Here is a 44,736-nt window from a genome sequence, read left to right as displayed (position 1 = left end):
CTGCCCGGGTCGATCTTCTTCGGACGGATCACAGACGGCGCATCACCCCAGGACGGCGTCATCACCGCACTGCTCGTCACCGTCACCACCTACCTGCTGGCGGCAGTTGCGGGTTTCGCGCTGCCAAAACCACGGCCCTCTGAGACCGCGGTAACTGTCGAAGAGAAGGTTCCGGCAACCGTCTAGCGGCCGACGAAGGCCGGGTCGCACAGCTGGCCCGGCCTTCGCAATTGCGTGAACCCTGGCGATCAGGCCGAGTGCCAAATGAAGGCACTGCAGGCCCTCGACAGGTTGCGGCTCCCGGAAAACCGGGACCAACAGCGCACGAGTGCCTTCATTTGGCACCCTGGCTCTGGGAGTGCAGAGACGGGCGAACGGCGAGCTCGATGACTTCCGGTTCCCTGCTGACCGGTGCTACCCGGTGCTCTCCCGCACGACGAGCTCCGGCTGGAAGACCACCTGCCGCGGCGCCAAGGATGGATTGGCCGCCTCCTCGAGGAGGATTTCGACGGCCGTCTGCCCGATGAGCGCGCTCGGCTGGCGGATCGACGAGAGCGGAACGACGGCCGCGCTGGCGAAGTCGATGTCGTCGTAACCGATGAGGGCGATGTCGCGGGGTACGTGTAGCGCGCCCTGCATGTTGAGTGCCTGGAGCACGCCCATCGCGATGAGATCGTTGGCGGCGAAGACGGCATCCGGACGATCGGCGGGGTCCCTGGCGAGAATCGCGTTGCCGGCTGTGCGGCCCTCGATCACGCTCAGGGCATCGATCGCGATGACCTCGAGTGTGACATCCGCATGCTCGGCGACCTCTCGTCTGGCGCCCTCGTAGCGATCTGCAACCTGCCGGATTTCGAACGGACCACCGACGAAGGCGATGGATCGCCTCCCGCTCTCGATGAGGTGGGATACTGCGAGCGCACCCCCGGCGATGTCGTCGACCGATACCGAGCTGAAGGTGCTGCCGTCGCCGCTGCGGTCGACGAGCACGGCGGGAATGCCGCGCGCCCGCAGCTTGCGCAGGCGCTCCGATACGTCTCCGAACGGCGAAATGAGCACCCCGTGAACCCGCTGTTCCTCGAACAGGTCGAGATAGCCGGATTCCCGCTCATCGTTCTCGTCGCTGTTGCCGAGAATCACCGAGAGGCCGTCTAAGGCGGCCTGATCTTCCGCGCCTCTCGCGACGTCGGTGAAGAACGGGTTGCGCACGTCGAGCACGATGAGTCCGACGGTGTTACTTCTGCCGACCCTCAACTGCCTGGCCGCGTCATTGCGCACGAAACCGAGGGTCTCGATGGCGCTGAGCACGCGTTCCGCCGCCGCGGGCGAGACCTTCTCCGGACGATTGAGCACGTTCGAGACGGTGCCGACCGAGACCTCGGCGAGCACGGCGACATCCCGGATGCTGGAGGCACGACGGACCCCAGCCGACTGTGGAGTCTCCGCCTCGGAAATGCCGACTTTCGCCACGCGCTGCCTCTCTCGATCGTTCACTTGCAGTGTGCCCACGGTACAACCGGGCGGCCAAAGTCCCTATTCACTCCCCCACCGAGTGGTCGCGTCATCCACCGCCCGGTCTGCGATGCTGGAAACATGACGACCCTCCTCGAACCGGGCTCAGAACTGCGCCGCCTCTTCACCGGAACCGAGTGGGGTGAGGGTCCTGTGTGGCTGCCGGAATCGGCGAGCGTGCGCTGGAGCGACATCCCGAACAACCGCATCATGCAGTGGGAGAGTCGCACGAGTCAGACCCGGGTGTATCGAGAGGATGTCGAATACACCAACGGCCGCACCCTCGACCTCGAGGGACGCGTTCTGCAGTGCTCGCACGGCCGCCGGTCCGTCGAACGCGAGGTCGACGGCCAACCGCAGACCATCGTTGACAGCTGGAATGGCCACCCCCTGAACTCGCCCAACGACATCGTGGTCGCATCCGACGGCACCATCTGGTTCACCGATCCGCCCTACGGCATTCAGGAGAGTGGCAGAGAGGGTCACCCGGGCGAGCAGGAGTACGACGGATGCTTCGTCTTCCGTCTCGACGAAACCTCCGGTGAACTCCGCCCTGTCATCACCGACATGGTGCATCCCAACGGGCTCGCCTTTTCTCCTGATGAGTCGGTGCTCTACGTCTCTGACACCTCCGACCTGCGGCTCGCCGGCGGTTTCCCGCACATTCGCGCCTACGACATCGTCGACGGCGCCTGTGTCAACGGGAGCAGTTTCGCCCGAATGGCATCCGGAGTGGCGGACGGATTCCGCGTCGACGTCGACGGCCGGGTGTGGACTTCGGCTGGCGAAGCCGTCGAGGTGTACTCGCCCGCCGGCGAGCGACTGCTCACGATCGCCGTGCCGGAGAGGGTTGCCAACGTGTGTTTCGGCGGCAAGGGCGGCCGCGACCTGTACGTGACGGCCTCGAGCAGCCTGTACGTCATCCGCACCACCACTACGCAGGCAGCGCGGCCCGCGCGCTGATCCTGCTGATGATCGCCGGTCCAGCCGGTTGCGGCCCCTGCTGCCATCGACGGCCGGCCTTCACTTGGCGCAAACCGTGGTCTGGCGGCATCCAGGCCACGGTTTGCGCCAAGCGACAGTCGGCAGACGGCGGTCAGCAGACGGCGGACGGATGCCGGCAGTCAGCAGACGGATGCCGGCAGACGGATGCCGTCTCCGACTGGTTGCACCGAGTGGTGGCCGGCATCTCGCCGAACGGCACCCTTTCTGTGCCAAATGAAGGGGATGCCGCCCTCCACCGCGACCCGTGCCCCGGAAATTCGGGAGGACTCGACGAGAGTGCCTTCATTTGGCACGAAAGCAGCTCGGCCGGGGTGCCTGCGGAAACTTGACGCGGCCGATGACCCTAATCTAAAGTGAGGCTGCCAATTAAAACGATTCAATCACGATGATTCGGATTCGATCAACACAGTTCGAATCAGCAGGATTCAGATTCAATCAGCAGGATTCAATGGAGAAAAGCGATGCAGCGCGTCTGTTTCCAATTGCATGTCAGGCCCGACCGGCTCGCGGAGTACCGCGAACGTCACGCAGATGTCTGGCCAGAGATGCTCGATGCCATCGCCGACTCAGGGCGTCACAACTATTCGCTTTTCCTCCGCGACGACGGGCTTCTGATCGGTTACTACGAGACGGAATCGGTCGAAGCATCGCAGGCGGCCCTCGCCGCCGATCCCAGAACCAACCGCTGGGAGGCCGAGATGACAGAGTTCTTCATCGCCCTCGAAGCCCGGCCTGATCAGAACGCTACCCAGCTCGACGAAATCTTCAATCTCGAAGAACAGCTCATCCGCACCACGAAGGAGATCTAAGTGACCACGTTCGAACAGATCACGCCGCTGCTCGCGCAGCAGGCCATCGAACTGCCCTCTTGGGCCTTCGGCAACTCCGGCACCCGCTTCAAGGTGTTCGGCACGCCCGGCACCCCGCGCACTCCGCAGGAGAAGATCGCCGATGCAGCCCAGGTCAACAAGTTCACCGGGCTCTCCCCCACTGTCGCGCTGCACATTCCGTGGGACAGGGTCGACGACTACGCGGCGCTCGGTGCCTTCGCCGAAGACCACGACGTGAAACTCGGCACAGTCAACAGCAACACCTTCCAGGACGACGACTACAAGTTCGGCTCGCTCACCCACACCGACCCGAAGATCCGTCAGAAGGCGATCGACCACCACCTCGAATGCATCGACATCATGGATGCGACAGGCTCGCGCGACCTGAAAATCTGGCTCGCCGACGGCACCAACTATCCAGGCCAGCAGGACATCCGAGGCCGCCAGGATCGCCTCGCCGACTCGCTCGCCTCGATCTACGCGCGCATCGGCGAGAACCAGCGCCTGGTGCTCGAGTACAAGTTCTTCGAGCCCGCTTTTTATCACACGGATGTGCCGGACTGGGGCACCTCCTACGCCCAGGTCTCGGCCCTCGGTGACCGCGCCCTGGTCTGCCTCGACACCGGACACCACGCGCCCGGCACCAACATCGAGTTCATCGTGGCCCAGCTGCTGCGCCTTGGAAAGCTCGGTTCCTTCGACTTCAACTCACGCTTTTACGCCGATGACGACCTCATCGTGGGCGCAGCCGACCCTTTCCAACTGTTCCGCATTCTCTACGAGGTGATCCGCGGCGGCGGCTACGGACCGGACAGCGGTGTGGCATTCATGCTCGACCAGTGCCACAACGTCGAAGACAAGATCCCCGGCCAGATTCGCTCCGTACTCAATGTGCAGGAGATGACGGCCCGCGCCCTGCTCGTTGACACCGACGCACTGACCGCCGCACAGAACGCCGGCGACGTGCTCGGCGCCAATGGCATCCTGATGGATGCCTTCTACACCGACGTGCGCGGAGACCTCGTCGCGTGGCGCGAGTCGCGCGGCCTCGGCGGCGACCCGATGGCTGCGTACGCGGCATCCGGCTACCAGGCGGCCATCGCGGCCGAGCGCGTCGGTGGCCAGCAGGCGAACTGGGGAGCCTAGGGCCTTCGCCCTTCACACCCTCCCTTATCAGCACACTGAAGGACACCATGACCAACAGCACAGCATCAGAACTCATCGCCCGCAGCAACCGTCTCGGCTCCGACCCCCGCGTCACCAACTACGCCGGCGGCAACACGTCCGCCAAGGGCACCGAGACCGACCCGGTCACCGGCGAGCCTGTCGAGCTGCTCTGGGTGAAGGGCTCGGGTGGCGACCTCGGCACGCTGAAGGAGTCGGGCCTGGCGGTCCTGCGCCTCGACCGGCTGCGGGCGCTCTCGGGCGTCTATCCCGGTGTCGATCGCGAAGACGAGATGGTGGCTGCCTTCGACTACACGCTGCACGGCAAGGGTGGCGCTGCCCCGTCGATTGACACGGCAATGCACGGACTGGTGGATGCCGCCCACGTCGACCACCTGCATCCGGACTCCGGCATCGCATTCGCCACCTCCGCCGATGGCGAAGCCCTCACCGAAAAGGCCTTCGGTGAGAAGGTCGTCTGGGTGCCGTGGCGTCGTCCAGGGTGGCAGCTCGGCGAGGACATCGCGGGCGTCAAGCGTGACAATCCGGCGGCGATCGGCTGCATCCTTGGCGGTCATGGCATCACCGCCTGGGGCGCCAGCTCAGACGAGGCAGAGGCGAACTCGCTGTGGATCATTGAGACCGCCGAGAAGTTCATCGAGGCCGAGGGCAGGGCAGATCCGTTCGGAACCATCTTGGATGGTTACAGTCCACTTCCCCGCGAAGACAGGCTTGCGCGGGCCGCAGCGCTCGCCCCAACCCTGCGCGGACTCGCGTCGACCGACCGCGCCCAGGTCGGACACTTCACGGATGCCGAGGTCGTTCTCGACTTTCTGAGCAGCTCAGAACACCCCCGCCTCGCCGCGCTCGGCACCAGCTGCCCTGACCATTTCCTGCGCACCAAAGTGAAGCCGCTGCTGCTCGACCTACCGCCCACGGCGTCCCTCGACGACCAGCTCGCTCGCCTGCACGAACTGCACGAGCAGTACCGGGTCGACTACCTGGCGTACTACGACCGTCACGCGACTGCGGACTCAACTCCTATCCGCGGGGCCGACCCGCTCATCGTGCTGATCCCCGGCATCGGCATGTTCAGCTACGGCGCCAACAAGCAGACCGCGCGGGTCGCCAGCGAGTTCTACATCAACGCGATCAACGTGATGCGCGGCGCCGAAGCCATCTCCAGCTACGCACCCATCGACGAGTCGGAGAAGTTCCGCATCGAATACTGGGCGCTCGAAGAGGCCAAGCTGCAGCGGATGCCGAAACCCAAGCCGCTCGCCACGCGCGTTGCGCTGGTGACCGGCGCCGCATCCGGTATCGGCAAGGCCATCGCCACCAGGCTGGCCGCGGAAGGCGCCTGCGTGGTGATCGCCGACCTCGACCTCGAGAAGGCGCAGGCGGCCGCAGCCGAGATCGGCAGCACAGATGTCGCGATTGGCGTGCAGGCGGATGTCACCGACGAAGACCAGGTGCAGGCCGCCGTCGACGCCTCAGTGCTCGCCTTCGGTGGGCTCGACCTCGTGGTCAACAACGCCGGACTCTCGCTATCGAAATCACTACTCGAAACCACCGTCGCCGACTGGGACGTTCAGCACAACGTGATGGCGAAGGGCTCCTTCCTCGTCTCGCGAGCGGCCGCGAAGGTGCTCATCGACCAGAAACTGGGCGGCGATGTGATCTACATCTCCTCCAAGAATTCGGTCTTCGCCGGCCCCAACAACATCGCCTATTCCGCGACGAAGGCCGACCAGGCCCACCAGGTGCGACTGCTCGCGGCCGAGCTCGGCGAATACGGCGTGAAGGTCAACGGCATCAACCCCGACGGGGTGGTGCGCGGGTCCGGCATCTTCGCCGGCGGCTGGGGCGCCAAGCGCGCCGCCGTCTATGGCGTGCCGGAAGAGGAGCTCGGCAAGTACTACGCCCAGCGCACACTGCTCAAGCGCGAGGTGCTGCCGGAGAACGTGGCGAACGCCGTGTTCGTGCTCTGCACCAGCGACCTCAGCCACACCACCGGACTGCACATCCCCGTCGATGCCGGGGTCGCAGCCGCCTTCCTCCGATGACACTCCTGTGCACTCCGCGCCCGCGAGTGACACTCGCGCCCGAATTTTCGCCCGCGAGTGTCACTCGCGGGCGCGGAGGTGTGTTCTCGTGACCGAGGCCGTCGCCGCAGTGGACCTCGGCGCGACCAGTGGTCGGGTGATGCTCGGGTACGTCGGTCGAGGCGAACTGAGGCTAGTGCCGGTCGCCCGCTTCTCCAATGGACCGGTCACTAGGTCGGATGGCCTGCACTGGGACATCGACGCGCTCTGGCGGGATGTGCGCGCTGGACTCCGCGCCGCGGCGCGACTGGAGCCGGGGTTGCGCAGCATCGGGGTCGACACGTGGGCTGTCGACTACGGCCTTATTGCAAGCTCCGGGCTGCTTGCCGCGCCGTTCCATTATCGTGACGATCGCAGCCTTGCCGGCGTTGAATCCGTGCACGCGATCGTCTCACCGACCGATCTCTATGCGCTTAACGGCCTTCAAGAGCTTCATTTCAACACGCTGTTCCAGCTCGCCGTCGACGCCGGAGTTCCGGAAGCAGAGACCATGCTGCTCGTGCCAGACCTCATCGACTTCTGGCTCACCGGCCGTCGAGTGGCGGAGCGAACCAACGCCTCGACAACCGGACTGCTTGACGTGCGCAACGGGGAATGGAACACGGTGCTCATCGAGCGGCTCGGTCTGCCACTCCGGCTCTTTCCCAAGTTGGTGAATGCAGGCTCGTCGCTCGGCACGCTGCTGCCCGCCATCGCCGACGAGGTGGGGCTCGGGCCGTCGACCGTCGTTACGGCCGTCGGCTCGCACGACACCGCATCCGCGGTACTGGCCGTGCCCGCCACCGGCGACGACTTCGCCTACATCAGTTGCGGCACCTGGGGACTCGTCGGCGTGGAGCTCGAACAACCGGTTCTCACGGAGCAGGCACGAGCGGCGAACTTCACCAACGAGGGCGGAGTCGACGGACGGGTCAGGTTTCTCCACAACGTGATGGGGCTGTGGTTGATCAGTGAGTCTCTGCGCGATTGGGGAACGGATGACCTGGCCGAACTCCTTAAGCAGGCGGCTGCGGTGGTCCGTGAGGTCGCCGTTTTTGATGCCGACGACCCCTCCTTCCTCGCACCGGGCGATATGCCAGCCCGCATCGCGGCTCACTGCGCGGCTCACGATCTACCGGTGCCCCACAGCCGTGCGGAGTTCGTTCGCAGCATCCTCGAGAGTCTCGCCGCAACCTTTGCCCGTACTGTGCGAGTTGCGAGCGAGCTGTCCGGTAAGGCGGTCGATGCGATCCACATTGTCGGAGGCGGATCCCAGAACGTGCTGCTCTGCCAGCTCACGGCGGATGCCTCCGGCCTTCCGGTCTTCGCCGGGCCGACCGAGGCGACTGCCATCGGCAATGTGCTCGTTCAGGCGCGCGCAGTCGGAATTCTCAACGGCAATATCGAGTCGATGCGGTCACTTGTGGCCCTCACCTTCCCGCCGGTGAGGTATCTACCGCGGCACTGACCCGGCCGACAACGCCAAAAAGGATCGTTTGTCAACCGCTCAGCTTTTCGAGCCGTCCGGCGGGGGATTCTCTACAGTGGGGGTATGACGTCCACCGAATTGCCCGTCTCGCGACTCACCATCGAACGCAGCTGGATCGTCGGGGTCGCCGTGACGGCAATCTTGCTCGGCCTGATCGCGACGGTGTTTCCGGGAGCGGTTCTCCTCACCGTCGCAATCGTGTTCGGGATCAGCCTCATCGTCAGTGGTTTCTTCCAGCTCATCGTCGCCTTCACCGCCGAACGGTTCCCTGGGCGGGTGCGCTGGCTTTATGGCGTGCTCGGCGGCCTCGTGGTCATCGCGGGAATCCTGTGCCTCAGCAATCCGTTCCGTTCCCTGTCGGTGCTCGGAGTCGTGATCGGCCTCGGTTGGATGCTGAACGGCGTCGCCTCGATCGTGGGCGGAACCATTGGTGAGAAGGGTGGTCCGCGCTGGCTATCGATCGCGTCGGGAATCGTCTGGATCGTCGGCGGACTGCTCGTGGTCATCATCCCGGTCGCCGGTCTCGCATCCTTCGTGCTCGTTTCGGGCATCCTGCTTGTGATCATCGGAGCCGCGACGCTGCTGCTGCTTACCCGCTCGCGCCGCGCATCGACGGCGGAAGCAGCGCCGGTCCGCACTCCCTGAGCTGCGGCCCCGACCTCACAGGACCGCTGCAACGAGAGGATTCCCGAGTGGCCGTTACGGACGAAGCAATCCTGCGGATCAAGGACATGATCCTGAGTGGCGAACTCGCACCCGGAGATCGCCTCCCTCCGGAAAAAGAACTGAGCGAGCGCCTCGGGCTCTCGCGCAGTTCGCTTCGTGAGGCGGTGAAGGCGCTTGAGGTGCTACGAGTGCTGAGCGTCAAACGCGGCGACGGCACCTTCGTGACGAGCCTCGAGCCGCGGCTGCTGCTCGAGGCGATGACTTTCGTAGTAGACCTGCACGACAACGACTCCATCCTCGAGATGTTCGCGGTGCGCCGAATCCTCGAGCCGGCTGCGGCAGCAATCGCCGCTGGCCACCTCGACGAAAACGGCATCGCTGACTTGCGCGGCCAACTCGCGGCGGTGACCGAGCAATCCGACGTTGAGACGCTCGTCGATCACGACACCCGGTTCCACGCCACGATCGTCGACGCTGCCGGTAACTCCTATCTCTCGACCCTCATCGCATCGCTCTCCGGACATACCACCCGCGCGCGCATCTGGCGCGGAATCACGCAGCAGAGTTCTGCGGCACGCACTCTCGCGGAACACACCGGTATCGTCGACGCGTTAGAGGCCGGCGATGCGCGCCTCGCTGAGGTGCTCACCGCTGCTCACATCTATGGCGTCGAACAATGGCTACGTCAGTGGAGCTCCCCCTCGGCTTTGCCCTAGACATCTGATGTCTCACGTCAATCCGAGTCAAAGAACTAGATTTTCGTGCCGTAACAGCGATAGAGTTCGGATGTTCGTCCCGTCTCTGTCGCGCTCTCGAAAAGGTTGCCCATGAAATTCGCCCGCATCGGAGCGGTCGGCCAAGAGCGGCCGATCGTGCTCGTAGATCAGGTCGCCTATGACATCGGAGCCATCACCGGCGACGTCGACGGTGCCTTCCTAGAGTCGGATGGCGTCGACCGCGTGCGTAAAGCTCTGGCCGCAAGACACCTCCCGACAGTCGATACTGCCGGGATGCGGATTGGGTCGCCCATTGTGCGACCAAGCGCCGTCATCTGTATCGGCATGAACTACGCGGCCCATGCCGCCGAGAGCGGATCCCTTCCGCCCACCATTCCGATTCTTTTTCTCAAGACGCCGAACACGGTCGTCGGGCCCGACGATGATGTCTCGATTCCGCGCAACAGTGTGAAGACCGACTGGGAGGTCGAACTCGGCGTCGTGATCTCGAAGCGGGCCTCCTATCTCGACTCGCCCGCCGACAGCATCGGTCACATCGCGGGATTCGTCGTGGCGAACGACCTCTCGGAGCGGGAGTTCCAACTCGAGCTCTCGGGCGGGCAGTGGTCGAAGGGCAAGTCGGCCCCCGGCTTCAACCCGACCGGTCCGTGGCTGGTCACTCCCGACGAGGTCGATTACCAGAACCTCCGCCTGCGCAGCTGGGTTAACGGCGAACCACGCCAGAACTCCTCGACAGCAGACCTCATTTTCGGAGTCGACTACCTCATTTGGCACCTCAGCCAATTCCTCACCCTCGAACCGGGAGACCTCGTACTCACCGGAACCCCCGAGGGAGTCGCGCTTTCCGGCCGATTCCCCTACCTGAAGGCTGGCGATGTCTGCGAGATCGAGATCGACGGTCTCGGCCGGCAACGGCAACTCTTCGTCTAAGCCCTCCCCCGCAGCACCGACACAGGAGTCATCATGAGCGAATCCCTTAGCACAGAATTCGGCGGTCTCGTCGCCGTCGTCACCGGCGGCGCCTCCGGGATCGGGGCGGCCATCGCCCGACGGCTTCACGACGGGGGTGCGCAGGTCGCCGTGCTCGATCTACAGCCGGAGGCAGCAGATGCCGCACACTTCGCCGTTTCGGCGAACGTGGCCGACGACGCATCGGTTCGCGCGGCGATCGCCGCGGTGGCCGAGAAGTTCGGCCGCATCGACATCGTGATCAACAATGCCGGCATCGGCGCTCAGGGTACGGTGTCGGATAACGACGACGACGAGTGGATCAGGGTTTTCAACATCAACGTGATTGGCATGGCCCGCGTGAGCCGAGCAGCCCTTCCGTATCTGCGTGAATCGCCGTCAGCGGCAATCGTGAACACCGCATCCGTCGCCGCCACTGCCGGATTGCCCCAGCGCGCGCTGTACAGCGCGTCGAAGGGAGCGGTGCTATCGCTCACTCGCGCGATGGCCGCAGATCATCTGCGCGAGGGCATCCGCGTCAACTGTGTCAATCCCGGGACCGCCGACACCCCTTGGGTGGGACGGTTGCTCGAATCCGCCGCCGATCCCGCGGCGGAACGGGCGGCTCTCGAAGCGCGCCAACCCCATGGTCGCCTGGTCAGTGCTGATGAGGTGGCCAGCGCTGTCGCCTACTTCGCCAGCCCCCGCTCCGGTTCGACTACCGGCACCTCCCTCGCCGTCGACGGGGGTATGCAGAATCTTCGGCTGCGTCCCGAGTAGACACGATGCCGGCCATCGACTCTAGGCTGACAGAATGGATGCCCTCCGCTCGCTAGCGCCTATCCCCGGCGAGAGCCGCCGGTTAGAACTCAGGCTGAAGAAGCCAAGGCTCGGCTGGTTCCCCAAGCCGACGGTTGTCTTCGATGGGCGCGGCAATCCCTCCCAGTGGGGCACCGGCACGTGGATGGTATCGACGGAGAGCACCACTGTCGTCAGTGTTTTCCTGTTCAATCGCCTGCGGCGGTTCGGGGAGGCGCAGATCTCCGTGGACAGAAGTGGCCCGTCCGCGGCAGTCTATTCGGCCCCCTGGCTTCCGTTCGGACGCGGGCGGATGCGTGCGACCAATAACTAGTCCAGATGAAATAGTTCCGGCAGTTCTTTCCACCAGTCGTCGTCTGCGCCATCGTTAAGCTGACGCTGCAGCGGCTTACAGAGCGCCCACCACCGCTGTGTTGCCGGATCCGCAGCGATCGCCGCGTTGTCAGACTCGAAGTCATCGCCGGTGTACTCAAGATACGAGAACAGCAGGTCTCCATGTCGGAAGATCGAGTAGTTATGCATGTTGCTCGCTGTCAGCCGTGCAAGCACAGCCGGCCAGACGGCCGCGTGGAGGCGTTCGTACTCCGCGACATCCGCCGCTTCGATGCCGATGACCGCGGCTACGCGTCTCATGACCCGTACTCGGGCACGATGCCCTCGTGTTCCTGGGATTCGTACGCGGCTTCGACCACCGCCATCGTGCGGATCACGTCGTCGACACTGGTGGGAAGCGTGGGGACGGATCCCTCGAGAAAGCGTTGGAGTGCGCCCATCGATCCGATGAACGCATCGGGAAACCAGGATCCTTCGAACGGGATCGGTCGCCAACCCTGGTCCTTCTCCTGCAGCAGTTGGTATTCGAGCAGGTCTCTGCCCCCCGTCGGATAGTCGAGCAGCAGTCCCATCTGAGCGCGGACGGCTCCGCGGGTTCCCTCCCACTTGATGTAGCTCTCCTCGTATTTCTCACCGAATTCGTGGTCGTGATTCGTGCTCACCACCACGCGGATCGGGCGGTCGCGATAGCGCAAGACGATATCCGACCTGCTGTTGGCGTGGGCCTTGAGCGGGTGTCGCACGGTGACCGCACTCACGCCATCGGGGTCCCCGAGAAAGCTGCGGATGAGGTCGAGGTAGTGCACCGAGTGCATGTTGATCTCGAGCCGGTCCATGGTGAGCACGTGCGGAAACATCTCCCACGGTGTGAGCACGGAGACGCGGATCTCGAGATCGTAGAGTTCGCCGATCGCGCCGGACGCGATGAACCGGCGCGCCTCGGCGACGTAGGGCGCGAACCGCAGTTGCGTGTTCACCGCCGCGGTCAGCGACTTGCGATGGCATACCTCCAGAATGGCCCGCCCGTCGTCGAGGGTGTTGCCGAGGGGCTTCTGGATCAGCACGGCCGCGCCGTCGGGCAGCGCTTCGAGGGTGTGCAGATATTGCTCCGGCATCAGGGCGATGTCGAAGACAGCATCGTGCGGTGCGTCAGCCACCGCATCCGTCACCGAGTCCCAGACGTGTTCGATGCCGTATTCGTCGGCGAGTTCTTGTGCTCGAGCTCGCGTGCGGTTGTAGATGCCGAACACCGGATAGCCGGCCTTGCGATACGCGGGCAGATGTGCATCCCGCACGATTCCCCCCGCGCCGAGAATGACTATCGGTCGCGGATGGATCGGCAATGCGAGCGTGTACGCTTCCGCCGGTTCGAACTCGCGAACAACCATGCCTATCCCTTCACCGCACCGACGGTCTGCCCGCGCATCAGGAACCGCTGGGCTCCGATGAAGACCACCAGCAAAGGGATCATCGTCACGAAGGTCGCCAGCGCCAACTGTGGCATATAGAGCTTCACATCGAGACCGGCCGCCACCGTCGGGTTGAACAGCGGGCTGGACCCGATGAGATCCTGGATGCCGATCGACACGGTTTTCGCATTGAAGTTCGAGGTGAGCAGTGCGAGCGGGAGGAAGAAGTTGGTCCAGTTCGCCACGAAGGCGAAGAACGCGACGAGCGCGATCGCCTGACGGGAGATCGGTGTCGCGACCCGAAAGAAGATCGACACCTCACCGAGACCGTCGATTCGGGCGGCCTCCACGAGCTCCGCGGGCATCGTGGTCATGAAGTGGATGTACGAGAGGTAGACCCCGAACGGGAAGAAGCCCATGATCACGAGCACCGGCCAGAGCTGGCCGACCGCCCCCACTGCGTTGACCTCGAGGAAGAGCGGGATGACGAGAACGGTGTTCGGCATTACCATCGTAAGCAGTGTGATCACGAGCACGGTGCGGCGGAATCTGAATCTCAGCCGCGCGAGCGCGTAGCCCGCGGGAATCGCGGCGATGACCGCGAGAAGCGCACCGCCGATCGAGACGAAGAGCGAGTTGCCGATCCACTGCAGGAAGATCCCGCGGTTGTCGGCCCCACCGAATCCCATGATCTGGCCCCAGCTGGCCATGACATTGTCGATCGACAGTCCGCCGAGCCCGAGGAATCCATCGGTGCCGTTGGCCACTCCCTCGTTACTGCGGAATGCGACGGCGACGAAGCCGACGATCGGGAAGATGAATGCCGCGGCGACCAAGAGCATGGTGGCGATCCGGGCGATGCGCCCGGCCGACCACTGCCTCGACCCGACGGCCCCCGACAGCTCGCTTTCCGTCACTCTCGCGCGCGACATCATTTCTCCTCCTCGCCGAAGAGACCACTTCGGAACACGATGAACAGTCCGATACCGAGCGTGATTACCAGGACGACAAGCGACATGGCAGCGGCAGCCGGGAAATTGCTGTTGGAGAAGGCGAACCAGAAGCCGAGCTGAGTCGGCGTGTATTGGTCGGGAAGGGCACCACCGGCCACCTGGTCGAGAAGATAAGGCTCGAGGAAGAGCTGAAATCCGTAGGCGAGGTTCATGAGTGCGGCGTATCCGATCCAGGGGCGGATGAGCGGGAGCTTCACGTGCCAGGCGAGGTACCAGGCGTTGGCACCGTCGATAGACGCGGCCTCGAAGATCTCGTCCGGGATGCCATTCAGGCCCCCGTTGACGATCAGGATCCAGGTGCCGACACCCTGAAAGAACAGCATCGCGGTGAGGATGGGTGGAAGAGTGCCGGGTGTCGCCACCACGGCCTTGATCGTCTCGAAGCCGAGAGCATGCCACAGTCCTCCGATCGGGGATTGCGATGGATTGAGCAGGTATACCCACAGCATGAGGTTTGCCACGCCGGCGAGCGAACCGGGGATGTAATAGATGAAGCGCATGGTGTTGCCGAAGCGGCCGGGGCTCGCGTGCACGAGCAGCGCGAGACCGACGATTCCGACGAGCATCAACGGAAGCCAGATGATGAGCACGGAGAAGACGTTCGCGAAGGTGCCGAGGAAGCGGTAATCCGTGAATGCCGTGACGAATGCCTGACCGCCGCTGAACCCGGTGAGGTTCGGCTCGAGGTTGGTCGGCGTCTTCTGCAGGCTCACGACGATGGCGTAGATGATCGGGATGATTCCCGCGATCATCAGCAGCACGAGGTACGGCGCGAGTAGCGTCCAGGCTCCTCTGGCCTCTTTGCGATGCAGTGCGCCACGCCGCGCACTGACGGTGCGCCGGCGCTGAGCGGTGCGGGGCGCCCCACCGGGCCGGGTGGCCAGTCCTGTCGTCATGTGTCCTGCGTCCTTGCAAGTGATCAGTCGTGCGCTGGGCTGAACCGGCGAGACGGGGTGCGGGATTCCGCTCCCGCACCCCGTCCGCCGATGGAACGATTCGAGCTACTTGGACTTCACCACGGTGTAGCCCTGCGACTTGGCCTGGTTATTCAAGTCGGTACCGAAGGCCGTCCAGGCGTCGTCGAAGCTCTTGCCGGAGACAAGTGCAGGAGCAACGGTCTCCGTCCAGACGCTTCCCGTGTTGTACAGCTGATAGAAGTGGTCGCCGGGAACATCGCTGATCGCCGATTGGAACGTAGCGAACGTCTTCGCGGTGTCTGCGTAGTAGTTCGACGCGGACTGTTTGGCGATCCAGTCGGCTTGCACGGCCTTGAACGCCGGAAGACCGGTGGACAGCTCGACCTGCCACGCCGGATCGCTGACGACGAACTTCATGAAGATCTTCGCGTTCGCGAGCTGCTTGCCCGTGATGTGCGACGACATGCCCCAGAGGCCGCCTCCCTCGTTGCCGGTGGACGGCTTCGAATCACCCTTCCAGGTGAGGGGAGCCGTCGCCTGCATGGTTCCGGCCGGAATCTTCCAGGTCTGATTGAAGAGGTAATCGCCCCACCAGACTGCGCCGGGGCTCATGACCATCTTCGGCCCGACGGTGGCGGCATCCGCGTCGAAAATGCCGACGCTCGAGAGTGCCTTGGCGTCGCTGAGGGTGGTGAGGATGCTCTTCGCGCGCTGACATTTCGGGTCGCTCAGGTCGATATGCACCTTAGTGGCCGACACCGTGTCGTTGGTCGGGCATCCGGCTGCCCAGAGATAGCGGTCCGGTGCATAGGCGTCACCGGTGAACCCGCTCACGAAGCCGGGGTGGTCCTTCGCGATCTGCGCGCCGAGGGTCGCGTATTCTTCCCACGTCGTTGGCACTGTGTAGCCGTTGTCCCTGAAGAACGTGGCGTTGTACCAGAAAAGGTCGGGAGCCGCGTCGTTGCGCAGGCACCGGTAGACACCGCCGATCTTGCACATCGAGAGCACGGCTGGGTCGTAGCCCTTGACGAGATCCGGGGTTTCTTTGGACATATCGGCCGCGTAGTTGCTCTTGGCCGAGGTCGCCCAGGCGATGTCGTCGTTCGAGGGGAAGAAGATCGCGTCTGGCCAGCCCTTCTTCGCCGAGTCGAACTGGGCGAACTGCTGCTGTACGGTCTTGCCTCCCACGGTTCCGTCGATCTGCACGATATTGATCGGGATCTCGGGATGAGCCTTTTTAAACGCGTCAGCGGCGGGAACCCGGGGTGGATCGACCCACACGGTGATTTTGCCGCCGGAGTCGGTCTGTGTTCCCGCGCCTGTTCCGCCGGATCCGCCGGAGCAGGCGCTCAGCGCGAGGGCAACCGCAGCGAGCAGCGCCACTCCCGCAGTTTTACCGAAGATCTTCGTTCGGTTTCTCGATGTCTTCATTGACACTCCTGTCGAAGTTGCGACGCTGGCTGTTCACGCCCGTGTGCAGGTGAATGGACTGGTGCTCGGCACGGGTGGGGTCATCCGCGACCGTGATCAAACGTTATACCCGCGATGTCTATCTAAGCAAACGTTTGAGCAGTTTGCTAGTCAGGATATCTCCCGCGCAAAAACTATCTCATACGTCTGATGAATGAGCGAGAAAGATAACAAAATCGAGACCAAAGCGGCCTATTTAGGGTTGCCGGTGTTCAAGACATAAGACTATTCAGCGGATTTTGCCAGCGCGGCATCGAGAAGACGCGGATCGATCCGGTAAAACTGCTGCGCGGTTTCGCCCAGAATTGCGGACCGAGCTGCGACATCGAGCTCCGCGAACAAAAGCTGGAGACCCTCCCACACGCGGTCGTAACCACCGGCGAGCACCGAGATCGGCCAGTCACCGCCGTACATGAGTCGGTCGGCACCGAAGACCTCGACCGCCCGCTCGAACAGGGGACGCACGTCATCCGTTGTCCAGTCCGCCATCGCTCCCACACTCGAATACAGCCCCGAGACTTTCGCGAATACCCGGGGGTTCTCGGCTGCCGTGGCGATGAGGTCCCACCACGGTTGTCGGCCAGGCGCGCCCACGGGCGGTTTGGCGAGATGGTCAATCACAATCCGCAATTTCGGGTGCCGCTCCGAGATGGTCCGCACGTGCTCGAGATGACGGGGCAGCACCGCAACATAGTCGAAGCTGACGTCCGCTTCCTCCAGCAGACTAAGCCCGGCATCAACCTCTGGCCGAATGATCCAGTCTGGATCTGAGCGGTTATGAATCAGACTGCGGACACCGACAACGTGCGGGTCGACCCGGAGTTGCGAGAGCCGATCGTGTGCGCGCTGGGGGTCGTCGAGCGGAAGGTAGACGACAACGGCGGCGATCTCTGGAGTGAGCGCCGCTGTCTCAAGTATGAGATCGGTGTCGTCGTCATTGTCCGCCGATTGCACGAGCACGGTCGCGTCGACTCCGGACCTCCGGAGCGCCGACCGCACGTCGTCGAATGTCATCGTCCTATCGATCGGCGTCATATCCGGCCCGAGCCAGTCATACCGGGCGCGGCCCGGGTTCCACACGTGCTGGTGGGCATCGATGATGGTCACTTCTGGCTCCGTATCTTCGAGGGTTTCTGGGTGTGGTTGGCGGTCGCTCCCCGATGGGGTTTCGGTCGTGCGGCCCATACTGCACGAGGCCGGCAGCCGCTGCTACAGCCATCCGGCCAGTCCGCGACGGCTTCTTCGCGTGGTGCTGGTCGTAGGATGACCGCATGCCCACGCTTCCCCCAGCACGACGGCCCGACGGTTCGAGCCCGTCCCAGACCGATGTGGTGATCGAACGCATCAAAGCGATGATCACCGATGGGCGGCTGGGAGCCGGTTCTCGGCTGCCGATCGAAAAGGACTTGGCTGCGGAACTCGCCGTCTCGCGCGGTTCGCTCCGCGAGGGCGTACGCGCCTTGGCGATCATGGGCGTGCTCGAGACTCGCCAGGGTGACGGAACCTATGTGACCTCGCTCGATCCGGAGTTGCTCCTCGCCCCGATGGGGTTCATGGTCGACCTGCAGACCCCAGCGAATGCGGCGCATCTTCAGGCGGTTCGTCGGGTGCTCGAGACCGAGGCTGCGGGGCGCGCGGCGCTGCGGATGTCGGAGGCCGATCTCGCTGAGGCTGCCGCGGTGCTCGATTCGGTCGAGCCACTCATCGACGGCGACGTGTCTGACCATGAGGCCGTGATGAACGCTGATATCGAATTTCATCGGATCATTTCGCGCGCCTCGGCGAATCCCGCGCTCGACGCACTCATCGAAGCACTCGCCAGCCGCACTATCCGAGCCCGACTCTGGCGTGCCATCAGCGACCGGGGGGCGGTGCAGGAGACTCAGCTCGAGCACCGGGCGATCCTCACAGAACTGGTCGGGCGCGACCCGGACCGGGCACGCATCCGCATGGCTAACCACCTTCTCGGAGTCGAGGAATTCATGGACTCCCACCCCACTCAGGATATCGAGCCTCACGCGAGATAGTGCTCGATGACCGGCTGAGCCTGGACCTCTGGTGCCACCGACGCCCAGTAGCTACCGGACGGAAAACTGTATTCGTCGACCGTCGACTGGTACATCTCCGCGCTATACCCTGCCGCGGTCGGCAGTAAATACGCGCCATTCTCGACGATGCACGGCGCAGTGAAGTGCTCGTGGAGATGGTCGACGTACTCGGTCACGCGGCCATCGAGGGATCCGGACACGGCGACGTAGTCGAAGATCGACAGGTGCTGCACCAGTTCACAGAGGCCGACCCCGCCCGCATGGGGGCACACCGGCACGCCGAATTTCTTCGCCATGAGGTACACGGCGAGAATCTCGTTCACACTGCCGAGCCGCGCGGAGTCGAGCTGGCAAAAGTCGATGGCCTCCGCCTGGAACATCTGTTTGAAGAGCACCCGGTTCATGCCGTGCTCTCCGGTCGCGACCCCGATCGGAGCCACGGCCTTGCGAATGGCAGCGTGCCCGAGTACATCATCCGGGCTGGTGGGCTCTTCGATCCATAGCGGCTCGAACTCAGCAAGACGCGCCACCCACTCGATGGCCTCCGGCACATCCCAGACCTGATTGGCGTCGATCATCAGGTTGGCGTCCCAGCCGATCACCTCCCTGGCGATCCCGAGACGCCGGTAGTCGTCGTCGACGTTCGCACCCACTTTCAGCTTTACGTGACGGTATCCCTGATCGACGGCTTCCTGCAGCAGCCGCCGCAGCTTCTCGTCGCTGTAGCCGAGCCAGCCTGCGCTTGTGGTGTAGCAGGGATATCCGCTCTCGCTCAGCTCGGCCACTCTCGTGGCGCGGGTGGGGGCAAGCTCCTCGAGCAGCGCGATCGCCTCATCTCGGGTCAGCACATCGGACAGGTACTTGAGATCTGTGGCATCCACCAGCTCGGTCGGAGTCATGTCGGTGAGCAGTTTCCACAGGGGCTTGTTTGCTCGGCGGGCCGCGAGGTCCCACATCGCGTTCATGACCGCAGCGAGGGCGAGGTGTTCCACTCCCTTCTCCGGGCCGAGCCAGCGCAGTTGGGAGTCGCTGTTCAAGCGCCGATACACCGCGCCGAGATCTGCGACGGCCACATCCACGTCGAGTCCAACGAGAGGGATGCCGCGCTGCCGGGCGGCTTCTGTGCAGAGGTCATTACCGCGGCCGATCGTGAAGGTGAATCCGAAGCCCGACAGAGTGGGGTCATCGGTGTGGATGACCACGTAGGCGGCAGAATAGTCGCCGTCTTTATTCATCGCGTCCGAGCCGTCCGCGCTCAGGGAGGTGGGAAATCGCACGTCATGGGTGGTGACCGCGGTGATGATCGTCATGGAGTGCCTTCTGTGATGGTCGATTCCGAGTCGAGGTGAAGTTGCGGGGCCACGTAGTCGAGAAACCCCGCGTCGTCGAGTTCTGCCCAGAGTCGGGCCCAGGTCTCGGGCGGAACTGCGACGTCGAAGCGCTCGAGGTTGCCCGCGGCCTGGGCTGCGTTGCGCGCTCCGAGCACCACCGACACCACAGCCGGGTGACTGAGCGGATACGCGATGGCCGCCTGCGGAAGCGTCACCCCGTGCGTCTCGCAGATCTCGGCGATCGCGATCGCCCGGGCGATGTGGCCCGCGGGAGCATCGGCGTAGTCGTATTTCGAGTCCGGCGCGGGGCGTGCCGAGCTCAGTAGCCCCGAGTTGTAGACACCCGCTGCCACGACACCGATCCCTCGCTCGAGTGCGGATGGCAGCATTTCGCCGACCGCGCTCTGGTCGAGCAGGGTGAACCGGCCGGCGATCATCGCGAGATCGATATCCGTCTCGCGTACGAACCGTGTCGCGACCGAAGCGAAGTTCGTACCGACCCCGAAGGCAGTGATCACGCCCTCGTCGCGCAGTTCCGCGAGCGCCGCAGCTCCGGTATCGAGCGCAGCTTCCAGATGATCTTCCGGGTCGTGCAGATAGAGGATATCGATGCCATCCAGACCGGTCCGCGCCAGGGTGGCTTCGAGAGAGCGGCGGATGCCGTCACGGCTGAAATCGACTGCGCGACGGGTGGCCGCCGGCACGACGAATCCCTCATCGTCGAGTCGGTGTGCGGTCTCCGGGCTCGGGACAAGAAGTCGACCGACCTTGGATGAGATGGTGAACTGCTCGCGAGGGTAGCCGGCCAGCGAGCGGCCGAGCCGCAGCTCGGCGAGTCCCAGCCCGTAGTGAGGGGCGGTGTCGAAGTACCTCACGCCTCCGGCCCAGGCCGCGTCGACTGCGGCGGTCGCGTCGGCATCCGTCGTCTCCCGGAACAGGTTGCCGAATTGCGCGACTCCGAGCCCGAGCCGGGTAATACTGACACTGCGTCGTGTCGTAGCAGTCTGCATGCAATTCCTTCAAATCGTTGCTCACGATCATAGGACAAACATCAGATGTATTTTGAATCAAGCAGAAGAATCTGGCTGGGTTCGAGCTGTTTCTATACATTCATAGGGTCTATCGTGCGCGAGGGGCGCCCGTCGACTCACGAACAATCAACACCGGCGGTTCACTAACGATCACGTCCTTCACCGTTCCGGCCGATAGCCGGTCCGAGATGGCGGCCATCGCTTGCCTACCGAGTTCATACAGCGGCATACGCACGGTAGTGAGCGGCGGCCAGGTGTTCTCGGCGGTCCACGAATCGTGGATCGCGACGATCGAGAGGTCTTCCGGCACCCGGATGCCCAAGGCTCTCGCCTCGGACAGTGCCCCGATCGCGGCGTTGACATTCGCCACCACAATCGCAGACGGAGGGCTCGGCGCCTCGAGCACATGGCGAAGCCCCTCGCGGCCCTGTCTCGGCTGATACCCCAGCGTGGTGAGGAGCGCTGGGTCGACCCTCAGACCTGCTCTCTTCATCGATGCCTCAAAGCCCGCCAATCGATGGACGGCCGTGTAGTTTCGCGGCGACCCGTTGAGGAAGGCAATTCTGCGGTGACCGAGACCGGCGAGGTGCTGAACCGCGATCTCCGCAGCGGCCGAGTCTGGCAACGCCACCGAGCCGATGTGCCCTTTCTGAGCGGAGTTGATGATGACGGCCGGTACCTTGCCCGCCAATAATGCGGCCAGATCCTCGGCGCTGACATTGTCGCCGACCTGAACGAGCACACCATCCACGCGTCCCTCGCCGATCAGGCGCTTGATCGAGTCGCCGCCCGCCCGCATACCCTCCGCGCGCGCGAGCAACACCATGTATCCCCGCTCGATGGCCTCCTCTTCGACGCCGCGCATCATGTCGGTGAATATCGCGTTGGTGAGGTCGGGAACGACGAGTGCGATGACATTTGTGCGGGAGAACTTCAGCGCCCGGGCGGCGAAATTCGGTCGATAGTCAAGCTCGACGGCCGCCGCGCGGATGCGCGCGCGCGTGTCGGCGCCGACCCGCGCGCTCGGGGCATCGCTGAGCACCCGCGACACTGCCGAGATCGAAACTCCGGCGAGCAATGCAACGTCACTCAGGGTCGCCATGGGGCAAGTGTAGGCGCGTGGCTGAGAAGTGCGGCGCTGATCTCCGCTCAGACCGCGGGTCGGACGTTGACGAGATAGAGGTGCGTCAAAACGAGGACGGTCTCGGACCGCTGGTTGGTCACCGTCACGAGCTCGTGAACGTGCCCACACTCATCCGGCCGACGCGGGTGCGGAGCGCGCTCGGTGATCTCCGCCGTCACCCGAATGGTGTCTCCGATAAACACCGGTTTGATAAACCGGATGCGATCGTAACCATAGCTCAGTGCCTGCGGATTGATGTCCCCCGCGGTCATGCCGACGGCGACGGAAAGGATGAGCGTGCCGTGGGCGATCCGCTGCCCGATCGGCTGGGTGGCCGTCCACTCGGCATCCATGTGGTGTGGGAAGAAGTCCCCGGTCTGTCCGGCGTGAAGCACAATGTCGGCCTCGGTGATGGTGCGTCCGACGCTGGAGCGGCTCTCGCCGATCTCGTAGTCCTCGTAGAACCGGTCGATGGTCTGCATGAGTCAGGCTCCCAGGTAGGTGACGACGCCGTCGTTGAGTTCCGACACCAGCTCGGAGTCGGTGAGTTCCCCGCGCAGCGCGGCGGTGACGAGCGGGGACACGGCGTCCTGCAGGTCGATGTAGCGCGGATGCCGGGGGCGAAGGTAGGCACCCTCGAGGGTCGCTCGCGTGCCTCGGAAGAAGTCGAGAGAGTCCGAATTCGTGCGGTCACTCTCCCACGCCACCGCATTGCCCGGCTGGCCGCCGCCGTCGTAATAGACGCCGGCCTGCACCGCGGCGGAATCCAGCCAGAACGCATGGGCTATCGCCTCATCCAGATGCGAGGATGCCGCGGAGACCGCAATTCCCGCTCCGCCGAGAAGTGAGCCCCTCACGCCTCTGGCACCGCTCGGGATATCGACGTAGGCGAGCCGGTTCGCCCGGAAGCCGTCGCGCGAATAGTTGGTGTACCCGAACAGCAGCGGGGCGTAGGCGAACCGATCACCCTCGGCGAGCTGGTCCGCCACCTGGATCGGGTTGAGTCCGAGGTTGTCCGAGGGCACGAGCGACGCGAGTTCGCGCAGAAGCGCGAGCACCGGCGCCGCCTCGTCCGCTTGGAGGAACACTCCCGGCTCGCTCATCGGCGGGGTTCCATTGTTTGCCGCGATGGTCACGAGGCTGGAGAAAGCATCGATCGGTTTCGCCGGCCAGAGCACCCGGCCCTCCCGCGCCAGTTCGAGTACGTCGGGCCACGTGCCTGGAGGCGTAGCGAGCAGGTCTGGACGATACGCGGCCACCTGGGCCGCCGCATCCGTCGCCAGTCCCCACTGGTGACCGGCGTAGGAGTAACTCTCGTGACAGCGGCCGACCGTCTGGGCAGCGAGCATCGTGAGCTCGTCGTCGAATCCGCGCCCGTCGAGCTCGGCGAACAGGCCATGCTCCGCCGCGAGGGGAATGTGCGGATGATCGATCACCAGCAGGTCGTACTGGGCCACGAGGGCCTCGATCGGCTGGTCGGCGAAGGCCTGCAACGATCGGAACTCCCAGTGCACCTCCACGTCCGGTCGCACCCGTCGGTACGCCTCCGCCGCAGCGACGACACTGCCATAGCCACGGGCGTGCTCCCAGGTGATGCCGCGAAGTGTCGTCGTCATGCCGCGTCGACCGGGCTGCCGACACCGAACTCAGAGCGCACCGAGTCATTGTGCTGGCCGAGAAGCGGGGCGGAAGTGGCGTTGCGCAAGACCTCCCCATCGATTCGGATCGGGCTTCGAGTGGTCGTGAGCGTGACGGCCGGCCCACCAGAGTTCGTCACCTGTCGGGTGACCTCCTGCGTCATATCGATCGCGGCGAATCCGTCATGGGCCACCAGCTGCTCGAGAGTCAGCACCGGTGCGCACCAGACATCAGCCGCGTCGAGGATCTCGAGCCAGTGATCGGTCGTCTCACGAGCGAAGTGGGAAGCGAGCACGGCTTCGATTCGCTCCTGCTCAGACCACCAGGTCTCCGGGTCGATCATGTTCTCGAGCTCGGCGATCCCCAGCAACCGTCCGATCACGGGAATCGGGTTCATCGCGAGAGCAACGTAGCCGTCGCTCGTCGGATAGGTGCCGTAGGGCGCGGAGAGGAACGCGTGCGCCGAGTGCTCACCACCCCGCTTCACAGTGACACGCGAATCATTGAGATGGGTGCTGAGCAACTCGAATTGCAGGTCGAGAAGCGCTTCGAGCAGGCTCGTCTGTGCGTGCCCACCCACTCCAGTGCGGAATCGTCGCACGAGCAGCGCGGTGACGCCCTGTGCGATGTGGCAGCTCATCAGGTGGTCGGCGATCGACAGTCCGACCGGAACCGGTCCGTCGTCATGCGAGCCACTCAGCCAGGGAATGCCGGAGACCGACTGTGCGAGCAGGTCCTGGCCGGGCCGATCTTTCCACGGGCCGCTGTCGCCGTATCCGCTCGCGCTGGCATAGACGATGGTCGGGTTGATCTTCCGCACCGACTCGTAGTCGAGGCCGATGCGCTCCATGACGCCGGGTCGGAAATTCTGGATAATCACATCGGCCTTCGCGACGAGCCTCTTGACGTAGGCGAGATCGTCGGGATCCTTGAGATCGGCGGTGATGCCCTCCTTGTTGCGATTCATCGCGTGGAAGGAGACCGTGTCGCCGTCTGCGGTACGACCGGCGAAGGCGAGAGTTCGACCAATGTCGCCGCCCTGTGGTCGCTCGATCTTGATCACTCGGGCACCGAGATCGGCAAGGCGCATCGCGGCGACCGGGCCGGCGAGGAACTGGCTGAAGTCAAGCACGAGGATGCCGTCGAGCGGCCTTATGACGTTGTCAGACATTCGCCTGTCCTTAGCTTTCCTGGGCGGAACCGAAGTGTTTCGTCGGGCATAGTAACTTCGGTTAATCGTTTGCTCAAACGTTTGCTCAACTGTAGCTGAAGAGTCGAAACTCGGCAATGTGAAGATGCCCTTGCGATAGCACTACACGCGCGATCTGACATGGGCGTCTCTCCCATACGCTGCGACAATGCCAACGAATACCGTTCCCATCACCACCTGTTGAAGTGAGGCGTTGAGACCGAACCCCGTCAACACGATCGTCAAGAGAGTGATCGTGAGCGCCCCGACGATCGTGCCAACGTACCCGCCCCTCCCTCCGGTGATGAGAGTTCCTCCCAGAACCACCGCACCCACGGTCAAGAAAAGGTATGGCTGCCCGACTCCTGCGAAAGCAGCCCCCGTGAACCCTAGGAACAGCACTCCGGCGACTGCAGAGAGCACGCTGCTGGCGCCGAAGGACACTGCCCAGACCGGCAAGCGCCTCACGAGCGCGAGCTCCGCCGCCTGCGGCGAATTGCCCAAGGCATAGAGCTTCCGCCCGAAAATCGACGCGCGAAGGAGAACCACCATTCCGACCGAGATCAGCAGCCAGAGGAAGATCACGGGCGGCACGGGGATCGGTCCTGTCGTCGATCCGATGGCGACGAATTGGGTCAACCAGGCTGGCGAACCCCCGGATGGAAGACCATTGGTCCACAGCGAGACCGCGCCGAGAAGTGCTGTCCCCATACCGAGCGTGACAATGAGCGGGTGAACGTTGCTTTTTACCGAGATAGCTGCATTGGCAACCCCGAACAGTCCGGCGACGATCAGGCTGATAAGAGTGGCCAGCAAGAACGGCATCCCGTCACCGTACAGTTTCGCGACAGCGACATTCGCAGCCCCCACCACGAAGGGGATCGAAAGATCTATGCCACCGAGTATGACTACGAGGGTCTGACCAGCCGCGGCGATTCCCAAGAAAGATGCGAGCAAGAGCACAGCCTTGAAGGTCTGCTCACCGCCGAAGCCTGGAATCCCGACTACGCCGACGACGTAAATGAGAATCAGCAATACGACGCTGATAAGAATGTCGGGCGAACGCCGCACCCCAGCGATTAATGATGACCTCATCGCGACGCTACTTTCTTCACCAATTCGGAGATCTGGCCGTTGACCGCGATCGCGAGAACGAGAACCGCCCCGTAAGCGATCTGCAACAAAAACGTCGATACCCCGAGGAAAGTGAGGAGATTTTGAAGAAGGAAGATGGTGAGCGCACCCACAAGCGCCCTCACCATTCCGCCACGACCACCGGCCATACTCACTCCGCCCAACGCTGCTGAGGCTATCCCCAGCAACGAATAATTCGTCCCGACCGTCGGATCTGCGGAACCCAGCACCGCCGAGAGACTGAGCCCGGCGATGCCGGCAAAGATGCCACCGATGGTGAACGCGGAGATCCGGACCAAGGGAACCGAAATCCCCGTTGTGAACACGGCTCGCTCATCGCCTCCATACGCCATTAGGTGCTCATAGAGCGGCATCTGTCTAAATCCCCACCACAACAGACCTGCAACGACGATCGGGACGATTGACAACGGTCCCGCAAGTGTCGCAAGCCAGTCGGGAATAGTTCCGCCCGGTGTTGGCGCGATGATTGGACTGAGTCCGGCGCAGACGAGATAAGTTCCGAGCGTGACAACGATCGGCTGGATGCGCACGAATGCCACGATGAGGCCGTTCACCAGGCCGACCAGAGCGCCAAGCCCGAGCGCGAGAGGAATCAGCACTCCCGCCGAGGTAACGCCCCATTGTGTGGCGAACTGGTAGACCACCACGACATTGACCAGTCCCATGATTGGCCCGATCGAGAGGTCGATTCCCCCATTGCCCATGAGCAAACTCGGTGTCGCGGCGAACGCGCAGAGAATAATCGGGGCAGCGAATCCGATCGTCGATGGCAGATTGACGGGGTCGAAGGAACTGGGGTTCACGACGAGATTGATAATCAGAAGCACCACGAAAACCGCGAGACCGAACAGGACAGTAGCATCTGGTCGGAAGGTCGGCACCGTCATTCTTCTGCGCTGCCGTGTCACGCTACTCAACGATCGCTCCGAACATCGCGCTGAGGATGTTGGGCCTGGTCATCCGACCGCCGACCAGCACCTCCTGCACCGAACCGTCTCGGAAGACGACAGTGGAGTCTGCTATCGCAAGCAGCTCTTCGATCTCACTAGACAGGAGCACAATGGTCGTCCCCCCATCCGCGAGCCTTCGATACAGCGCGTGCATCGCACGTTTCGTCGGGTGGTCTACCCCTCGCGATGGATCGTTGAGGAGCAACAGGCTCGGCGATGCCGCAAGCCAGCGCGCCAACAGGACCTTCTGCTGGTTCCCCCCGCTCAACGTTCGAATCGGGGCAGACGGAGACTCGCAAACGATGCCGAGCTCCGTCGCGAAGTCTTCATACGCTGCGCGGAGCCGCCGGGAACTCACCAGACCGAATCGCGAGTAGTTCGGGAGGGTCGCAATCGCGAAATTGTCCCGCACTGACTGACTTGCGAGGATACCTTCGGTTTTCCTTTCACGAGGAAGATAAGCGATCCCGTTGCCAAAGGCCTCTCGCAGGTTTTTGACACCCCTCGTGCCGAAGTTCTTTTCCTTGATCGTCAGCTCGCCCGCCAATGGGCGCCGCAAACCGCAGAGCGACTGAAGAAACTCCTCTTGTCCGCCGCGCTCGAGTCCAGACAGTCCTGTAATGCGCCCGGTTGGAATCGAAATTGTGAATGGGCGCGCTCGCTTCTCGAGCACGTAATCCCTTGCGTTCACAGCGATCTCATTCATGCAGCCTCCTTGCCGCTTAGTAGGGAGAGCAATCGAGACTCGCTAAATTCCTCACGTCCGAGAGTGGCAACCCTCGAGCCTGATCGCAGGACTGTCACCTCGTCCGACAGCGAGAGGACCTCATCCATGCGATGGGAGATGAAGATAACCGCCATGCCGGCCTGAACGCGCCTGGCCACAGCTTCGAACAGTAGGTCTCGTTCACCGATGTCCATGGCTGCGGTCGATTCGTCCAGCACCAGCACTTTGGGCTCCAGCGCGAGGGCTCGAGCGATCGCGATCTGCTGCTGCTGTACCAGGTTGAGTTTGCCGACCTCCGCCGCCGGGTCAAATTTTACTTTCGATAATTCGCTCAGCGACGAGAGTGCCAGTTCTCGCCGTGCTCGCCCTCGCAACTTCCAAGAGAACCAGGCGTCCTGTCCGAGGAAGACATTTTCCGTGACCGTCCGATTGGGCGCCACGAGTACTTCCTGAAAGACAGTTGCGATACCGAGCGAACGTGCCCGGCGCGGAGTAACCGGATGAAGCGTCTCGCCCCTCATCTCGACACTCCCCCTGTTCGGCGGAAGGACTCCCGAAAGGATCTTCACGAGGGTGCTCTTGCCCGATCCGTTCTCGCCGAGGATTGTGTGTACCGTTCCGGGTCGAACAGTCAATGACACGTCGTCCAACGCAACCGTCTCTCCGAACGTGCGCCGAATATTGCGCAAAGCAAGTTCTCCAGAAGGCAGTTGCTCATCCACCGGGGAATTCGCCCCCTCAACGTCGCTCATCCCGTGCCTTTCTTTTGAGCGTATTCCGGTCTCTACAGCTAACTAGCTGCAGGGATCGGGAGTTTGCGAATACTGGAACGGTCCGACGTTTCCGGCAGTTTTGAAGTAGGAATCCATCAGATCGCTTGGCAGTGGATCGGCCTTCACAACCGGAAATACTGATGCAGCATCCACGGTCATGCAGGATTCGTACAGCGCTGGGAGATCCGCTTCCGTGACGCGAGGAATCGGCACCATCATCGTGCTGAGCTTCGGTCCGTTACCTTGCAGAATTCGCATTGCGATATTGAAGCCGGTTTGGGCAGTCCACGATGGGGTCAGCGCGACGCCATCGAACTTGAAGTAGTCCGGATTCGCCTTCCAGAAGCCGAGGGCATCACCGGTGATTGAACCGGTTATGAGCGGGGCCGGCTTCCCGGAATCCTTAAAGGCTTGAGCGATGATCGACGTTTCGGATCCGGTCGACCAGACCGCCCCGACCGGGGCGGCACTCGTTGTCAGGGCAGTAAGCACTGCGGACTTGGTGACCGACGGTGTCCAGTTGCCATTGACCTCCGAAGCGATAGTCGTGCCCGTCTTCGCCCATTCCTGCTTTGCTCCCTGATTCTGTTGGACGGCAACAGGGTTGCCCTCGATCCCCTTCACCATGAGCACGTTCTTCGACTTCTCGCTGACTGCCTTCGCGAGGTCACGTCCCATGACGTTGTAATTCGAGTCCACGTTGACTGCGGCGGCCGAGGTAACCGAACCTGCGATCGTCACAACGGGAATCCCCGCCGCTTTTGATGCTTGGATTGCCTGGTTGAGTCCAGTCGACGAGCCGGCGATGACGATGATGACAGAGCATTTTTGCGACGTGAACTGACGAATCTGTTGGTTTTGCCGAGCGACGTCGTTCTCAGATACCGCGACTTCGAAACTGGAGACGAGTTTGTCCTTCTTGTACTGTTCCGACAGCCGTGAAAGTTCGTTCTTCACCGCTACTCGCCAGGAGTTCCCCTCGAAGCTGTCCGAGAAGCAGACCTTCCAGGGGCCTTCGATCTTCTTGAAATCCGCGTAGGGCGACACTTCGACATTACTTGTGGCGGCGACATACTGTGATTTAAGTGCCGCCGGCAGATGGCTTATGACGGCTTTGGCGTCCGCCGCGACCGGCTTCGCGCCGCTCCCCGTGGTTGTTGCACCCGAACATCCCGCGAGAGCGAGGGAGCCGGTGAGCAAGACCGCTGCGAGCATTGCAGTTCGAACACTGAGGTGGGACTGATTCAATTTCGTTTCTCCTAGAGGACATTCCGCGGATCGATAAATGATTTTGGTGAGCTATTCGTGCTGTCGTCCTTCGTCACGGGCGGCGTGTGACGCTCCACCGCTTTTCTTTATCGGCGAAGTACGGAAATAGGAACCCCGATCGGACGAGCTCATCGAGATGTTCCGAGGTGGTCACCCAGATCTGCAGGATGACCGCGTATTCCGGGCGGGCGAGATGCACCTCGGCGACGATCTGTTCCAGGCTGAAGTCACTGAGTCGTGAGGCAATCGCCTGAAGTAGAGACGACAACTCCGCGGTCCAACTGAGGGCGCCGTCGATGAACGAGTCGGCCTCAACCCCCGAGAATATTCCAGCGTGCGCGGTACAGAGCCGATCAGGCGCTGACGTCCGAACGCGTTCGAGGGATCGGATGTAGTCGGGGATAGTCCTGTACATGGGAAAATCTCGAGAATTCGACTCCGTATTGAAAATACCCCTTTCCTGTATGGCATCACCTGAGAACGCTGTCCCGCTAGTGGCGTCGAGGTAGAGCATTTGGCCCGGACTATGCGCCCCGAGGTGTACCGCTTCTATCTCGCGTCCGGAGCCGAAAGTGAGAATCTCACCGCCCACGAGTGGGTGATCGATTGCAACCGGCTCGCCACACGATCGGCGAATCAATTCTTCGCTCGCGGCGTCGGGCTTCCATTCCCCCGGGGAACCATATTCGTAGAGTTGGCAATAATGCCGATCGACATCTTCGGCCCATCCTGTGTCGAGCGCCCCGAGCGCAAAGCGAGCCTGAGGAGCGTGCTCTTTGACCCAGCCGTTGCCTCCGATGTGATCCACATGTCCGTGAGTGCCCAGGACCAGCTCCAAAGATCCGAAACCGCCGCGACTTTCAAGGAACGGGCCGATTGACTCACTCGGTGTGGTCGAAACTCCGGTGTCGATGAGCGCCCACTTGCCGCCACTGGCAAGAAAGTAGACGACATTGGGAAAACCCCAGAACGGCGCGTTGACCGCATAGGTGTCTACTGCGACCTCGTGAACCGCACCAATGGCCGCATTTTCGAAAAGCGCTTTTCCCGCTGACGCCATGACCTTCAATCCTCACATCTTTGTATTGGAGCGAAACTGCAGTCGACCTTGGCTGTTTGGGCAGACATATGTTGACCGCGAGTCAGAAGTTGTATTTTTCGGGCTTAAATACGCGCGTTTCGCTTGAAGTAACGTTTGAGCACGTAGTTTGACAGTAGTAGTTTTTGACCGGGAGGGCTAGACATCGGATGTTTTCTCAGAGTACGACGGGTATGAGTCGCCAGAATGGCGATTGATTCGTCCACCTCTCTTGTAATGTCGTCGCCCGTCTGAACGTCCCCGCTTCGCTGAAAGACCATCTTTTGTGACCGCTTTTGACGGTCGCCACGGAGTCGGGCGCCAGTGGCCAAGCCCGCGCTCGAAGGACTAGTCGCCGAAGGATTGCCGATCAGGCGGTCAGATCACGCTGTGGCCGGGCCGATCTTTCCACGGGCCGCTGTCGCCGTATCCGCTCGCGCTGGCATAGACGATGGTCGGGTTGATCTTCCGCACCGACTCGTAGTCGAGGCCGATGCGCTCCATGACGCCGGGTCGGAAATTCTGGATAATCACATCGGCCTTCGCGACGAGCCTCTTGACGTAGGCGAGATCGTCGGGATCCTTGAGATCGGCGGTGATGCCCTCCTTGTTGCGATTCATCGCGTGGAAGGAGACCGTGTCGCCGTCTGCGGTACGACCGGCGAAGGCGAGAGTTCGACCAATGTCGCCGCCCTGTGGTCGCTCGATCTTGATCACTCGGGCACCGAGATCGGCAAGGCGCATCGCGGCGACCGGGCCGGCGAGGAACTGGCTGAAGTCAAGCACGAGGATGCCGTCGAGCGGCGGGAGGCATTGCGGACTTTCCTGTCGGAACTACGGCGGTCCGGCATGAGTGAATCGGCGATCGAGCCGAGTGCTCAATCGTTTGCTCAATCGTAGCGATTCGGCTCGGACGGTGCAGGACGAATTCGACCCTCACGCGACTGCGTGCATGAGCCGTGACCCGACTGCTCGCAGATTCCACAACCCTGACCTGCGACCCGTGCCGGCGGCCAAATGACACGAGGGGTTGCGATAACAAAACTTGTCGGGTATTTTTGAACAAACGTTTGCGCACCCGGTTCATGAGGATGGTCCTGAGGGCCCCTCCACCGGGAAGTCGGCGAACAGTGCACATTCACAATGGAGGAAATCATGCGCTGGAGATCAAAGAGGATCATGGCAATCGCCGCGATTGGGCTGTCTGCTGGCCTCGTGCTAGCAGGCTGCAGCGCCGGCGGGAGCAACGGTACTAGCGGCGGAGGCTCGGGCGGAGGCACCCTGTCGATCGGTACGGGCGGCGTCTTCACCGACAGCAACAACCCCTTCGCATCCACCTCGAGCGCGTCTGCGAATGGCTGGCGATGGCTCGTCTATGAGCCTCTGGTTCAGACAAATTCGGTCGACCCGACGGCCAAGCCCGAGCCATGGCTCGCATCCGCCTATAAGTGGAACACTGACTACACCAAGGTGACGTTCACGGCACGTGACGGAGTCAAATGGAGTGATGGTAAGGCCTTCACCGCCGACGACATCGCGTTCACTTTTAATCTCATCAAGTCCAACGAATCGCTCAACACCGCCAGTATTCCGTTCACTTCGATCAAGAAGAGCGGGAATGACGTCACCGTCAGCTTCGGTGAGTCGCAGTTCGTGAAGCAGGCTGCGACGATCGGTCAATTCATCGTGCCGGAACACCTCTGGAAAGATGTATCGAACCCTGCCACCTTCCAAGATAAGGCGCCCATCGGAACCGGGCCGTTCCTGTTCTCTTCGGCGTCGTCGAGTGTAGCAAAGCTGAAGAAAAATACCGCCTACTGGCAGGCGGACAAGGTCAAGGTCGGCGCGGTGGTCTATCAGGCACTGCAGGGTAACGACGCGATCCTCAATGGCCTCGCAGCACACAAGCTCGACTGGGCTGGATCCGCGGCTCTCAACCTTAAAGAGGGGTTCCTCGATAAGGATCCGAAGCGCAATTTCGCTTGGGGCCCGGCCGTGCTGGGAATCTCCGCGTTCGTCGTCAACACGGCCAAGGCCCCCTTCGATGACGTTCATCTTCGTCGCGCGATGAGCATGGTCATCGACCGAAAGAAGATCGTTAAGCTCGCCTCGAATGGCCAGACGCCCGTCGTCAAATCGGTCGCCGGCCTCCCCCAGCCGGTCGGTGACTCGTTCATCGATCCTTCTTTGAAGGGCAAAGACGTCAGCATCGACCTTGCCGGTGCGAAAGCGGAGTTGACAAAGGGTGGATTCTCTCTCGATGGAGGGGTCTTGAAAGATGCTTCCGGCAAAGCGGTGATAATGACTCTCATTGACCCGACGGGATGGACCGACTATCTCACCGCCCTCCAGGTCATCAGCGACAACTTCGGACAGATCGGCATCAAGACGACGACTGAGACGCCGTCGCAGGACGCCTGGCAGGCAGCTCTCTCCTCCGGTAATTTCGACGGAACTATGCGGTACTCCAATTCCGGACCGACGCCATACGACATCTATTCGAGCTACGCCGACGGAAGTCTCTTTGCACCGATCGGGTCCCCGGTCACCGGCAACTACGGGCGCTATAACAATCCCGCTGTGACCAGTGCGCTGAAGCAGTATGCGACCGCGTCGAGCGACAACGACCGCACGGCGGCCATGAAGACCATCCAGGAAGCGTGGACGACAGATGTTCCGGCTATCTCGATTTGGGCCAACCCAGCCAACGCGATGTTCACCACGGTCAACTTCACGGGCTGGCCGTCCGCGGACGACCCGTACGCCTCTCCAGGAATCTTGAGTAGTAGCGTCTCGAAGATCATGGTCACGCTTAAACCGGCAAAGTAACGTCTTCGGAGGGGTGCCGGCGTGCGCAGGCACCCCGGCACCCCTCCTCTCTACAGAGTGGTGAGAGGAAACCAATGACCAGTTCAGGGCCACGCCCGATCGGCGTCGAACCGCCGCTACTTGAAGCAGAGAACATCAGCATGGCCTTCAAGGTCCGAGGGAAACTTCGTCGGATCGGTGCTCCCCCGCGTCTGCTGACTGCGGTCGACCGCGTCTCCCTCCAGGTGCGAGCAGGCGAGGTTGTGGCTGTCGTCGGGGAATCCGGCTCTGGCAAATCGACAATCGCGCGAGTGCTCTCGCAGCTGAACCGCCAGACCTCCGGCGTGGTGCGTCTCAGGGGGGAGGAAATCCGCGTGAAGGGAACTCGTGCTTTTCGTCGATATTGCACGCAGGTGCAGCTGATCTTCCAAGACCCGTTCGCCTCACTCAACCCGCTGCGCACAATTCGCTACCACATCGCTGATCCGCTAAAGATCCATGGCAACACCGAGGGCGACGTCGACAAGGCGGTGCGGATGCTGCTCGAAAGGGTCAAGCTCACGCCGGTGGAGCGATACATCGACAAGTATCCCCACGAGCTTTCCGGAGGGCAACGGCAGCGAGTATCAATCGCGCGCGCTCTTGCTGCCGGGCCGGAGGTTCTCCTGGCAGATGAGCCGGTATCCATGCTGGACGTGTCGATCCGCCTGGGTGTACTCAATCTCTTGAAGGAGTTGAAGGAGGACTTCGATCTCGGGATTCTCTACATCACACACGACATCTCATCGGCGCGGTATTTTTCCGATCGTGTGCTCGTCATGTACGCGGGCCAGATAGTCGAGTCAGGCGGGGCGGAGGATGTGACCCAGAACCCGAAACACCCCTATACGCAGTTGCTCATCGAGTCCGCTCCTAATCCGGACAGTCCCTCGCTGGGTATCGAAGACGGCGCGGAGCCCGTTTCTTCCGAACCGCCGAGCCTGATCACACCGCCGAGCGGATGTCGATTCCACCCGCGTTGCCCCTTTGCGACGGAGAAGTGTTCGGCCGAGGCGCCGCCGGAGATCTCCGTCGGAGACGGAAGGTTCGCGGCCTGTTGGGCATATTCCGACGCACCGTCCGACCTGCCGCTTCCGAAGATCGGAATGCTGACGCGATGAAATACATTGCTCGTCGGATCATCTTCTATCTGATCACCGCCTGGGCAGCGATCACGATCAACTTCCTGCTGCCTCGGCTACTCCCGGGGGATCCGGTCCAAGCCCTACTGCTTCGATTCAAGGGGCAGATCAGTGAACAAGCGACCCAATCGCTCTACGTGCTGTTTGGTCTCGATAAGTCACAGAGCCTGTGGAGCCAATACATCAGCTACTGGGTGCAGCTCTTCCGCGGAGACCTCGGTCTCTCGTTCACGTTCTTTCCGACGCCGGTGTCACAGGTCATCGGGCAGTCGCTGCCGTGGACGCTCGTGCTGGTGGGCGTCTCGACCGTCATCGGTTTCGCTCTGGGAACCGCTGCGGGAGTCATCGCGGGCTGGCGTCGCGGGGGGTGGACAGAGAGACTCATCCCGGTGACCAGCTTCTTCTCGTCGATCCCCTACTTCTGGTTGGCGCTCCTGTTGATCTCCATCTTCGCCGTAAACCTGCACTGGTTCTCCGATGCCGGTGGATACGACATCCTGACCGATCCCGGCTGGAATCTGGACTTCATCCTCAGTGCCGCGTATCACGGCATCCTGCCGGCGCTCACGATCGTTATCAGCTCGTTCGCCGGGTGGATGCTCGGGATGCGCAACATGATGGTCACCGTGACGAGTGAAGACTACGTGGTCGTGGCCCATGCAAAAGGTTTGAGCGAGCGGACCGTCAACTTCGCCTACGCCGCTCGCAATGCGATCCTCCCCAGCGTCAGCGGTTTCGCGCTCTCGCTCGGTTTCATCGTCGGAGGCACTCTCTTGACCGAGATGGTGTTCTCGTATCCGGGTATCGGCTACACCATGTTCCAGGCTGTGCAGGCGAAGGACTATCCCCTCATGCAGGGCATGTTCCTGGTGATCACGTTCGCGGTGCTCTTCGCCAACCTCGTGGCCGACATGGTCTATGTATTTCTCGACCCGCGTACTCGTTCGGAGGTGTGACCATGACCTATATCGCGTCAGACACAGAAGCGATGCTCGAAGGGGATGACAACGAGCGCGCATTCGTTGAAACCAAACGCCAGCATCCGTTGTCCGGATTTTGGCGCACTCCGAAGTCACGGGTGGGGCTGATCATCTTCGCGGCCTTCGTGCTGCTCGCCATCGTGGGACCGATGGTCGCGCCGTTCAACCCGAATGCGCTGACCGACGACCTCCTGCAACCGCCGTCGCTGAAGCACATTTTCGGTACAACTCTCACCGGCCAAGACGTCTTCTCTCAATTTCTCGTGGGAGCGCGCAGCGTGATGGTGGTGGGGCTCATCGCGGGCACAGTCGCCACCCTGTTGGGAGTCATTGTCGGAATCAACGCCGCGCTGTTCCCCGGATTCGCGGACGAATTCCTGTCGGCTCTCGCGAACGTCTTCCTAGTTATCCCCGCACTGCCGCTGATCATTCTCATCGCGGGATTTATCCCCAACGGCGGTGGGTGGATCACGGTTTCGCTCGTGATCAGCGTTACAGGATGGGCGTGGGGGTCGAGAGTCATTCGCGCCCAGACTTTGTCATTGCGAAATCGCGACTTCGTCCAGGCCGCGCGCGCGACAGGAAAGAGCACCTCATCGCTGATCGTGTTCGAGATCTTCCCGAATCTTGTGCCCATCATCGCCGGCGGCTTCGTCGGCACGGTCAATTTCGCGATTCTGTCGATGGTGTCGCTCTCGTTCATCGGGATCGGATCGTCGAGTGACTGGAACTGGGGCACGATTCTCTTCTGGGCACAGGGTCAGCAGGCGCTTTCGCAGGGTGCCTGGTGGTGGTTTGTGCCTCCCGGGCTCGCCATCGCGATCCTGGGAATGGGCCTGACGCTCATCACACTCGGGATCGACGAGTTCGTCAATCCCAAGCTCCGCGCCGGTGGCCTTGATCTCAAGGCGCTGAAGCGCGCAAAGGTGCGGTCACGCGTGGGCTACACGGCAGTGCTGCCGGAAAAGGGGCGATCATGAATGACGCGCGGAGCGAAGACCCGGTGCTGGAGATCAAGAACCTCTGCGTCTCTTACGGCACAGGGTCCGGAGAGGTGCGGGCGCTCGAGAACATCACGGTCACCCTCAACCGGGGTGAAGTGCTCGGGCTCGCCGGGGAATCCGGGTCCGGAAAATCCACCCTGGTCTATGGCGCCACGCGACTCCTTTCCCCGCCCGGCATCGTGACGTCGGGCGAGGTGCTCTATCACCCGCCGACCGGTGGAGAAGCGGTAGCCATCCTGCGAGTCGACGATGACAAACTCCGGCAGCTGCGATGGAACGACATCGCTATCGTCTTCCAGGGTTCAATGAACTCGTTAAGTCCCGTATTCCGCATCGAACGGCAACTGACCGATGTGATCGCTAAGCATCGACCGGCGTCGTCGAGGATCGAGCGGAGCACACGAGCGCGCGAACTTCTGAAGATGGTCGGAATTCCCCAGGACCGGTTGATCGCTTATCCCCATCAGCTCTCTGGCGGAATGCGACAGCGCGTGATGATCGCGATGGCGATGGCGCTCAACCCCGACGTGGTGATTATGGACGAGCCGACGACGGCGCTCGACGTTGTGATGCAACGTCAGATTCTGCAGGAGATTCTCCGGTTGCGCTCGAAACTGAACTTCTCGGTCATCTTTATCACCCACGATGTCTCGCTGCTGATCGAGCTCGCCGACCGTATCGCCATCATGTACGCGGGACGCATTGTGGAGGAGGGACCTGCGCAGGACCTCTATCGCAATCCGCAGCACCCCTACACTTACGGACTGCTCAACTCATTTCCCTCGCTGCACGGCGAGCGCAAGGAAATTGTCGGCATTCCAGGATCACCGCCGGATCTGCAGAACATGCCATCGGGTTGTCCCTTCACTCCTCGGTGCCCGTTCGCGTTCGAAGCATGCCATAAATCCATGCCTCCACTGACCGGCTCTGATCAGTTTCCCCGAGAGGCACACGTTGTCGCCTGCCATCTGCATTCCGCAGATTCTGCTCGGGTGCCGATCGAATTGAGTTCCCCCCGCGTGCGAGGCTCGGTCTAGTGGCAGATGTTCGTTTCTGGACCGCAACCGCCGGCACAGACTGGGAGCACGGCCTCCCGTGTGGGAATGGATCGATGGGCGCGCTGCTCTATGGGAACGCGGGGCGCCACGAGATCACTGTGGCGCACGAACGGGTGGTGCTTCCGACCGACGAGCCAAGGCGCGCGCCGATCCTCGCCCCGGACCTTCCGCTCATTCGCGAGTTTATCGATACGGGCCGTGCGCAGGAGGCCGCCGTGCTGGGGGTTGCGCGCGCGAGAGAGCAGGGATACCCCGGACTGCAGTGGACCGATCCACTCGTGCCGTCCGTCACCATCGTCATCGAGACCGACGACCGGGAGGTCTCGCAGTATCGACGCACTGTCGACCTGGCCGGTGACGTCGTGTCCGTATCGTGGAACTCCGGGGATCAGAAGAGATCGATCGACCTGTTCGTGAGCCGGGCGGACGCCGTCGTAGTGGCGCGACTGCGCGGCTTCACCTCATCCCTGCGCGTGAGATCCGAGCCGCCGCGGAACGTCGTGACGAGCGCATCAGGAGTGAAGGGGGGAAATGCCGAGAGAGTGAGCTTCGACTACTCGGAGCAGAACGGTCTCGAGCGTCTCGGGATGCGTTTTCGAACGGAGTGGACGTCGATCCTCGCGGGTTCCGATGCAACGGTCCTCACTCAAGCGAAAGACGACGAGCTCGTGATTCTCGCGGATGTTCGGCCGGTCTTCGCGTCGGAATCATCGCTTGCGCCGCACCCCTCTTCGGCGGTAGAGGTCACCCACGACTTCGCCGGACTGCTGGCTCGCCATGAAGCCGCCATCGCCCGCGAGATCAACGTCGTTACTCTCGACCTCGCGGCGCAGTCCGATTCGCGATCGACAGAGGATCTGCTCGCAGATGGTTCATCGATGGCGCGAAATCGCCTGCTCGAGCTCCAGCATCGATCGGCGCAGCGACTGATCGCGTCGAGCACCGGCGAATATCCTCCCACTCTTCAGGGGGTCTGGTCGGGTACCTTCGATCCGGCGTGGTCGTCGGACTACACGATGAACGGCAACGTGCAGAGCGGCTCCATTTCGAGCATGCTCAGTTCCGGCAATCCGAAGCAGCTTCGCACATTCCTCGATCTGCTCGAGGGGCTGACCGACGACTTCCGCGCGAATGCCGAGAGGCTCTTCGGCACGCAGGGGTATGTGCTTCCATCGCGGTGCAGCCCCACCCACGGGGCATGTACCCACTTCGACGAACAGCATTGCCACGAATTCTGGACTGCCGGTGGCGCCTGGGCTTCGATGTTCTTCTTCGACTTCGTCTGGCACACCGGCGACGTGGAGTACCTCCGCGCGCACGCCTATCCTTTTGCGCGAGAGGTCGAACGCTTCTATGAGGGCTTCCTTCTCAGGGATGCGGGAGGACGGATCACGTTCTCACCCTCGTACTCGCCTGAAAATCGGTCGCCCACCTTCGATTCGCAAGCGTGTCGAAACGCGACGATGGATCGAGCCGTGCTCGCCGGACTGCTGGATGGCCTTCGACGCGCCGCGCTGCTTCTGGGAATCGATGAAGATCTCGATCAGCGACGCGGAGACTGGCTCGCCTCCCTTCCTCCCTACCGTGTCGCTCCGGATGGGACCCTCGCCGAATGGCTCGACGAGGGAGCGATCGAACAGGTCGGACATCGCACCTCATCACACCTGCTCGGTACCTGGTTCGAGCCCGACCGAGACCTTGTTACGACCCATCGTGAACCGATCCGTCGGCTCATCGAAGAGAAGTTGCGGTGGCGATCCAGTGGCGGCCATCGTGAGGAGATGGCGTATGGACTGACCCAGTTGGGTATCGCGGCGGCGGCAATCGCCGAGCCGGAACTCGCTCTCGAATGCGTCGACCGCATGTCGCAATTGTATTTTCTGCCCACGTTGTCGACCACTCACGACGTGGGCGCGATCTTCAATGTCGACATCGCGGGCGGACTCCCCGCGGTGGTGCACTCCATGCTGGTCGGCTCGACGATCGACACCCTCACGGTCTTTCCGGCGCTGCCAGAGCGGTGGAGCCATGGATCGTTGCGCGGCCTTCACGCACGAGGGGGCATCATCGTCGACACGCTCGAATGGAGCCCGACCTCGATTCGTCTTCAGGGCAGAACCACTCTCGGATCCCGGGTGTTGCGGGGTCAGCAGATACTCGCGGTAGACCTGCCGCGCGGCTGGACGGTGCTCAGCGGGACGATTCGCGGCCCTGAGAGCGAGGCGCCCAATCGGTGGGTGGGCGAAATCGCTGACGGCAGTGCTTTCACCGTGGAAGCCAGCCGATGAGGCTCCCCCGCGCGACGGTGCGGGACAGTGAGCTGGCCGTCTCCCTCGAGGCACTGGCGCTGGACTGCGATGACGCCTCTTTCGGTGTCGACAGCGTGATGGTCGTTCGTGGCGGTGAGGTTGTGCTGGAACGGTACTGGCATGGATGGGCGCCGCGGATGCCCCACGAAATGTATTCCGTGACCAAGACCTTCACCGCCACTGCCGTGGGCATCGCGGCAGACGAGGGCCTGATAGACGTCGATTCGCCGTTGCGCCAGTTCTTCGGTCGCGAAGGCGACGGCATCGACGAGCGGATTACGCTGCGACATCTCCTGACTATGACGAGCGGTCGCACCGCCAGTGATAGCGAGATGCGGTTCCGTTCCCGGGATCAGGCCGTCGCCGCCTATGCAGAGCTCGAACAGGTCAGAGCGCCGGGAACGGCATTCTCTTACTGTTCCCTCACGAGCCACATCCTCTCGCTCGCCCTGCGCGTGCGCACGGGGAAGACACTGTTCGACTTCCTCGAACCGCGGCTTCTGTCGCCCCTAGGAATCTCAGCGCCGGCATGGCAATCCGATCTCGACGGCAATCAGGTCGGGGGCTCCGGGCTCTTTCTCACGACTGAAGACCTCGCGTGCTGTGGCCTTCTATTTCTCCAGCGGGGCAGTTTCGCCGGGCGCAGAATCTTCTCGGAGTCGTGGCACGCCTCGGCGACCTCACCCCAGATCGACACCGCTATTCCCGGAGAGGATCGCAGCGAGTGGATGCAGGGGTACGGCTATCAGATGTGGCGCGGACTGAACTCGACGTACCGAGCAGACGGGATGCTCGGTCAATTCGCGATCGTCGCGCCCGACCACGACTCGGTGATCGCGGTGACCGCTCGCAGCCACAACACCGATCGCATCCTGGCGGCCGTGGCCGATCGGTTGCTCACCTGAGCGGTTGAAAATCGACCTGCGACCCTGCCTGACCCGACCCGACCCGACCCGAAGGAGACCCTCCCATGATCACCGCAACCGCGCTCATCGACCCCCAGAACACGATCTCAGATATTGACCGCCGAATCTTCGGCGGCTTTGTCGAACACCTCGGACGCCACATCTACGATGGGATCTTCGAGCCGACCCATCCGACCGCCGGCGAAGACGGTTTCCGCAGCGACGTGATCGAGCTGGTCAGGGAACTCGGCGTCTCGACGGTTCGCTACCCCGGCGGCAACTTCGTTTCGGGCTACCGATGGGAAGACGGAATCGGACCTGTGGCCGAGCGTCCGCGCCGCCTGGACCTCGCGTGGCATTCCACAGAGACCAATGAGGTGGGCCTGCATGAATTCGCCGGATGGCTCGACAGGGTCGGCAGCGATCTGATGCTCGCGGTTAACCTCGGCACCCGCGGCACCCAGGAGGCGCTGGACCTATTGGAGTACGCGAATGTCGACGCCAAGACGGAGTGGACCGATCGGAGAAGGGCCAACGGACATCCAGAGCCCTTCGGTGTGACGATGTGGTGTCTCGGTAACGAGATGGACGGATTCTGGCAACTCGGACATCTGAACGCCGAGGACTATGGCAAGCTCGCGTCCCACACAGCACAAGCGATGCGCATGATCGACCCGTCACTCGAGTTGGTCGCCTGCGGTTCTTCGGGACGTGACATGCCCACCTTCGGCTCCTGGGAGCGCACGGTACTCGAGCCGTACACTTGTCTAACAATGTCGTCGGCCCTCCGCACTCTTCTCAAGACCACCTCGGTGTCCCAGGCGGTCTACGACGCCCTTCGTGAGAGCATCGTCACCACGGCGGAGGCGCCGGGGAGCCTGCTGACCGAGACGGCCATCGCGACCCGCTTCGGCGTAGCCCGCCCGACTGCCAAGGCAGCACTGGAGCGGCTGGTGAGCGAGGGGCTGCTCATCCGGCGTCCCCATCATGCCGCGCAGGTTCCGCAGCTGACCAGAGACGACATCCAGGACCTGTACACGAACCGCGCCACGCTCGAAGAGGCCGCCGTACGTAACCTCGCGTTTGATGGAACGGTTCCGACGGAAGCACTGATCATCCATCGCCAACTCATTGAACACGTGCGCGACGACAATCGCCCCGCACTGGCGCGCGCCGACCTCGACTTCCACCGCGCCCTCGTGCTGGCGCAACACAGTCCGAGACTGGCGAAGATGCACGGATTGCTTATGGGCGAAATCGAGCTGTGCATCGGGCAGGTGCAATCACATCGCCTGATGCGGCCAGACGATATCGCTGAACAGCATCAGGGCATTCTGGATGCGGTCGCGGCCGGCACGATGCCCCTCGCCGGCCGCCTCACCCGCGAGCACATCACCACCGCCCGCGATCGGCTGCTCGAGCACTTCGACGAGACGACAGAAGGATCCGTCCCATGACGATTACCGTCGCACTTCCGGATGCCACGACACTCAAGCGCCTGTCCCCGGCGCCCGAGGGCGTCGACTTCGTGGTCTGGACCACGGACGAGCCCCCGCTTGAGGCGCCGATCGACCTGCTCCTGTTGCCGTATTCGGTCTCGTCCGATGCCCTGCCGAAGCTCGCGGACTCCACGGTCTCGGTGGTTCAGAGCCAGGCACTCGGTTTCAACGGTGTCGCCGACGCGCTGCCTCCGGGTATCGCCTACTGCAACGCCGTAGGAGTGCACGAGGGCCCGACTGCGGAACTCGCGGTCGCTCTGATCCTCTCGGCACAGCGCGGACTCGATGTCATGGCCCGCACCCAGCCCTCCGGACGCTGGCAGCGCGACTGGTATCCGGGCCTGGTCGGATGCTCCGTGTTGATCATCGGCGTCGGGGGTGTCGGCGGAGCCATCGCGCGTCGACTTGCACCCTTCGAGGCATCGATCACGCGTGCCGCCCGAACCGCGCGCACCGATGAGGCTGGCGACATCCACTCGATGGATGATCTGCCCGAACTCCTGGCTGCCGCCGATATTGTGGTGATCGGAGTGCCACTTACCGCCGAGACCACCCATCTCGTCGACGCGGAGTTCCTCGATCTCATGCGACCCGGTGCCCTGCTCGTCAACGTCTCCCGCGGCCCGATCGTCGATACGGAAGCTCTCACCGATCGCGTGCGCACCGGCGCGGTGCGAGCCGCCCTCGATGTCGTCGATCCGGAGCCCCTGCCGGCCGATCATCCGCTGTGGACGCTGCCAGGGTCAACCCTCACACCGCACATCGGCGGCAACGTCTCGAGTATGCCCACCCGCATCGACCCGATCGTGCGCGAACAGATCTCCCGGCTGCGTAACGGCCTCTCCCCTCTCAATATCGTCGTCGACACTAGGACAGCACAATGAAACTCGAACGCCACATCCCCAAGGTGCGCGACCTCGCGCCGCTCATGCACTTCGCTACCCCTGAGCTCAACGCGAAGAAACGGCGCCTCGCCAAGGCGCTGACGATCTACGACCTACGCGCGATCGCACAAAAGCGCACGCCGAAAGCCGCCTTCGACTACACCGAGGGGGCCGCCGAGGCGGAGATCTCGCTTGCCCGCGCGCGCCAGGCCTTTGAAGACATCCAGTTCAACCCGTCGGTCCTGCGGGATGTCTCGGTGGTCGATACCGCCTCGACGATTCTCGGCGGACCCGCCGCCCTGCCATTCGGCATCGCCCCGACCGGATTCACCCGCATGATGCAGTCGGAGGGCGAGATCGCCGGTGCCAGCGCGGCCGCCGCGGCAGGCATCCCCTTCTCGCTGTCCACCATGGGAACGACGGCGATCGAAGACGTGAGGGCTGCGAACCCGAACGGCCGCAACTGGTTCCAGCTCTACATGTGGAAGGATCGCGATCGCTCGATGGCTCTCGTCGACCGTGCTGCAAAGTCCGGGTTCGACACCCTGCTGGTGACTGTGGATGTGCCCGTCGCCGGAGCACGACTCCGGGACAAGCGCAACGGATTCTCGATACCGCCACAGCTCACTCTCGGCACTGTCATCAATGCGCTGCCGAGGCCGGAGTGGTGGATCAACTTCCTCACCACCGAGCCCCTCGCCTTCGCCTCCCTCGACCGCTGGTCTGGCACCGTCGGAGAGCTGCTCGACACGATGTTCGACCCCACAGTGACCTTCGAGGACCTGGCCTGGATCAAGGATCAGTGGCCGGGAAAGGTCGTGGTCAAGGGAGTGCAGAACCTCGATGACACCCGTCGTCTCGCGACCATGGGAGTCGACGGCATCATCCTCTCGAACCACGGCGGCCGCCAGCTCGACCGTGCACCGATTCCATTCCACCTGCTCCCGGATGTCGCCCGCGAGGTCGGTTCGGACCTCGAGGTCCACCTCGACACCGGCATCATGTCGGGCGCCGACATCGTCGCGGCCATCGCCCTCGGCGCGGACTTCACCCTCGTGGGTCGCGCGTACCTCTACGGACTCATGGCCGGCGGACGCGAGGGTGTCGACCGCATGATCGAGATACTCGGTGAGCAGATCACCCGCACAATGCGCCTCCTTGGCGTCACCTCCCTCGCGGAGCTGACGCCGGCCCATGTCACCCAGCTTGAGCGTCTCGCGCCCCGTGCCCTCAGTACCCCGGCGGCTACCGCTCCGCGGCCGGCAGCACGCGCGACGGCAACCAAGCCGAAGACCTCCCCACCTAAGCCTGGATCCACTGATTCTTTGAGGTCGGGTGTCGCTTTTTGATTTGAGAGGGTTGATGGGCTGAGGGCAGTATTGATCTGCGGGCCTCGCTGT

Annotated in this window: 42 protein-coding genes; 22 read left to right on the top strand and 20 right to left on the bottom strand. The window is 62.8% G+C overall.

The annotated features are described in order from the left end of the window. On the top strand, positions 1-186 hold a 186-nt coding region (locus ABIB56_RS16110), incomplete at its 5' end, for a hypothetical protein (RefSeq protein WP_354570239.1). A 228-nt stretch (positions 187-414) separates the two neighbouring features. Here the strand turns inward: ABIB56_RS16110 and ABIB56_RS16105 are convergent. Then, positions 415-1,404: a LacI family DNA-binding transcriptional regulator gene (locus ABIB56_RS16105; RefSeq protein WP_354570242.1), complete on the bottom strand. Its 990-nt coding sequence runs from the start codon at positions 1,402-1,404 to the stop codon at positions 415-417. A gap of 189 nt (positions 1,405-1,593) precedes the next feature. Between ABIB56_RS16105 and ABIB56_RS16100 the strand changes: the two genes are divergently transcribed. The 10 genes from ABIB56_RS16100 to ABIB56_RS16055 all read left to right on the top strand — a co-directional run bounded on the left by ABIB56_RS16100 (position 1,594) and on the right by ABIB56_RS16055 (position 11,567). Further along, positions 1,594-2,475 (top strand): SMP-30/gluconolactonase/LRE family protein, encoded by an 882-nt coding sequence (locus ABIB56_RS16100; RefSeq protein ID WP_354570238.1) that lies wholly within the window; start codon positions 1,594-1,596, stop codon positions 2,473-2,475. A gap of 503 nt (positions 2,476-2,978) precedes the next feature. Then, positions 2,979-3,326, top strand: a complete 348-nt coding sequence (locus ABIB56_RS16095) for an L-rhamnose mutarotase (protein ID WP_354570237.1) — start codon at positions 2,979-2,981, stop codon at positions 3,324-3,326. Then, positions 3,327-4,493 (top strand): L-rhamnose isomerase, encoded by a 1,167-nt coding sequence (rhaI, locus tag ABIB56_RS16090; protein ID WP_354570236.1) that lies wholly within the window; start codon positions 3,327-3,329, stop codon positions 4,491-4,493. Positions 4,494-4,540: 47 nt separating this feature from the next. Continuing rightward, entirely contained in the window at positions 4,541-6,577 is a 2,037-nt protein-coding gene (locus ABIB56_RS16085) for a bifunctional aldolase/short-chain dehydrogenase (RefSeq protein ID WP_354570235.1), read from the top strand. Positions 6,578-6,665: 88 nt separating this feature from the next. Further along, positions 6,666-8,063, top strand: a complete 1,398-nt coding sequence (locus tag ABIB56_RS16080) for a rhamnulokinase (RefSeq protein WP_354570234.1) — start codon at positions 6,666-6,668, stop codon at positions 8,061-8,063. An 84-nt stretch (positions 8,064-8,147) separates the two neighbouring features. Then, positions 8,148-8,729 (top strand): HdeD family acid-resistance protein, encoded by a 582-nt coding sequence (locus ABIB56_RS16075; RefSeq protein ID WP_354570233.1) that lies wholly within the window; start codon positions 8,148-8,150, stop codon positions 8,727-8,729. 47 nt (positions 8,730-8,776) lie between these two features. Next, positions 8,777-9,466 (top strand): FadR/GntR family transcriptional regulator, encoded by a 690-nt coding sequence (locus ABIB56_RS16070; protein ID WP_354570232.1) that lies wholly within the window; start codon positions 8,777-8,779, stop codon positions 9,464-9,466. 111 nt (positions 9,467-9,577) lie between these two features. After that, a complete protein-coding gene (locus ABIB56_RS16065; RefSeq protein ID WP_354570231.1) occupies positions 9,578-10,417 on the top strand; it encodes a fumarylacetoacetate hydrolase family protein in 840 nt (279 codons plus the stop codon). A gap of 33 nt (positions 10,418-10,450) precedes the next feature. After that, positions 10,451-11,215: an SDR family NAD(P)-dependent oxidoreductase gene (locus tag ABIB56_RS16060; RefSeq protein WP_354570230.1), complete on the top strand. Its 765-nt coding sequence runs from the start codon at positions 10,451-10,453 to the stop codon at positions 11,213-11,215. A gap of 34 nt (positions 11,216-11,249) precedes the next feature. After that, entirely contained in the window at positions 11,250-11,567 is a 318-nt protein-coding gene (locus ABIB56_RS16055) for a hypothetical protein (protein ID WP_354570229.1), read from the top strand. On the opposite strand, the gene ABIB56_RS16050 is transcribed toward ABIB56_RS16055, so the two are convergent. The 6 genes from ABIB56_RS16050 to ABIB56_RS16025 all read right to left on the bottom strand — a co-directional run bounded on the left by ABIB56_RS16050 (position 11,564) and on the right by ABIB56_RS16025 (position 17,503). Continuing rightward, positions 11,564-11,887 carry an L-rhamnose mutarotase gene (locus ABIB56_RS16050; protein ID WP_354570228.1) on the bottom strand — a complete coding sequence of 108 codons (324 nt, stop codon included), beginning with the start codon at positions 11,885-11,887 and terminating at the stop codon, positions 11,564-11,566. The two genes, ABIB56_RS16055 and ABIB56_RS16050, sit on opposite strands and share 4 nt — an antisense overlap. Then, entirely contained in the window at positions 11,884-12,975 is a 1,092-nt protein-coding gene (locus ABIB56_RS16045; RefSeq protein ID WP_354570227.1) for a Gfo/Idh/MocA family protein, read from the bottom strand. Before ABIB56_RS16045 ends, ABIB56_RS16050 begins: the two co-directional genes overlap by 4 nt. 2 nt (positions 12,976-12,977) lie before the next feature. Next, positions 12,978-13,928, bottom strand: coding sequence for a carbohydrate ABC transporter permease (locus ABIB56_RS16040; RefSeq protein ID WP_354570226.1), 951 nt, complete (start codon positions 13,926-13,928; stop codon positions 12,978-12,980). Then, positions 13,928-14,905 carry a carbohydrate ABC transporter permease gene (locus tag ABIB56_RS16035; protein ID WP_354570225.1) on the bottom strand — a complete coding sequence of 326 codons (978 nt, stop codon included), beginning with the start codon at positions 14,903-14,905 and terminating at the stop codon, positions 13,928-13,930. Before ABIB56_RS16035 ends, ABIB56_RS16040 begins: the two co-directional genes overlap by 1 nt. A gap of 105 nt (positions 14,906-15,010) precedes the next feature. Then, the gene (locus ABIB56_RS16030; protein ID WP_354570224.1) at positions 15,011-16,357 is read right to left on the bottom strand and encodes an ABC transporter substrate-binding protein; all 1,347 of its coding nucleotides are present in this window, start codon (positions 16,355-16,357) and stop codon (positions 15,011-15,013) included. Between the two features lie 264 nt (positions 16,358-16,621). Beyond that, on the bottom strand, positions 16,622-17,503 hold the full coding sequence (locus tag ABIB56_RS16025; RefSeq protein WP_354570223.1) for an amidohydrolase family protein: 882 nt from the start codon (positions 17,501-17,503) through the stop codon (positions 16,622-16,624). Between the two features lie 164 nt (positions 17,504-17,667). On the opposite strand from ABIB56_RS16025, the gene ABIB56_RS16020 reads away from it, so the two are divergent. Further along, positions 17,668-18,423, top strand: coding sequence for a FadR/GntR family transcriptional regulator (locus tag ABIB56_RS16020; RefSeq protein ID WP_354570222.1), 756 nt, complete (start codon positions 17,668-17,670; stop codon positions 18,421-18,423). Here ABIB56_RS16020 and ABIB56_RS16015 read toward each other — a convergent pair. The 13 genes from ABIB56_RS16015 to ABIB56_RS15955 all read right to left on the bottom strand — a co-directional run bounded on the left by ABIB56_RS16015 (position 18,411) and on the right by ABIB56_RS15955 (position 31,500). Further along, positions 18,411-19,754, bottom strand: a complete 1,344-nt coding sequence (locus ABIB56_RS16015) for an L-fuconate dehydratase (protein WP_354570221.1) — start codon at positions 19,752-19,754, stop codon at positions 18,411-18,413. The genes ABIB56_RS16020 and ABIB56_RS16015 overlap by 13 nt on opposite strands. Beyond that, the gene (locus ABIB56_RS16010; protein WP_354570220.1) at positions 19,751-20,785 is read right to left on the bottom strand and encodes an aldo/keto reductase; all 1,035 of its coding nucleotides are present in this window, start codon (positions 20,783-20,785) and stop codon (positions 19,751-19,753) included. Before ABIB56_RS16010 ends, ABIB56_RS16015 begins: the two co-directional genes overlap by 4 nt. Before the next feature lie 109 nt (positions 20,786-20,894). Further along, positions 20,895-21,908: a LacI family DNA-binding transcriptional regulator gene (locus ABIB56_RS16005; RefSeq protein WP_354570219.1), complete on the bottom strand. Its 1,014-nt coding sequence runs from the start codon at positions 21,906-21,908 to the stop codon at positions 20,895-20,897. Between the two features lie 47 nt (positions 21,909-21,955). After that, positions 21,956-22,411, bottom strand: coding sequence for a MaoC family dehydratase (locus tag ABIB56_RS16000; protein WP_354570218.1), 456 nt, complete (start codon positions 22,409-22,411; stop codon positions 21,956-21,958). Positions 22,412-22,414: 3 nt separating this feature from the next. Beyond that, complete coding sequence (locus tag ABIB56_RS15995; RefSeq protein ID WP_354570217.1) at positions 22,415-23,545, bottom strand: extracellular solute-binding protein; 1,131 nt, start codon at positions 23,543-23,545, stop codon at positions 22,415-22,417. Then, positions 23,542-24,738, bottom strand: a complete 1,197-nt coding sequence (locus ABIB56_RS15990; RefSeq protein WP_354570216.1) for a CaiB/BaiF CoA transferase family protein — start codon at positions 24,736-24,738, stop codon at positions 23,542-23,544. The genes ABIB56_RS15995 and ABIB56_RS15990 overlap by 4 nt, the downstream gene beginning before the upstream one ends. Positions 24,739-24,879: 141 nt before the next feature. Further along, on the bottom strand, positions 24,880-25,851 hold the full coding sequence (locus tag ABIB56_RS15985; RefSeq protein WP_354570215.1) for an ABC transporter permease: 972 nt from the start codon (positions 25,849-25,851) through the stop codon (positions 24,880-24,882). After that, complete coding sequence (locus tag ABIB56_RS15980; protein WP_354570241.1) at positions 25,848-26,819, bottom strand: ABC transporter permease; 972 nt, start codon at positions 26,817-26,819, stop codon at positions 25,848-25,850. The genes ABIB56_RS15985 and ABIB56_RS15980 overlap by 4 nt, the downstream gene beginning before the upstream one ends. A gap of 1 nt (position 26,820) precedes the next feature. After that, on the bottom strand, positions 26,821-27,567 hold the full coding sequence (locus tag ABIB56_RS15975; RefSeq protein ID WP_354570214.1) for an ATP-binding cassette domain-containing protein: 747 nt from the start codon (positions 27,565-27,567) through the stop codon (positions 26,821-26,823). Next, the gene (locus tag ABIB56_RS15970; protein WP_354570213.1) at positions 27,564-28,340 is read right to left on the bottom strand and encodes an ATP-binding cassette domain-containing protein; all 777 of its coding nucleotides are present in this window, start codon (positions 28,338-28,340) and stop codon (positions 27,564-27,566) included. The genes ABIB56_RS15975 and ABIB56_RS15970 overlap by 4 nt, the downstream gene beginning before the upstream one ends. Positions 28,341-28,382: 42 nt before the next feature. Then, entirely contained in the window at positions 28,383-29,609 is a 1,227-nt protein-coding gene (locus ABIB56_RS15965) for a substrate-binding domain-containing protein (RefSeq protein WP_354570212.1), read from the bottom strand. Between the two features lie 73 nt (positions 29,610-29,682). Continuing rightward, on the bottom strand, positions 29,683-30,690 hold the full coding sequence (locus ABIB56_RS15960; protein ID WP_354570211.1) for an MBL fold metallo-hydrolase: 1,008 nt from the start codon (positions 30,688-30,690) through the stop codon (positions 29,683-29,685). 396 nt (positions 30,691-31,086) lie between these two features. Beyond that, a complete protein-coding gene (locus ABIB56_RS15955) occupies positions 31,087-31,500 on the bottom strand; it encodes a CoA transferase (protein ID WP_354570240.1) in 414 nt (137 codons plus the stop codon). A gap of 363 nt (positions 31,501-31,863) precedes the next feature. Between ABIB56_RS15955 and ABIB56_RS15950 the strand changes: the two genes are divergently transcribed. The 10 genes from ABIB56_RS15950 to ABIB56_RS15905 all read left to right on the top strand — a co-directional run bounded on the left by ABIB56_RS15950 (position 31,864) and on the right by ABIB56_RS15905 (position 44,685). After that, a complete protein-coding gene (locus ABIB56_RS15950; RefSeq protein WP_354570210.1) occupies positions 31,864-33,537 on the top strand; it encodes an ABC transporter substrate-binding protein in 1,674 nt (557 codons plus the stop codon). 74 nt (positions 33,538-33,611) lie between these two features. Next, on the top strand, positions 33,612-34,676 hold the full coding sequence (locus ABIB56_RS15945) for an ABC transporter ATP-binding protein (protein ID WP_354570209.1): 1,065 nt from the start codon (positions 33,612-33,614) through the stop codon (positions 34,674-34,676). Next, the gene (locus ABIB56_RS15940; RefSeq protein ID WP_354570208.1) at positions 34,673-35,653 is read left to right on the top strand and encodes an ABC transporter permease; all 981 of its coding nucleotides are present in this window, start codon (positions 34,673-34,675) and stop codon (positions 35,651-35,653) included. The genes ABIB56_RS15945 and ABIB56_RS15940 overlap by 4 nt, the downstream gene beginning before the upstream one ends. Positions 35,654-35,655: 2 nt before the next feature. After that, positions 35,656-36,657 carry an ABC transporter permease gene (locus ABIB56_RS15935; protein WP_354570207.1) on the top strand — a complete coding sequence of 334 codons (1,002 nt, stop codon included), beginning with the start codon at positions 35,656-35,658 and terminating at the stop codon, positions 36,655-36,657. Further along, positions 36,654-37,718 carry an ABC transporter ATP-binding protein gene (locus tag ABIB56_RS15930; RefSeq protein WP_354570206.1) on the top strand — a complete coding sequence of 355 codons (1,065 nt, stop codon included), beginning with the start codon at positions 36,654-36,656 and terminating at the stop codon, positions 37,716-37,718. Before ABIB56_RS15935 ends, ABIB56_RS15930 begins: the two co-directional genes overlap by 4 nt. Further along, positions 37,718-40,027, top strand: coding sequence for a glycosyl hydrolase family 95 catalytic domain-containing protein (locus tag ABIB56_RS15925; RefSeq protein WP_354570205.1), 2,310 nt, complete (start codon positions 37,718-37,720; stop codon positions 40,025-40,027). Before ABIB56_RS15930 ends, ABIB56_RS15925 begins: the two co-directional genes overlap by 1 nt. Further along, a complete protein-coding gene (locus ABIB56_RS15920) occupies positions 40,024-40,953 on the top strand; it encodes a serine hydrolase domain-containing protein (protein ID WP_354570204.1) in 930 nt (309 codons plus the stop codon). Before ABIB56_RS15925 ends, ABIB56_RS15920 begins: the two co-directional genes overlap by 4 nt. Positions 40,954-41,018: 65 nt before the next feature. Continuing rightward, positions 41,019-42,410 carry an alpha-L-arabinofuranosidase family protein gene (locus ABIB56_RS15915; protein ID WP_354570203.1) on the top strand — a complete coding sequence of 464 codons (1,392 nt, stop codon included), beginning with the start codon at positions 41,019-41,021 and terminating at the stop codon, positions 42,408-42,410. Continuing rightward, on the top strand, positions 42,407-43,336 hold the full coding sequence (locus tag ABIB56_RS15910) for an NAD(P)-dependent oxidoreductase (RefSeq protein WP_354570202.1): 930 nt from the start codon (positions 42,407-42,409) through the stop codon (positions 43,334-43,336). The genes ABIB56_RS15915 and ABIB56_RS15910 overlap by 4 nt, the downstream gene beginning before the upstream one ends. Next, positions 43,333-44,685: an alpha-hydroxy acid oxidase gene (locus ABIB56_RS15905; protein ID WP_354570201.1), complete on the top strand. Its 1,353-nt coding sequence runs from the start codon at positions 43,333-43,335 to the stop codon at positions 44,683-44,685. The genes ABIB56_RS15910 and ABIB56_RS15905 overlap by 4 nt, the downstream gene beginning before the upstream one ends. The last annotated feature ends 51 nt before the right edge of the window (positions 44,686-44,736 follow it).

This window comes from Glaciihabitans sp. UYNi722 (assembly GCF_040549465.1).
Lineage (GTDB): Bacteria > Actinomycetota > Actinomycetes > Actinomycetales > Microbacteriaceae > Lacisediminihabitans.
This window is presented reverse-complemented; position numbering and strand designations above follow the sequence as displayed.

Excerpts from the sequence above, each read along its gene's own strand:
- ABIB56_RS16100 (WP_354570238.1), top strand. The coding sequence starts at position 1,594 with ATGACGACCCTCCTCGAACCGGGCTCAGAACTGCGCCGCCTCTTCACC.
- ABIB56_RS16095 (WP_354570237.1), top strand. The coding sequence starts at position 2,979 with ATGCAGCGCGTCTGTTTCCAATTGCATGTCAGGCCCGACCGGCTCGCG.
- ABIB56_RS16085 (WP_354570235.1), top strand. The coding sequence starts at position 4,541 with ATGACCAACAGCACAGCATCAGAACTCATCGCCCGCAGCAACCGTCTC.
- ABIB56_RS16075 (WP_354570233.1), top strand. The coding sequence starts at position 8,148 with ATGACGTCCACCGAATTGCCCGTCTCGCGACTCACCATCGAACGCAGC.
- ABIB56_RS16065 (WP_354570231.1), top strand. The coding sequence starts at position 9,578 with ATGAAATTCGCCCGCATCGGAGCGGTCGGCCAAGAGCGGCCGATCGTG.
- ABIB56_RS16060 (WP_354570230.1), top strand. The coding sequence starts at position 10,451 with ATGAGCGAATCCCTTAGCACAGAATTCGGCGGTCTCGTCGCCGTCGTC.
- ABIB56_RS16055 (WP_354570229.1), top strand. The coding sequence starts at position 11,250 with ATGGATGCCCTCCGCTCGCTAGCGCCTATCCCCGGCGAGAGCCGCCGG.
- ABIB56_RS16050 (WP_354570228.1), bottom strand. The coding sequence starts at position 11,887 with ATGAGACGCGTAGCCGCGGTCATCGGCATCGAAGCGGCGGATGTCGCG.
- ABIB56_RS16045 (WP_354570227.1), bottom strand. The coding sequence starts at position 12,975 with ATGGTTGTTCGCGAGTTCGAACCGGCGGAAGCGTACACGCTCGCATTG.
- ABIB56_RS16040 (WP_354570226.1), bottom strand. The coding sequence starts at position 13,928 with ATGTCGCGCGCGAGAGTGACGGAAAGCGAGCTGTCGGGGGCCGTCGGG.
- ABIB56_RS16035 (WP_354570225.1), bottom strand. The coding sequence starts at position 14,905 with ATGACGACAGGACTGGCCACCCGGCCCGGTGGGGCGCCCCGCACCGCT.
- ABIB56_RS16030 (WP_354570224.1), bottom strand. The coding sequence starts at position 16,357 with ATGAAGACATCGAGAAACCGAACGAAGATCTTCGGTAAAACTGCGGGA.
- ABIB56_RS16020 (WP_354570222.1), top strand. The coding sequence starts at position 17,668 with ATGCCCACGCTTCCCCCAGCACGACGGCCCGACGGTTCGAGCCCGTCC.
- ABIB56_RS16015 (WP_354570221.1), bottom strand. The coding sequence starts at position 19,754 with ATGACGATCATCACCGCGGTCACCACCCATGACGTGCGATTTCCCACC.
- ABIB56_RS16010 (WP_354570220.1), bottom strand. The coding sequence starts at position 20,785 with ATGCAGACTGCTACGACACGACGCAGTGTCAGTATTACCCGGCTCGGG.
- ABIB56_RS16005 (WP_354570219.1), bottom strand. The coding sequence starts at position 21,908 with ATGGCGACCCTGAGTGACGTTGCATTGCTCGCCGGAGTTTCGATCTCG.
- ABIB56_RS16000 (WP_354570218.1), bottom strand. The coding sequence starts at position 22,411 with ATGCAGACCATCGACCGGTTCTACGAGGACTACGAGATCGGCGAGAGC.
- ABIB56_RS15995 (WP_354570217.1), bottom strand. The coding sequence starts at position 23,545 with ATGACGACGACACTTCGCGGCATCACCTGGGAGCACGCCCGTGGCTAT.
- ABIB56_RS15990 (WP_354570216.1), bottom strand. The coding sequence starts at position 24,738 with ATGTCTGACAACGTCATAAGGCCGCTCGACGGCATCCTCGTGCTTGAC.
- ABIB56_RS15985 (WP_354570215.1), bottom strand. The coding sequence starts at position 25,851 with ATGAGGTCATCATTAATCGCTGGGGTGCGGCGTTCGCCCGACATTCTT.
- ABIB56_RS15975 (WP_354570214.1), bottom strand. The coding sequence starts at position 27,567 with ATGAATGAGATCGCTGTGAACGCAAGGGATTACGTGCTCGAGAAGCGA.
- ABIB56_RS15970 (WP_354570213.1), bottom strand. The coding sequence starts at position 28,340 with ATGAGCGACGTTGAGGGGGCGAATTCCCCGGTGGATGAGCAACTGCCT.
- ABIB56_RS15960 (WP_354570211.1), bottom strand. The coding sequence starts at position 30,690 with ATGGCGTCAGCGGGAAAAGCGCTTTTCGAAAATGCGGCCATTGGTGCG.
- ABIB56_RS15950 (WP_354570210.1), top strand. The coding sequence starts at position 31,864 with ATGCGCTGGAGATCAAAGAGGATCATGGCAATCGCCGCGATTGGGCTG.
- ABIB56_RS15945 (WP_354570209.1), top strand. The coding sequence starts at position 33,612 with ATGACCAGTTCAGGGCCACGCCCGATCGGCGTCGAACCGCCGCTACTT.
- ABIB56_RS15940 (WP_354570208.1), top strand. The coding sequence starts at position 34,673 with ATGAAATACATTGCTCGTCGGATCATCTTCTATCTGATCACCGCCTGG.
- ABIB56_RS15935 (WP_354570207.1), top strand. The coding sequence starts at position 35,656 with ATGACCTATATCGCGTCAGACACAGAAGCGATGCTCGAAGGGGATGAC.
- ABIB56_RS15930 (WP_354570206.1), top strand. The coding sequence starts at position 36,654 with ATGAATGACGCGCGGAGCGAAGACCCGGTGCTGGAGATCAAGAACCTC.
- ABIB56_RS15920 (WP_354570204.1), top strand. The coding sequence starts at position 40,024 with ATGAGGCTCCCCCGCGCGACGGTGCGGGACAGTGAGCTGGCCGTCTCC.
- ABIB56_RS15915 (WP_354570203.1), top strand. The coding sequence starts at position 41,019 with ATGATCACCGCAACCGCGCTCATCGACCCCCAGAACACGATCTCAGAT.
- ABIB56_RS15910 (WP_354570202.1), top strand. The coding sequence starts at position 42,407 with ATGACGATTACCGTCGCACTTCCGGATGCCACGACACTCAAGCGCCTG.
- ABIB56_RS15905 (WP_354570201.1), top strand. The coding sequence starts at position 43,333 with ATGAAACTCGAACGCCACATCCCCAAGGTGCGCGACCTCGCGCCGCTC.